This is a genomic window from Alkaliphilus crotonatoxidans (assembly GCF_054658015.1).
The window spans coordinates 1,211,101-1,268,771 of sequence record NZ_BAAHXS010000006.1 but is presented as its reverse complement, the minus strand read 5'-3'; the positions used below and the strand labels follow the sequence as shown (position 1 = coordinate 1,268,771).

General features: G+C 41.7%; 63 protein-coding genes (2 of these 63 only partly in view). All 63 read left to right on the top strand.

The features are described from left to right. Positions 1–421: the 3' portion of a lysophospholipid acyltransferase family protein gene (locus ACYQ1I_RS18235; protein ID WP_459767901.1), read on the top strand. 368 nt of this gene lie to the left of the window's left edge; the window shows 421 of its 789 coding nt (coding positions 369–789); its start codon lies off the left edge, out of view; its stop codon occupies positions 419–421. A gap of 79 nt (positions 422–500) precedes the next feature. After that, a complete protein-coding gene (gene dprA, locus ACYQ1I_RS18230) occupies positions 501–1,538 on the top strand; it encodes a DNA-processing protein DprA (protein WP_459767899.1) in 1,038 nt (345 codons plus the stop codon). 75 nt (positions 1,539–1,613) lie between these two features. Further along, positions 1,614–3,683: a type I DNA topoisomerase gene (gene topA, locus ACYQ1I_RS18225; RefSeq protein WP_459767897.1), complete on the top strand. Its 2,070-nt coding sequence runs from the start codon at positions 1,614–1,616 to the stop codon at positions 3,681–3,683. A 102-nt stretch (positions 3,684–3,785) separates the two neighbouring features. Then, positions 3,786–4,319 (top strand): ATP-dependent protease subunit HslV, encoded by a 534-nt coding sequence (gene hslV, locus ACYQ1I_RS18220; RefSeq protein ID WP_459767895.1) that lies wholly within the window; start codon positions 3,786–3,788, stop codon positions 4,317–4,319. Positions 4,320–4,343: 24 nt separating this feature from the next. After that, the gene (hslU, locus tag ACYQ1I_RS18215) at positions 4,344–5,729 is read left to right on the top strand and encodes an ATP-dependent protease ATPase subunit HslU (protein ID WP_459767893.1); all 1,386 of its coding nucleotides are present in this window, start codon (positions 4,344–4,346) and stop codon (positions 5,727–5,729) included. A gap of 18 nt (positions 5,730–5,747) precedes the next feature. After that, positions 5,748–6,527 (top strand): GTP-sensing pleiotropic transcriptional regulator CodY, encoded by a 780-nt coding sequence (gene codY / locus ACYQ1I_RS18210; protein ID WP_459767891.1) that lies wholly within the window; start codon positions 5,748–5,750, stop codon positions 6,525–6,527. Positions 6,528–7,327: 800 nt separating this feature from the next. Continuing rightward, on the top strand, positions 7,328–7,723 hold the full coding sequence (gene flgB / locus ACYQ1I_RS18205; protein ID WP_459767889.1) for a flagellar basal body rod protein FlgB: 396 nt from the start codon (positions 7,328–7,330) through the stop codon (positions 7,721–7,723). 6 nt (positions 7,724–7,729) lie between these two features. Further along, complete coding sequence (gene flgC, locus ACYQ1I_RS18200) at positions 7,730–8,173, top strand: flagellar basal body rod protein FlgC (RefSeq protein ID WP_459767887.1); 444 nt, start codon at positions 7,730–7,732, stop codon at positions 8,171–8,173. Between the two features lie 13 nt (positions 8,174–8,186). Then, complete coding sequence (fliE, locus tag ACYQ1I_RS18195) at positions 8,187–8,483, top strand: flagellar hook-basal body complex protein FliE (protein ID WP_459767885.1); 297 nt, start codon at positions 8,187–8,189, stop codon at positions 8,481–8,483. 23 nt (positions 8,484–8,506) lie between these two features. After that, complete coding sequence (gene fliF, locus ACYQ1I_RS18190) at positions 8,507–10,051, top strand: flagellar basal-body MS-ring/collar protein FliF (RefSeq protein WP_459767883.1); 1,545 nt, start codon at positions 8,507–8,509, stop codon at positions 10,049–10,051. Between the two features lie 10 nt (positions 10,052–10,061). Next, positions 10,062–11,081 (top strand): flagellar motor switch protein FliG, encoded by a 1,020-nt coding sequence (gene fliG / locus ACYQ1I_RS18185; protein WP_459767881.1) that lies wholly within the window; start codon positions 10,062–10,064, stop codon positions 11,079–11,081. After that, complete coding sequence (locus tag ACYQ1I_RS18180) at positions 11,074–11,868, top strand: FliH/SctL family protein (RefSeq protein ID WP_459767879.1); 795 nt, start codon at positions 11,074–11,076, stop codon at positions 11,866–11,868. The genes fliG and ACYQ1I_RS18180 overlap by 8 nt, the downstream gene beginning before the upstream one ends. 4 nt (positions 11,869–11,872) lie before the next feature. Further along, a complete protein-coding gene (gene fliI, locus ACYQ1I_RS18175) occupies positions 11,873–13,189 on the top strand; it encodes a flagellar protein export ATPase FliI (RefSeq protein ID WP_459767877.1) in 1,317 nt (438 codons plus the stop codon). 20 nt (positions 13,190–13,209) lie between these two features. Beyond that, positions 13,210–13,653, top strand: a complete 444-nt coding sequence (gene fliJ / locus ACYQ1I_RS18170) for a flagellar export protein FliJ (protein WP_459767875.1) — start codon at positions 13,210–13,212, stop codon at positions 13,651–13,653. A 10-nt stretch (positions 13,654–13,663) separates the two neighbouring features. Beyond that, positions 13,664–14,899, top strand: coding sequence for a MotE family protein (locus ACYQ1I_RS18165; protein WP_459767874.1), 1,236 nt, complete (start codon positions 13,664–13,666; stop codon positions 14,897–14,899). Positions 14,900–14,925: 26 nt separating this feature from the next. Further along, a complete protein-coding gene (locus tag ACYQ1I_RS18160) occupies positions 14,926–16,284 on the top strand; it encodes a flagellar hook-length control protein FliK (RefSeq protein WP_459767872.1) in 1,359 nt (452 codons plus the stop codon). A gap of 13 nt (positions 16,285–16,297) precedes the next feature. After that, on the top strand, positions 16,298–16,747 hold the full coding sequence (locus ACYQ1I_RS18155) for a flagellar hook assembly protein FlgD (protein ID WP_459767870.1): 450 nt from the start codon (positions 16,298–16,300) through the stop codon (positions 16,745–16,747). A 32-nt stretch (positions 16,748–16,779) separates the two neighbouring features. Beyond that, positions 16,780–17,166 (top strand): TIGR02530 family flagellar biosynthesis protein, encoded by a 387-nt coding sequence (locus tag ACYQ1I_RS18150; protein ID WP_459767868.1) that lies wholly within the window; start codon positions 16,780–16,782, stop codon positions 17,164–17,166. A gap of 85 nt (positions 17,167–17,251) precedes the next feature. Then, on the top strand, positions 17,252–18,619 hold the full coding sequence (locus ACYQ1I_RS18145; protein WP_459767866.1) for a flagellar hook protein FlgE: 1,368 nt from the start codon (positions 17,252–17,254) through the stop codon (positions 18,617–18,619). Positions 18,620–18,680: 61 nt separating this feature from the next. Continuing rightward, positions 18,681–18,890, top strand: a complete 210-nt coding sequence (locus tag ACYQ1I_RS18140) for a flagellar FlbD family protein (RefSeq protein WP_459767864.1) — start codon at positions 18,681–18,683, stop codon at positions 18,888–18,890. A gap of 15 nt (positions 18,891–18,905) precedes the next feature. Beyond that, positions 18,906–19,697: a flagellar motor protein gene (locus ACYQ1I_RS18135; RefSeq protein ID WP_459767862.1), complete on the top strand. Its 792-nt coding sequence runs from the start codon at positions 18,906–18,908 to the stop codon at positions 19,695–19,697. Then, entirely contained in the window at positions 19,690–20,436 is a 747-nt protein-coding gene (locus ACYQ1I_RS18130; RefSeq protein ID WP_459767860.1) for a flagellar motor protein MotB, read from the top strand. Before ACYQ1I_RS18135 ends, ACYQ1I_RS18130 begins: the two co-directional genes overlap by 8 nt. 23 nt (positions 20,437–20,459) lie before the next feature. Then, on the top strand, positions 20,460–20,873 hold the full coding sequence (locus tag ACYQ1I_RS18125) for a flagellar basal body-associated FliL family protein (protein WP_459767858.1): 414 nt from the start codon (positions 20,460–20,462) through the stop codon (positions 20,871–20,873). A 12-nt stretch (positions 20,874–20,885) separates the two neighbouring features. Beyond that, a complete protein-coding gene (fliM, locus tag ACYQ1I_RS18120; RefSeq protein ID WP_459767856.1) occupies positions 20,886–21,881 on the top strand; it encodes a flagellar motor switch protein FliM in 996 nt (331 codons plus the stop codon). Then, positions 21,874–23,016, top strand: a complete 1,143-nt coding sequence (gene fliY / locus ACYQ1I_RS18115) for a flagellar motor switch phosphatase FliY (protein ID WP_459767854.1) — start codon at positions 21,874–21,876, stop codon at positions 23,014–23,016. Before fliM ends, fliY begins: the two co-directional genes overlap by 8 nt. A gap of 172 nt (positions 23,017–23,188) precedes the next feature. Beyond that, a complete protein-coding gene (locus ACYQ1I_RS18110) occupies positions 23,189–23,551 on the top strand; it encodes a response regulator (protein ID WP_459767853.1) in 363 nt (120 codons plus the stop codon). A 13-nt stretch (positions 23,552–23,564) separates the two neighbouring features. Next, positions 23,565–23,972, top strand: coding sequence for a flagellar biosynthetic protein FliO (locus ACYQ1I_RS18105; protein WP_459767851.1), 408 nt, complete (start codon positions 23,565–23,567; stop codon positions 23,970–23,972). Continuing rightward, complete coding sequence (gene fliP, locus ACYQ1I_RS18100; protein WP_459767849.1) at positions 23,959–24,747, top strand: flagellar type III secretion system pore protein FliP; 789 nt, start codon at positions 23,959–23,961, stop codon at positions 24,745–24,747. The genes ACYQ1I_RS18105 and fliP overlap by 14 nt, the downstream gene beginning before the upstream one ends. Positions 24,748–24,758: 11 nt before the next feature. Beyond that, on the top strand, positions 24,759–25,028 hold the full coding sequence (fliQ, locus tag ACYQ1I_RS18095) for a flagellar biosynthesis protein FliQ (RefSeq protein WP_459767847.1): 270 nt from the start codon (positions 24,759–24,761) through the stop codon (positions 25,026–25,028). Positions 25,029–25,041: 13 nt separating this feature from the next. Next, the gene (fliR, locus tag ACYQ1I_RS18090; protein WP_459767845.1) at positions 25,042–25,833 is read left to right on the top strand and encodes a flagellar biosynthetic protein FliR; all 792 of its coding nucleotides are present in this window, start codon (positions 25,042–25,044) and stop codon (positions 25,831–25,833) included. Between the two features lie 4 nt (positions 25,834–25,837). Continuing rightward, positions 25,838–26,926 carry a flagellar biosynthesis protein FlhB gene (flhB, locus tag ACYQ1I_RS18085; RefSeq protein WP_459767843.1) on the top strand — a complete coding sequence of 363 codons (1,089 nt, stop codon included), beginning with the start codon at positions 25,838–25,840 and terminating at the stop codon, positions 26,924–26,926. 13 nt (positions 26,927–26,939) lie between these two features. Next, positions 26,940–28,964: a flagellar biosynthesis protein FlhA gene (gene flhA, locus ACYQ1I_RS18080; RefSeq protein ID WP_459767841.1), complete on the top strand. Its 2,025-nt coding sequence runs from the start codon at positions 26,940–26,942 to the stop codon at positions 28,962–28,964. Then, the gene (gene flhF / locus ACYQ1I_RS18075; RefSeq protein WP_459767839.1) at positions 28,964–30,109 is read left to right on the top strand and encodes a flagellar biosynthesis GTPase FlhF; all 1,146 of its coding nucleotides are present in this window, start codon (positions 28,964–28,966) and stop codon (positions 30,107–30,109) included. The genes flhA and flhF overlap by 1 nt, the downstream gene beginning before the upstream one ends. A 4-nt stretch (positions 30,110–30,113) precedes the next feature. Next, positions 30,114–31,013: a MinD/ParA family protein gene (locus tag ACYQ1I_RS18070; protein ID WP_459767838.1), complete on the top strand. Its 900-nt coding sequence runs from the start codon at positions 30,114–30,116 to the stop codon at positions 31,011–31,013. 10 nt (positions 31,014–31,023) lie between these two features. Next, entirely contained in the window at positions 31,024–31,668 is a 645-nt protein-coding gene (locus ACYQ1I_RS18065) for a flagellar brake protein (protein ID WP_459767836.1), read from the top strand. Next, the gene (locus ACYQ1I_RS18060) at positions 31,669–32,763 is read left to right on the top strand and encodes a protein-glutamate methylesterase/protein-glutamine glutaminase (protein ID WP_459767834.1); all 1,095 of its coding nucleotides are present in this window, start codon (positions 31,669–31,671) and stop codon (positions 32,761–32,763) included. After that, positions 32,764–34,797, top strand: coding sequence for a chemotaxis protein CheW (locus tag ACYQ1I_RS18055; RefSeq protein WP_459767832.1), 2,034 nt, complete (start codon positions 32,764–32,766; stop codon positions 34,795–34,797). It abuts the gene before it with no gap. A gap of 12 nt (positions 34,798–34,809) precedes the next feature. Beyond that, complete coding sequence (locus ACYQ1I_RS18050) at positions 34,810–35,262, top strand: chemotaxis protein CheW (protein ID WP_459767830.1); 453 nt, start codon at positions 34,810–34,812, stop codon at positions 35,260–35,262. 14 nt (positions 35,263–35,276) lie between these two features. Next, positions 35,277–35,894, top strand: coding sequence for a chemotaxis protein CheC (locus tag ACYQ1I_RS18045; protein ID WP_459767828.1), 618 nt, complete (start codon positions 35,277–35,279; stop codon positions 35,892–35,894). Next, positions 35,894–36,382, top strand: a complete 489-nt coding sequence (locus ACYQ1I_RS18040; protein WP_459767826.1) for a chemotaxis protein CheD — start codon at positions 35,894–35,896, stop codon at positions 36,380–36,382. The genes ACYQ1I_RS18045 and ACYQ1I_RS18040 overlap by 1 nt, the downstream gene beginning before the upstream one ends. A 28-nt stretch (positions 36,383–36,410) precedes the next feature. After that, positions 36,411–37,136: a FliA/WhiG family RNA polymerase sigma factor gene (locus ACYQ1I_RS18035; protein WP_459767824.1), complete on the top strand. Its 726-nt coding sequence runs from the start codon at positions 36,411–36,413 to the stop codon at positions 37,134–37,136. A gap of 134 nt (positions 37,137–37,270) precedes the next feature. Next, complete coding sequence (locus tag ACYQ1I_RS18030) at positions 37,271–39,121, top strand: FapA family protein (protein ID WP_459767822.1); 1,851 nt, start codon at positions 37,271–37,273, stop codon at positions 39,119–39,121. Positions 39,122–39,133: 12 nt separating this feature from the next. Next, the gene (locus ACYQ1I_RS18025) at positions 39,134–39,460 is read left to right on the top strand and encodes a hypothetical protein (RefSeq protein WP_459767820.1); all 327 of its coding nucleotides are present in this window, start codon (positions 39,134–39,136) and stop codon (positions 39,458–39,460) included. 11 nt (positions 39,461–39,471) lie between these two features. After that, on the top strand, positions 39,472–39,879 hold the full coding sequence (locus ACYQ1I_RS18020; protein WP_459767818.1) for a DUF6115 domain-containing protein: 408 nt from the start codon (positions 39,472–39,474) through the stop codon (positions 39,877–39,879). Position 39,880: 1 nt separating this feature from the next. Then, on the top strand, positions 39,881–40,390 hold the full coding sequence (locus tag ACYQ1I_RS18015; protein WP_459767816.1) for a hypothetical protein: 510 nt from the start codon (positions 39,881–39,883) through the stop codon (positions 40,388–40,390). Positions 40,391–40,723: 333 nt separating this feature from the next. After that, positions 40,724–41,422 carry a 30S ribosomal protein S2 gene (rpsB, locus tag ACYQ1I_RS18010; RefSeq protein WP_459767814.1) on the top strand — a complete coding sequence of 233 codons (699 nt, stop codon included), beginning with the start codon at positions 40,724–40,726 and terminating at the stop codon, positions 41,420–41,422. A 77-nt stretch (positions 41,423–41,499) separates the two neighbouring features. Beyond that, positions 41,500–42,150, top strand: coding sequence for a translation elongation factor Ts (gene tsf / locus ACYQ1I_RS18005; RefSeq protein ID WP_459767812.1), 651 nt, complete (start codon positions 41,500–41,502; stop codon positions 42,148–42,150). A 128-nt stretch (positions 42,151–42,278) separates the two neighbouring features. Next, positions 42,279–42,443 carry a hypothetical protein gene (locus tag ACYQ1I_RS18000; protein WP_459767810.1) on the top strand — a complete coding sequence of 55 codons (165 nt, stop codon included), beginning with the start codon at positions 42,279–42,281 and terminating at the stop codon, positions 42,441–42,443. 33 nt (positions 42,444–42,476) lie between these two features. Then, on the top strand, positions 42,477–43,187 hold the full coding sequence (gene pyrH, locus ACYQ1I_RS17995) for a UMP kinase (protein ID WP_459767808.1): 711 nt from the start codon (positions 42,477–42,479) through the stop codon (positions 43,185–43,187). 20 nt (positions 43,188–43,207) lie between these two features. Next, positions 43,208–43,765 carry a ribosome recycling factor gene (frr, locus tag ACYQ1I_RS17990; protein ID WP_459767806.1) on the top strand — a complete coding sequence of 186 codons (558 nt, stop codon included), beginning with the start codon at positions 43,208–43,210 and terminating at the stop codon, positions 43,763–43,765. A 2-nt stretch (positions 43,766–43,767) separates the two neighbouring features. Continuing rightward, positions 43,768–43,953, top strand: coding sequence for a PASTA domain-containing protein (locus tag ACYQ1I_RS17985; RefSeq protein ID WP_459767804.1), 186 nt, complete (start codon positions 43,768–43,770; stop codon positions 43,951–43,953). Between the two features lie 42 nt (positions 43,954–43,995). Then, positions 43,996–44,754 (top strand): undecaprenyl pyrophosphate synthase, encoded by a 759-nt coding sequence (uppS, locus tag ACYQ1I_RS17980; protein WP_459767802.1) that lies wholly within the window; start codon positions 43,996–43,998, stop codon positions 44,752–44,754. A 17-nt stretch (positions 44,755–44,771) separates the two neighbouring features. Next, complete coding sequence (locus tag ACYQ1I_RS17975) at positions 44,772–45,560, top strand: phosphatidate cytidylyltransferase (protein WP_459767800.1); 789 nt, start codon at positions 44,772–44,774, stop codon at positions 45,558–45,560. 69 nt (positions 45,561–45,629) lie between these two features. Beyond that, positions 45,630–46,778: a 1-deoxy-D-xylulose-5-phosphate reductoisomerase gene (locus ACYQ1I_RS17970; protein WP_459767799.1), complete on the top strand. Its 1,149-nt coding sequence runs from the start codon at positions 45,630–45,632 to the stop codon at positions 46,776–46,778. 14 nt (positions 46,779–46,792) lie between these two features. After that, a complete protein-coding gene (gene rseP, locus ACYQ1I_RS17965) occupies positions 46,793–47,797 on the top strand; it encodes an RIP metalloprotease RseP (RefSeq protein ID WP_459767797.1) in 1,005 nt (334 codons plus the stop codon). Between the two features lie 39 nt (positions 47,798–47,836). Further along, on the top strand, positions 47,837–48,883 hold the full coding sequence (ispG, locus tag ACYQ1I_RS17960; RefSeq protein WP_459767795.1) for a flavodoxin-dependent (E)-4-hydroxy-3-methylbut-2-enyl-diphosphate synthase: 1,047 nt from the start codon (positions 47,837–47,839) through the stop codon (positions 48,881–48,883). A 21-nt stretch (positions 48,884–48,904) separates the two neighbouring features. Next, complete coding sequence (locus tag ACYQ1I_RS17955) at positions 48,905–49,528, top strand: glycosyltransferase family 2 protein (protein WP_459767793.1); 624 nt, start codon at positions 48,905–48,907, stop codon at positions 49,526–49,528. 16 nt (positions 49,529–49,544) lie between these two features. Continuing rightward, positions 49,545–53,858: a PolC-type DNA polymerase III gene (locus ACYQ1I_RS17950; protein WP_459767791.1), complete on the top strand. Its 4,314-nt coding sequence runs from the start codon at positions 49,545–49,547 to the stop codon at positions 53,856–53,858. Positions 53,859–54,054: 196 nt separating this feature from the next. Then, a complete protein-coding gene (rimP, locus tag ACYQ1I_RS17945) occupies positions 54,055–54,519 on the top strand; it encodes a ribosome maturation factor RimP (RefSeq protein ID WP_459767790.1) in 465 nt (154 codons plus the stop codon). Positions 54,520–54,533: 14 nt separating this feature from the next. After that, a complete protein-coding gene (nusA, locus tag ACYQ1I_RS17940) occupies positions 54,534–55,580 on the top strand; it encodes a transcription termination factor NusA (RefSeq protein ID WP_459767788.1) in 1,047 nt (348 codons plus the stop codon). A gap of 5 nt (positions 55,581–55,585) precedes the next feature. Beyond that, the gene (rnpM, locus tag ACYQ1I_RS17935) at positions 55,586–55,864 is read left to right on the top strand and encodes an RNase P modulator RnpM (RefSeq protein WP_459767786.1); all 279 of its coding nucleotides are present in this window, start codon (positions 55,586–55,588) and stop codon (positions 55,862–55,864) included. Continuing rightward, entirely contained in the window at positions 55,848–56,165 is a 318-nt protein-coding gene (locus ACYQ1I_RS17930) for a L7Ae/L30e/S12e/Gadd45 family ribosomal protein (RefSeq protein WP_459767784.1), read from the top strand. Before rnpM ends, ACYQ1I_RS17930 begins: the two co-directional genes overlap by 17 nt. A 16-nt stretch (positions 56,166–56,181) precedes the next feature. Then, positions 56,182–57,671, top strand: partial view of a translation initiation factor IF-2 gene (gene infB / locus ACYQ1I_RS17925; protein WP_459767782.1) — the 5' portion only. It continues 601 nt past the right edge of the window; the window shows 1,490 of its 2,091 coding nt (coding positions 1–1,490); the start codon lies at positions 56,182–56,184; its stop codon lies off the right edge, out of view.

Below are 57,671 nucleotides of genomic sequence, written 5' to 3'. Positions count from 1 at the left end.
GTTAAGGGCTCCAATTTTTGGAGAAGTTATTGGTTCTCAAAATCCGATTGTAGTAGGCCGGGCTAATCCCCGGAATGATTTACAAAAGGTTTTAACCGAAGGACAGGCCCTTTTAGAAAAGGGGACTTCAATCACTATATTCCCCCAGAGTACCAGAACAACTCGGTTTATTCCAGAGGAATTTAACAGTCTGGGGGTAAAGCTGGCTAAAAGGGTTGATGGAGCCATTGTGCCTGTGGCTTTAAAAACTGACTTTTGGGAAAATGGTAAATATTTAAAGGATTTAGGGCCGATTTTTCGTAATCGAACAATTCATTTTGCCTTTGGAAAGCCCATTAAGATAGAAGGGAATGGAAGGGATGCCCACCATCGGGCTGTCACCTTTATTCAAGAACATTTAACAAATTGGAGCGTTAATTAACGGCAACTAAAGCGGGAAAGGGGTAGCTATGGGATTATCAGAACGAGAAACTTTAATTTGGTTAAGTCATTTGGGGGGAATGACCTATCAAATGTTGACGAGGCTGAAGGATTATTTTGGAGGCCTTTGTGAAATTTTTGAGGCAGATGAACAACATTTGCAAAGAGCCCTCAAGAATCACCGAATAATTGTAGATCGAATGAAGAAAAATAGAACTGGAGCCTTTCTTGAATCAATTCAGGAGGGGCTGTTAAAAAATAATATCCGGGCCATTACCCTGTGTGATACGGATTATCCTTCAAAACTAAAGGGAATATACGATCCCCCTATTGTAATATATATAAAAGGAACCTTGGACCTCAACAGGCCCATGGTGGCCATGGTGGGCTCACGAAAAGCCAGCAGCTACGGAAGATGGGCGGCATATCAGTTTGCCAAGGAATTATCCCTTCGAGGGGTGGGAATCGTCAGTGGTCTAGCCTTGGGAATTGATGCTGTGGGCCATAGAGGGTCGCTGGAAAATGGGGGCTATACCCTTGGGGTACTGGCCTGTGGTCTGGATCAATGTTACCCTGCATCAAATCGAGAATTAGGGGAACAAATTACTGAAAAAGGTTGTCTAATCAGTGAGTATAGTCCTGAGACGCTCCCCTTGAAGCATCATTTTCCTGCCAGAAATAGAATGATCAGTGGTCTTTCAGATGGGGTTGTGGTCATTGAGGCTGCAGAAAAAAGCGGCGCCCTTATTACAGTAGACTTTGCCCTTCAACAGGGTAAAGAGGTCTACGCTTTGCCCGGCAACATTAATCAACCCCAAAGTAGAGGAACCAATTTGTTGATTAGAGAGGGTGCAAAGCCACTGCTGGAAATAGCAGATATACTGCATGATTTAGAACAAATATATGGCTCCCTTGCTCCTCAACCAAAGGAAAGGGCCTCTTCCTTAAGCCAACGAGAAACTGAGGTTTATGAGATCATTAAGAAGGGGCCGATTCATATCGATATGCTTGCCTATATGACTAAAGGTAAGATTCAAGAGTTAAATGGCATACTGACAGCATTAGAATTAAAGGGGTTCATCAGCCAATTGCCGGGTAAAACATTTACAGTCAATTAATTACTTGGTATAATGGAAGGAATGAATTTGTCTAATGTTTCCAAAATAAATGCTTACACATTGGAGGTGTGGTAATTGGCAAAATCTTTAGTAATTGTTGAATCACCTGCTAAAGCAAAGACAATAAAAAAATTTCTAGGAAACAATTATGTTGTGAAGGCTTCTGTGGGCCATATTATAGATTTACCCAAAAGTAAGCTGGGCGTTGATATAGAGAATAACTTTAATCCTGAATATATTACCATTCGAGGAAAGGGGCCTGTTCTTAAGGAAATCCGTCAAGAGGCCAAAAAAGCCAAACGAGTTCTATTAGCTACTGACCCTGACCGGGAGGGTGAGGCAATATCATGGCATTTAGCCAATGCTTTAAATATTTCTGAAGAAACCCCCTGCCGAATTGAATTTAATGAGATTACGAAAAACGCTATTAAAAATGCAGTAAAAAAACCCAGGAAAATTAACAAGAGCTTGGTAGATGCCCAGCAGGCCAGGCGTGTTCTGGACCGACTGGTGGGATATAAGATTAGTCCCCTACTGTGGAGAAATATCCGAAAGGGACTCAGCGCCGGCAGAGTTCAATCGGTGGCAACGAAAATAATTAAAGATCGAGAGGCTGAAATTCAAAGCTTTGAACCAGAAGAATACTGGAGCTTAGCGCTGGAATTAATGACTCAAAATAAAGAGACCCTTGAGGCTAAATTTCATAGCGATGCCCTGGGAAACAAGGAGCTAAAATCAAAGGAAGCAGTTGATAAGCTCCTTGAAGCAATTAAGGGGCATCAGGCAATGGTTGTCGGGGTGAAAAAAAGTGAAAAGAGAAGAAATCCCTTTCTTCCCTTCACCACCAGTACCCTGCAGCAGGAGGCCTCTAATAAGCTGGGCTTTTCTACTAAAAAAACCATGTCAATCGCCCAGCAGCTCTACGAGGGAATCGATATTGAGAAGGAAGGAACAGTGGGCTTAATCACTTATATGAGAACAGATTCCACCCGGATCTCTGAAGAGGCCAGGGGAAATACAGTAGCCCATATTGCAAAGGCATATGGCGATAAGTACCTATTAAAGACAGCCCAAAAGAAAGAAACCAAAAAAGACATACAGGATGCCCATGAAGCCATTCGGCCGACCGATGTGGAAAGGCATCCTAATACCATAAAATCTTCTTTGACGAAGGATCAATATGGTCTATATAAGCTGATTTGGGAAAGATTTGTTGCCAGTATGATGGCACCGGCTGTTTATGATACCCTTTCTATTGAGTTGACGGTAAATGATATCAACTTCCGGGCATCGGGCTCCCGTCTGAAATTCGATGGTTTTTTAAAGGTGTACTCCCATGCCAGTGTGTCAGAGGAGGTTAATCTGCCGATCCTTAAAGAAGGCGATACTTTGACTGTCAGTCAAACCCTGCCCAAACAACACTTTACCCAACCACCGCCACGATATACAGAAGCTTCTCTGGTTAAGACCATGGAGGAGCTGGGAATTGGAAGGCCCAGTACCTATTCTCCGACGATTTCTACAATCCTTTCCAGAGGCTATGTTGAAAAGGAAGGTAAATATCTAAAGCCTACTGAACTGGGAACGATTGTAACAGAAATACTAGAGAACTATTTTGGCGAAATTCTGGATATTCACTTTACTGCCGACCTGGAGCAGCGTCTGGATGAGGTGGAAGAGGGTGACAAGGATTGGAAAAGGCTCATTAAGGGCTTTTATGATTCCTTTGAAGAAATGTTGAAGATTGCAGAAAAGGATATGGAAGAAATTGATCTGGTGGAGGAAAGCGACGAGGATTGTAAGGTTTGTGGAGCAAAGATGCTGATTAAGCACGGGCGATATGGTAAGTTTTTAGCCTGCTCCAATTATCCCGAGTGTACCCATACCGAGCCGATATTGCATAAAATTGGGTTAAAATGCCCTGAATGTCATGAGGGAGAAGTGATTGAACGAAGATCAAAGCGAGGAAGATTATTTTATGGCTGCAGCAGGTTCCCCCAATGTCGGTTTGTTTCATGGAATAGGCCAATAGACCGAAAATGTCCTCAATGCCAACAGATTTTAGTATATAAGAAAGGTAAAAAAGGAGACCGGATTGTTTGCAGTAATAAGGAATGCAAATTCGAGGAGAAAATTGAAAATTAAAAAAATTTTCTTAATATATTTAAATATGTGTTGAAACCCGTTATTACTTATGATAACATTTCATTTGGGTTGAATCACATATTAAATATTGGGGGTGCAGGAATGATAAAGGGCACAACAATTGTTGCAGCACGGCTAAGTAGTTCAGATGCTGCCATAGCCGGTGATGGGCAGGTAACCCTGGGAGAAAAGGTTGTTATCAAAAACCATGCTAAAAAAATTAGAAGAATATACAATGATGAGGTGTTGATAGGCTTTGCCGGCTCTGTTGCGGACGCCTTCACACTGGCTGAAAAATTTGAAACCTATCTGGAAAAGCATGGGGGAAACCTAAAGCGAGCAGCTGTTGAACTGGCTCAAAGCTGGAGGCGAGATAAGTACTTGACTAAACTGGAGGCCATGCTGATTGCCTTGAATCGAGAAGCCATGCTTGTAATCAGCGGTACAGGTGAGGTCATTGAGCCCGATGGAAACGTCATTGCCATAGGGTCAGGCGGCTCTTATGCCCTGGCGGCGGCCCTTGCCTTAAGTCAGCATTCGACCCTTTCTGCAAGGGAAATCGTAGAAAAGTCCCTTAAAATTGCTGCAGACATCTGTGTATATACCAATCATCATATTTCGGTTGAAGCACTTTAGGGCTTTCAAAAGTGAGGTGGAAAAATGTCAAGCTTTACACCAAAGGAAATTGTTGAAGCCTTAGACAAATATATTATAGGTCAGCATCGGGCAAAAAGGGCAGTGGCTATTGCCTTGAGAAACCGCCATCGAAGAAGACAAGTATCAATTGAATTCCAAGACGAAATAAAACCCCAAAATATACTCATGATTGGACCCACTGGAGTTGGAAAAACAGAAATTGCCAGAAGAATGGCAAAGCTGGTAGGAGCCCCCTTTGTAAAGGTTGAAGCAACAAAATTTACCGAGGTAGGCTATGTAGGCAGAGACGTGGAATCCATGGTGCGTGATTTAGTAGAGGATTCTATTCGTATTACAAAGAGTACCTATATAGAAAAAAATTATACCAAAGCTAAGGAACTGGCCGGTGAAAGACTTTTGAGCCTGCTAGACCCATCATCAGCCAAGGGACCAGCCTTTAAAAATCCCCTTGAAATGTTGTTTCAATCACCCACCGATCCAGATATTAAGAACGATACTGCTGGTGAGTCTGAGAGGAAACTAAAAAGGCAGCAGATCAAGGAACAATTGGAAAAGGGGCTTTTGGAGGATGAAATGGTAGAGGTTGATGTGCTTGATCAGCGACCCTCCACCCTGGGATTCTTCTCTGGCAATGAAGAGATGAATATTAATTTACAGGATGTGATTGGAGAAATATTACCTCAAAAAACCAAGAAAAAAAAGGTCACCGTAGCAGCTGCCCGCAGTATTTTAGTAGAACAGGAAGCACAAAAATTGGTGGATATGGATGATGTGATTCAACAGGCTATAGAAAATGTTGAGCAGAATGGGATCATCTTCATTGATGAAATAGACAAAATAGCTGGGAAGCAGAGTGCTTCGGGCCCCGATGTTTCAAGGGAGGGGGTTCAAAGAGATATTCTGCCGATTGTCGAGGGCAGTACGGTCATGACAAAGCATGGCCCTGTCAAGACTGATCATATCTTGTTTATCGCAGCAGGAGCCTTTCATATTGCCAAGGTAAGTGATTTAATTCCAGAGCTACAGGGTAGATTTCCTATAAGGGTAACCTTAGATAACCTAACAATGGAAGACTTTAAAGCGATTTTGACCCAGCCTCAAAATGCACTATTAACGCAGTATAAGCTATTATTGGCTACGGAAGGTATAAAAATTGATTTTACAGAGGAAGCTATAGATGAGATTGCTAAATACGCCCATATGATGAATGAGACTGCAGATAATATTGGAGCTAGAAGATTACATAGCATTGTAGAACAGGTTTTAGAAGAGATTTCCTTTAAAGCACCGGAGCTTGACCAGGAGTCCTTTCAAATCGATTCACGCTATGTACAGGAAAGGCTAATGGATACAATCAAAATCTACAGTGAAGATAAATATATAATTTAATACAAAGGAGGAAATAAAATGTCAAGTGCTTTGTTGGAAAAAACCAGAAGGATTAATAGAATACTACAACAGTCTGGAGATCATTCCATTTCTTTTAATGAATTATGCCGTATATTGAGTGAAATATTAGATGCCAATGTTTATGTAGCCAGTTCAAGGGGAAAGGTATTGGGGGTAAGTCTGACAGATACTTCTGATGTTCCCGTTGTGATTGATGAAAAGACTGGAGAAAAGCATTTTCCAGAGGAGTATAATGAGCAATTATTAAGGATAACGGAAACCAAATCAAATATCACAGAGGATGAGCTGCTGAAAATTTTTAAATACGATGTTCTCAGCTACAACAAATTGGTTACCATTGTGCCGATTAATGGAAGCGGGAAAAGAATAGGAACCCTTGTCTTGGCAAGACACGATAATCAATTTGTTGATGAAGATTTGGTTATGGTGGAATATAGTGCTACAGTGGTTGGCCTGGAAATTTTAAGGGCTAAAACGGAAGAAATCGAAGAAGAGGCAAGAAAAAAGGCGGTTGTACAGATGGCAATTGGTACCCTGTCCTATTCAGAGCTAGAGGCAGTAGAGCATATTTTTAATGAGCTGAATGGAAATGAAGGATTATTGGTGGCCAGTAAAATTGCTGACCGAGTTGGGATAACCAGATCTGTCATTGTTAATGCCCTCAGAAAATTTGAAAGCGCTGGTGTAATAGAATCTCGATCATTGGGTATGAAGGGAACTCATATTAAAATACTTAATGATAGATTATTGGAGGAATTAAGAAAGATTAAAAAGTAAAACTGCTGTAAGTATTGATATAAGTTGTTTTCATCAGAAAGTCATTGATATTAAGGTCAATGACTTTTTTTATTGCCTCCAAAAAAGAATTACCCTTGTTAATATTATGTTAACATTATTTCTGCGTTCCTAGTTAGGTCGATAAAACCCTAGGAATATAGTCGGATAAGCGCTAAATATGTTGAAAAATATCAATTGTCCTATAGTCAGTTCATGTAAAGTAGTTTATAATAAACTATATTATTGCATAACCCGTAAGAAAAGGGAATAATACCAAAATTTTCATTGCTTAATATTGGAAGGGATGGGTAAATGGAGAGAAAACAAGATTAATTATTAAGAAATAATTTGTTTAAAATCGATTGTAAAAATTTGGACAATTGTATAAAGGAAAATAACCCATTAAAATTATTGATTGTTAACTTATTGTAAAAAAAGTGTTATGAGAAAAGTAGTAAGGAATCGATTGATCATGATCAAAAAAGCATATAAAAATAAAATTGTTTAGGGTAAGAGAATGGGGTTATAAAGGAAATGCAAGGAAAAGAAGAAATCTGTCGAAAAAGCAAAACACTCTAGTCGAACATTTGAAATTTATATGTGAATTTTTTTTCTAGTACGAGGGTCCTGGTTGTAGAAAAATGAAAAAAAAAAGAGGAAATCCAAAAGATTTATCAAATTATAGAAAATGACGAATATATATACGAAACCTTGTAAAAATTTAGGGAGTACAAAAAAATAATGTAAATCAATTTAACACATTATATTAAACTATGTGAATAACTAAAGGAGGTTAGGGGATGTTTAACAAGATTGACTTACTTGATAAGGCATTGGATGCATCATGGAAAAGAAATGAAGTGATTGCCAATAACATGGCCAATGCCCAGACACCAAATTTTAAAAGGTCTGAAGTAGAGTTTGAAACACTTCTGAAGGATTTTCTCACAAAGGATAAGCTGCCGGGAGTCGTAACCCACGATAATCATATTCCAATTGGCTTTACTAATATTGATCAATTAAACCATAAGGTTGTGACCCTGGACAAGTACAGTACCCGCCTAGATGGCAACAATGTGGATGTCGATGTAGAAATGGCCGAGGAAGCAAAGAACACCATTACATACTATACCTTATTAGATCAAATGAATAGCCATTTTAGAAGATTAAGACTTGCAATAAATGAAGGGAAGTGATAGCTTATGTCAATATTTAACGCTTTAAACGTCAGTGCAACGGGCTTAACCGCAGAAAGACTTAGAATGGATACTATTTCAAAGAATATGGCCAATGCTCAAACCACAAGAACAAGCAATGGAGGACCCTATAGACGCCAGGTGGTTGTATTTAAAACCAAGGATGACAATACTCCCTTTTCTCAGTACCTAAAGGGTGCGGGAAAGTCAGGTGCAAGGCTCACTGGGGTAGAAGTGGTGGGAATTCAAAATGACAATTCCGAATTTAAAAGGGTGTACGATCCCGGGCATCCCGATGCAGACCAAGATGGTTATGTATTGATGCCAAACGTAGATATCGTTACGGAAATGGCAAATATGATTGCCGCTTCAAGGGGCTATGAAGCCAATATCACAGCTTTAAATGCAACAAAAGGTATGGCAATGAAGGCCTTAGAATTGGGAAAATAGTGGGGGTTAAAAAATGAAGATCAATGTAAATTATTCAGTTGACAAACTGAATCAAGGCTTAGGGCTGTTTGAAGCACCAAAAGAGCAACAAGGCTCCTTTCAGGAAATACTTCAGGCGGCAATGACAAATGTAGATCAACTAGAAAAAATTAGTGAAGATTATTCAGTAAGGCTAGCTTCTGGTCAGTTGGACAATATTCACGAGGCTACGTTGGCTGCCAGTAAGGCGGAGATTTCACTGAATTATTTGATTCAAATCAGAAATAAGGTTTTAGAAGCCTATCGTGAAATCACTAGAATGCAGATATAATATAGCAGAAATGAGGTGAACCAATGGCCGAGGCACTAGAGAAAATACGAGGACAGTTGAATGATTTTTTACATAAGTTAGAAAAGAAGCAAAAAATACAAATTGCTTTATCCAGCATTTTCATATTAATCGCACTGACTGGACTCATCTATTACTTTACTAGAACCGAATATGTCACACTTTACAATGATTTAGAGGCCAAGCAAGCGGGCGAGGTATTGAATATACTGGAAAGCAATAATATTAAGGCTAAGATAGGCGATAGCAGCGGTACCATTTTAGTATCGGCCAAGGATGAAAAACAGGCTCAAATTGTAGTGGCAACCCAGGGGCTGCCGGCAGCCAGGTTTTCCTATGAAGATGCCTTTTCAGGAAATTCTTTTATGATGACCAGCGAAGAAAGAGCACAACGGTTCTTATATGCTCAGCAAAATTATTTGGCCAGCACCATAGAAGTAATTCCAGGCATTCGCAAGGCTGTGGTGAACTTGTCAATACCAGAAAAAACAGGTTTTATTCTTGGCAATGATGATCGAAGCTCAAAGGCCTCTGTATTTCTGGACGTAGAACCCTATGCAGTCCTTGATGAAAATAGTATTAACGGCATCGCAGTTTTAGTAGCCAATGCAGTACAGGATTTGGCGCCTGAGAATGTTACGATCCATGGCAGTGATGGGAGAATTTTAAATTCTACCAATCAGGAAAGTGAGCTTGTGGGGCTGACAGACCAACTGAATATGAATCAAACCATCACAAAAAATCTTGAAAAAAGTATCACCGATTTCCTTTCAACTGTGTATGGCTATGGGAATGTTGTGGTCATGGCCAACGTACGGTTGGATTTCGACAGTGAAGTAACAGAAATAAAGGAGTTTGCACCACCAATAGATGGAGAAACAGAGGGTATTGTTCGAAGCATGCAGGAGCTGCATCAAAATGTAGTCAATGGTGGTACCGGCGGAATCCCCGGAACCGATTCCAATACGACAGACATTACCCAGTATACTCAATATGATGAAAATGCTTCTCAGTATACAGAGGCAAATCGAACTATTAATTATGAAATTAATGAACTAAGAAAACAGATTGTGAAGGCCCAGGGGCAAGTAAAGGATATCACCGTAGCAGTCTACATTAATAGCCAGGCCATCAACAATGGAGAATTAAGTGATGAAGAAAAACGAGAATTACAAAATATTGTATCTGCTGCGGCTGGTCTTGATACAAGGGTAGTTCAGATCGGCGTGCAAGAATTCAGCAACTCTTTAGAGGATCAGCTGAGGGAAGCTATGGGAGATTCATCAGGTGTCACTGGAGGTGTTCCTCTATGGTTATGGGGAATCGTAGCAGCCTTTGTACTGGCGGCGGCCTATTTTGCCTATACCCAGGTGAAGAAACGAAATCGTGATAATGCAGCATCCCTACGAGAGGTGATCCCACAGGAGCAAATGGAAGAATTAGATTTAGAGCTGTCTGGTTCTCAGGTGAAACAGCAAATCGAAAAATTAGTGAATAAAAAACCAGAGGCTGTGGCGCAATTGCTTAGAAACTGGTTAAGTGAGGATTAGGGGTGAAAGGATGAGTAGAAAGAGTGGAAAAGGAGAAATGACAGGCAGGGAAAAGGCAGCGGTGCTCTTGATCAGCCTTGGGCCGGAATACTCTGCTCAGATATTTAAGCATCTGAATGATGAAGAAATTGAAGAGTTAACCCTGGAAATCGCCAATATGCGTAAGGTTTCTCCTGCTGAAAAGGAAAAGATACTGGACGAATTTTATGAAATATGCATTGCTCAGGAATATATTTCAGAGGGTGGCATCAATTATGCCAAGGATGTACTGGAGAAGGCTCTGGGCTCCCAAAAGGCTATGGATATTATCAATAAGCTGACCGCCTCCCTACAGGTGAAGCCCTTCGATTTTGCCAGAAAGGCTGATCCAAGTCAATTGCTTAACTTTATACAAAATGAACATCCACAAACCATTGCATTAATACTGTCCTACCTGCCCTCAAATCAGGCAGCTCAAATTTTGTCGGCACTGCCTCAAATAAAGCAATCCGAGGTGGCCCAAAGAATTGCCATGATGGATCGGACCTCGCCGGAAATCATCAAAGAGGTGGAGCTGGTATTGGAGAGAAAGCTGTCATCCTTAGTGAGTCAGGATTACACCTCAGCAGGGGGCATTCAATCCATTGTTGATATTTTAAATGCTGTAGACCGAGGAACAGAGAAAAATATTATGGATACCCTTGAAGTGGATGATGCAGAATTAGCAGAAGAAATTCGTAAGAGAATGTTTGTCTTTGAAGATATTATCAGTCTTGACAGTACCTCTATTCAACGGTTTATCCGTGAAATTGACAACAAAGAGCTGGCTGTTGCATTGAAGGGAGCCACAGAGGAGGTTTCCGGTGTTATCTACAGTAATATGTCTAAGCGTATGGCCGAAATGATTAAGGAAGATATGGACTTCATGGGTCCTGTACGTTTAAGGGATGTAGAAGAAGCACAGCAAAAAATTGTTAATGTCATTCGTAAATTAGAAGAAGCCGGTGAAATAATCATTGCCCGTGGTGGAGGAGATGAAATCATTGTCTAAGCTTAATGTGTACAAATCTACCGATGTAGTATTAGGAGAAAAAAAGGAATTGGTTGTTGAGCTGGTTGAGCCCGTTAAAGTTATTAAGGGTGAAATGAATTCGGCCCAGGAGGAAACGGTAGAATCGGAAGAAGCGGAAGATCATGAGGTTGACATTGAGGCCCTTCGTGAAGAGGCCAGGGTAATGATTGAAAGGGCCGAGGCTGAACGGGATGAAATCCTTCAGCAGGCAAGGGAAGAAGCCCAAAGCATTATAGATGAGGCCTACGAGGACAGTAAAAAAGTACTTGAGGAGGCTCGTCAGAAGGGCTTTCAAGAGGGGCTGACAGAAGGAAAAGAAGCAGGATATCGGGAGGTTGAGGCGATTATAGCGGAATCTGCCGAGATTAAAAAGCAGACCATTGAAGAAAAAAAGGTCGTTGCAAAAAATCTGGAAGAAAGCCTGATTTCCCTTGTGATGCAAAGCATAAAAAAGGTGCTGTACCATGAAATTGATCAAAATCACGAGCTGCTGCTGAATCTGATCGAGGCAGGAATTGAAAAATGCACCTTTGCCGAATCCCTTGTGATTAAAGTAAGTGAAGCAGACTATGAGGTTGTTAATGGTGCCAAAAATAAAATCTATATGATGACCCAGGGAATAGAAAGCCTGATCATCAAATGCGACCCGGCCCTATCGAAGGGGAGTGTCTTGATAGAAACCCTTTCGGGAACAATTGATTCAAGCATTGATACCCAAATTCAAACCATAGAAAAACTCTTTGATGAGCTTTTAAAAAGTGAGTGAGGCTATGAAAACCATACAGCTAGATAAGTATATTGATGTGCTAAAGCAGGTTGACTTAATTAAATATAACGGAAGGGTTACCCAGGTAATCGGCTTGACCATTGAATCAATGGGGCCGGCAGTGAAAATAGGCGAAGTATGTAAAATTGATGGTCTAAAGGCTGCTGCTCCGGTTTTGGCAGAGGTGGTAGGCTTTAAAGAAAAGCAGGTCCTTCTGATGCCCCTGGGAGAAATGGAAGGCATTGGGCCCGGCAGCAAAGTGGAAGCTACCGGAAGATCCCTGTCGGTAAAGGTAGGGGAAGGTCTGCTGGGGAGAATATTGGATGGTCTTGGAAATCCAATTGATGGTAAAGGCCCACTGAATGAAGCAAGGACCTATCCGGTCATGGGGAATCCCCCCAACCCCTTAACTCGAACTAAAATAAGAGAACCCCTTTCTTTGGGGATTAGAGCCATTGATGGACTTCTAACCTGTGGAAATGGACAAAGAATCGGAATCTTTGCCGGCAGTGGGGTGGGAAAAAGTACACTGTTGGGTATGATTGCCCGGAATACCCAGGCCGATGTCAATGTAATCGCACTAATTGGAGAGCGGGGCAGAGAGGTTAAGGAATTTATTGAAACTGATCTGCAGGAGGAAGGCCTAAAGCGTTCGGTGGTGGTGGTTGCCACCTCGGATCAACCACCCTTAATCAGAATGAAGGGCGCCCTGTTGGCCACCTCCATAGCAGAATATTTTCGGGATCAAGGAAAAAATGTAATGCTGTTGATGGATTCCCTGACACGTTTTTCCATGGCCCAAAGAGAGGTGGGGCTGGCCATTGGTGAGCCGCCGGTTACCAAAGGCTATACACCGTCGGTCTTTGCCGTTTTGCCAAGACTTCTGGAGCGCTCAGGAACCTCAGATAAAGGTGCCATAACAGGCCTTTATACAGTATTGGTAGATGGCGATGATATGAATGAACCCATTGCCGATGCCGTTAGAGGAATTCTTGATGGTCACATTGTTCTTTCCCGTAAGCTTGCCAACAAGAACCATTATCCTGCCATCGATATACTGGCCAGTATCAGTCGGGTGATGCCAAGTATTGTCAATGACCAGCATCTGACGGTGGCTAATCAGTTAAAGGAACTGCTGGCAGTTTATCGGGAATCGGAGGATTTGATCAATATCGGAGCCTATGTAAAGGGAGCCAATCCTCGTGTAGACTATGCCATTAGTAAAATAGAAGAAATTAATCAGTTTTTAAAGCAAAAAACCAACGAAGAGGCCAATTTTGATTCGACAGTGGAATATCTGAAAAGGATATTAGAGAACTAGCGATATGGAGGGGGATTTGTATGGCGAGTAAATTCACATTTCGCTTCGAGCCAATCCTAAATCTCAAGGAAAAGGAAGAAGAGGCTAAAAAAACTGAATTAGGCATGGCAGCCAAAAGACTAAAGGAAGAAGAGGCAGCCTTATATGAGCTATATCACCGTAAGCACGATGTAGCCAGTCAAATACAGGAAAAAACCCAGGGGGTGCTGAAGGTTAAGGATCTGCAATTTTATGCCACAAAGCTTCAATTTGTTGATCAGCTGATCAATCAACAGAAGGTAGCCGTCAGTAAGTGTGAGAATCAAGTGGATCATACCAGAAAGCTGTTGATAGAGGCCAAAAAGCAGACCAAAATCTATGACCTGCTAAAGGATAAGGAATATGAAAATTATAACTACATGCAGCAAAAAGAAGAGGAAGCCTTCGTAGATCAACTTGTTTCCTTCAAAACTGCTTGCAAATAAGGAGGACAAGATGACCATTGCCAAGGAAAGAAAACCAAGTATAGTAAAGCCAGTACTCATTGTAGTCAGCGCCTTTTTAATGGTTCCCTTACTTACCGCAGCCATTACATATTATTCTAGTCAAAGCTTTCGGTATAAGGCTAATGAATTTCTTTCTGCCGTTTTGCCTGGCAGGGCAGGGAGCTATTTTGCCAGCCAACCCACCAAAGAAGAAAAGGAAGAAATTAACCGATTAATAGCAAAGCACTATATCAACTATGATGATGATCGGTTGGTGGACAAGCTCCTGCTAATTAAAAATGAGGATACTCAATTATACAATGATATGATTATCCTTTTAAACCGGGAAAATTCCACTAAAATGGCAAGAGTAAGGGAAGTCATTAGGAGAAATGAATTAAATAGCAATACACTTCAACGAATATTAGAAGAAATTGACATTGAAACTCAGACCACTGCTGATGAACTTGTGAGGTATTATACTTCCCTAAAGGTTAGTAATGCCATTGGAGAAATTGAAAGGACCTTTCAGGCCGGGGAGTTAACCCTGGAGCAATTGCCTCAGGTCTTTGAGAAGCTTCCCCTGGATATCAGTGCAAAATATCTAACCTATTTAGATCATGATCTTCAGCAAAAAATCAGGTTCAGGCTGTCAAACAGCACTAAAAACGAACTAGACAAGCGAATTGAAGGAATCAGGCTTAGAACCAACCAAATGATAGAAACAGCACAGATACTGGAGAACAAGCAAATTGACGAGCTTCTTTCAGAAATCGGAAATAATGAGCAGTATACACAAGAGGATTTAGCCATTATCTACCGAAATTTGTCACTTAAAACCGGCGGTAGCGTATTGGCCCGGGTGAATGATCCGGAATTTATTAATAGTCTGTATGAAAGTATAACCGAGCTTGAAAGGCTTAATCGGGAAAATAACAGCTTTTCAAAAAATCTAGCAGCGACGGTTCAAATTTATCAAAAATATAACAGCAATATTGATGAGCTGGCTCAGGTCTATCAAAAAATGACAGTTCAGGAGCTGGCGGCCATGGCAGACCAAATGCTAAAGGGAAATCAGGTTTATCAACGTCATCAGCTAGACGACGGACAAGAGCTGATCTTTACCCAGGAGGAGCTGTTGATTGATGTCTTTAAACAACTGAAACCAACCCTGGTGGCAAAAGTCATGGAGCAAATGGATACAGCCAGGGCTGTGGAGCTTTCCAGTAAAATGATGGCTAATTAAACGGAACCATGAAAGGAGGTGAAAAGATGATAGAAGGATTAATGCAAAATTTAGAGGTCAGTCTTCAGAATCGGGCGCAACAACCAAAAGTCGGTAATGCTGGAGCAGGAAAAAGCTTTGCCGAGGTCATGGGAAACAAGCTCAAGGAAGTCCGTGGAAACAAGGCTACCCAAGGACAGCCCCAGGAAAGAAGCGTTGAAGAACAAAAAGCCACAACTCAAAAAACTGCTGCTAAACAGGAGACATCAGAAGCTAAGGAGCTTGAAGCAGAGACACCTTTAGCCGATGAGGAAAATCAGGATGAATCGACTGTATCGGAATCAGCAATACAATTGTTGACCCAGGAAGTTATTCAAATGCTGCAGCAGCTGGCTCAAAACCCAGAGACAAAGGCCCTGGCAGAAGAAATCACCGGGCAGCTATTGGCAGCTGATCTTGAAGGGACAACAAGCCTGGAAGGGCTGCTGGAAAGTTTAAATCAGCTGTTGGCAGCAGACCTACCTGAGGAGCATATCCAGACAATGGAGCTTTTAAATCAGCTGGGCCTAGAAGTAATGGGGGAAGAGGAGGCTAAGGCCTTCATGAAGGAGTTAAAAATTGCCTTGGATGAAAATGTTCCTGTTGATGAAAAGGCCAGAATTACTGTTGAGGCTCAGACTCAAAAGGGTCAGGAGAATCTGATTGCTGATGTTGCTGATAAGGTACAATCCGATTCAGCCCTGCCAGAGCAGACCTTTACCCAAGAAACGGCACCCGTTGAGGAGCCTGTAGCAGCAGCCTCTGAAAAAAATACCGCTAAAAATTCAGAGGAATCCATTGCCAAAGGGATGCTGGAGGAAGCCCCCGAGCTAAAGGAGGTAAACCAGAACCTTCATGGAACAGCTCAGGTTAACCTAGGTGCCAAGGCAGAAGCGGCCCTTGATGAAATCAAAGGTGAAAATGTACAAATTGAAGCCCGGGAGATTATCGAACAAATTGTCAATCGAGCTGAAATCAGCCTTAAGGAAGGCAAGAGTGAAATTAAGCTCCAGCTGATGCCGGAAAATTTGGGCAGTGTCTTTGTTAAAATCTCCATGGAAAAGGGTTCCATGTCAGCCAAGGTCTATGCAGAGAACCTACAGGTAAAGGAATTGATTGACAACAACCTGAACCAATTAAGAATTAATCTTGGAGAAAAGGGAATCAACGTATCAAGCTTGGAGGTCTCTGTAGGGCAGGATCCCCATGATTTCCACAGACAACAGACCTATTACCAGCATCAGAGCAAGCTGAAGCGCTTAACCAATGAACGAATCAATCAAAGGGTAATGGGGGTAATGTACCAAGAATCAAGTCAACCCTTGAACCCCTATGTAATTGAATCAAACTTTGATGGCTTAGCCTAAGGAGGTTATCGTAATGGCCAGTAATGCAATCAATGATATCGAGGTGCTCCCGGGAGGGTATCGTACCTATGAACCAAAGGAAAAAGAGTTTGACTCAGGTATTAATAAAGATACCTTTATCAAATTGTTAGTTACACAAATGCAAAATCAAGATCCGTTAAATCCAATGGATGACCGGGAATTTATATCTCAAATGGCTCAGTTCAGTGCATTGGAACAAATGCAAAACCTTAACGAAAATCTAAACACCACTCAAATGGGTATCATGGATCACATTACCCAAATGAACAATAACCTGGTGAAGAGTCAAACCACCATTTCCAAGAGCCTAGATCAGATGAGTAAAATCCTCAAGCTGATGGCTGAAAGTCAGGGAATAGAAATTCCTGAAGAACCGAAAGAAACCGATGAGGTGGATGATTCTAATGAAACACCACCGGTAAATGACGATTCCGAAGAATAGAGGCTTTAAACCGGGTGCTAGGAGGAACGAGGATGTATCAACCTATTAATATAAAAATCAATCCTTTACAGCAGCAATCCCAGCGGACCCAGGCAAAACAGAACTATCAGAGTCATTCCAATATCAGCTTTGACCAGTTATTAAAGCAGCAAATCAACCAAAGTCAAACGCTGAAATTTTCCAAGCATGCCATGGAGCGGTTAGAAAAAAGAAACATTCAGCTGACACCCCAAGACCTTGCCCGATTGAATCAAGGCTTAGAAATGGCCTCCCGAAAGGGAATCAAGGAAACCTTGATTATGATGGATAATAGAATCTTTGTGGCCAGTGTCAACAATAAAACAGTTATCACCGCTGCCCTGGAGGAACAGCTAAAGGACAATGTATTCACTAATATCGACGGTGCAGTAATCGTATAGCCGGACCAATCCAGGAGGCTTACCATCCTTGACCGATCGATGGGATGGATGCACCGGTTTAGAATAAAAGGAGGTCAATTTAACTATGATGAGATCAATGTTTTCGGCAGTCTCTGGCCTAAGGGCCCATCAGACCCGAATGGATGTAATTGGTAACAATATCGCCAATGTCAATACTGTAGGCTTTAAGGGCTCCCGGGTAACCTTTCAGGAGGTATTCAGCCAAACCATAAAGGGAGCAGGCTCGCCCCAGGACGGCCGTGGCGGAACCAACCCCCAGCAAATTGGTCTGGGAATCGATGTTTCTTCAATGGATACCTTCCATATTCGGGGGGCCGTTGAAAGAACCGACTATAACACCGATTTAATGATCAATGGCGAAGGCTTCTTTATTGTTGCCGACGATGCCAATTTCTTAAATCACAGCTATACAAGGGCTGGTAACTTTGCCATCGACGAGGCCGGCAATCTGGTCACCGCCGAGGGCTACCGGGTACTGGGTTACATGGCCGATGAGAATGGAGTGGTACAATCTACCCTTGGGGGCCTGATTATTTCTAAATCCACTACCTTTGATCCTCAAGTGACTACAGAGGTAACTTTTGAAGGGAATTTAGATAGCGAAACAAAGAGAACTGATCAATTCGATCCACAGCCTACTGGAACTGTAGGAGACGGTAATCATGTGTATGTACAAAAGCCACATCCCAGTGGAGGAGGCGCTGTGGTTTATGAGGTGAATCCCGACTTTGAAGATGCCATTGCAAGGGAAACAACCTATCAGGTTTACGATAGTCTTGGTGGTGTTCACCAGATTAAACAGGCTTATATTAAAACTGGAGAAACAACGTACACAGTAGCCACATTCTATGTAGATAAGGATGGCAGCATGTCAACTGCAGCAGGAGATGTTAACTTGGTATTTGGTACTAATGGAAGACTATTAGATACAAGTGCCGACAGTATGAATATTACTATAGGGGCAGGCTTTACAAATGGAGCCGGGGAATTTAGCTTCGATGTCGACTTTAGCAAGCTCAAAATGGCAGCCAATAAATCCACTGCTTCAGCCCAGCATATCGATGGCTATAAGCAGGGAACGTTAGAGGACTTTACGATTGCTGCCACCGGTGAAATTGTTGGGGTCTTTGATAATGGACAAAAAAGAGTGTTGGGACAAATTGCAATGGCCAACTTTAAAAACCCTGCCGGCCTTGAAAAAACAGGAGGAAACCTATATCGAAGTACTTCCAATTCAGGTCAGGCCATCATCGGAGTACCAGGGTCAGGGGGCTTTGGAAATCTTAACCCAGGGGCTTTGGAAATGTCCAATGTAGATTTGTCTAAGGAGTTTACCTATATGATTACAACCCAAAGGGGCTTCCAGGCAAACTCAAGAATCATTACCACCAGTGATGAAATGCTTCAGGAAGTAGTGAATATGAAGCGATAGTATGAATAAATGACAGGGTCTGGGTGCTTCGGCACCCAGGGCCTAATAAAGGATGGTTAGGATGATTAAATTAAAGCGATTAAATGCCACGGATATCGTGATAAACGCTGAATTAATTGAAATGGTCGAAGAGACCCCCGACACAATCATAACCTTGACCAATGGGCATAAAATGGTGGTTGCAGACAGTGCCGATGAAATAATTGAAAAAGTCATTACATATAAACAAAAATTATTTAAAGGTTTCCTGCTAAACCGAATGGAACCGTAGAAATGGGGTGTAATCTTGGATATATCAACAATAATAGGGATAATTGTAGGGATGGTATTCGTAATACTTGGAATTTTAGCCGATGGTGATTTACCAACGTACTTTAACATCGCATCCATCCAAATCGTTTTAGGGGGAACAATTGCTGCCACATTTGTTTCCTATCCCCTACAGAAGGTATTAGAGGCCATGAAGATTGTGTCAAAGGCCTTCAGCAACAAACAGGTGGAACCCGGAGAGATTATCAATAAGATCATCGGCTTGGCCAATATAGCCAGAAAGGAAGGGCTGCTGGCCCTTGAAGAGGCATCCGACAGCATTGGCGACAGCTTTTTACAAAAAGGGGTTATGCTGATCGTTGACGGTACAGACCCAGAGCTGGTTAGAAATCTATTGGAAACGGAGCTTTCCTTTGTGGAAGAGCGGCATAAAAATGGGCAGGGGATTTTTGAATCCATGGGAACCTACGCACCGGCCTTTGGTATGATTGGTACCCTAATTGGTCTGATCAACATGCTTAAAAAGCTTGAAGACCCTTCTTCCATCGGCGCCAGTATGGCTGTGGCCTTGATCACTACCTTCTATGGGTCATTAATGGCAAACCTGATTTTCCTACCCATTGCCAATAAATTAAAGCTTAGAAGCCGTGAGGAGATCTTAAGAAAAGAGATTATGGTAGAAGGACTGTTGTCGATTCAGGCCGGTGAAAACCCAAGAATCATTGAAGAAAAGCTAAAGGCCTTCTTACCACCTAAATCAAGAGAAAACCTGACTGGCAAGCAGGAAGGCGTGGAAGCAAATGGCTAGAAAAAGAAAAGAAGAAGCTCCGGCACCAGGTTCTCCAGCGTGGATGACCACCTATGGAGATATGGTTACCCTGTTATTATGTTTCTTTGTGTTGTTATTTTCCTTTTCAACAATTGATGCCAAAAAATTTCAATCAATCATCCAATCCTTTCAGGGGGCATTGGGGGTCTTAGATTCAGGACAAACAATTGAAATGTCAGACTTTATTTCCGAAGGGATGGCAGATGAGCTTACCACCAACCAAATGGAAGAATTAGAGGATTTTAGAAAGCTAAAGGAAAAGCTCGAGGAATTTTTAGAGGCAAATGGTCTGGATAACGATGTACTGGTAACCCTCGAGACCAGAGGTTTGATTCTTCGCTTTCAAGACAGTGTCTTATTTGATTCAGGCAGTGCAGAATTAAAGCCTGGCTCAAAGGAGCTCTTAAATTACCTGTCAGAATTTTTAATGGAGCCTGAATTTGAGTCAAAATTCGTCAGGGTAGAGGGACATACCGATACGGACCCCTTAAGGCCTAATTCCAGATATGAAACCAACTGGGAGCTGTCGGTGGCAAGGGCATCTAATGTAGTTCGCTATTTAATAGAAGAAATTAATTTAGAGCCAAGACGTTTTTCTGCCTCGGGCTATGGAGAATATCATCCCGTAGCAGATAACGAAACAGTTGAGAATAAGGCAAAAAACAGACGGGTTGACATTGTTATACTAAAATCAGAGCTTGCAATTTCATTGCCGTAAGCTGGCTAATTGGAGGATAGAGCATGGATACAAAAAAATTACTTACTTTCACACTCATTGGAGTCATATTAGCGGGGGTTGTCTTCGGTGCCGTATTCTTCTTCATGGTATATAGCCCTAACATGACTGTTAAGGCAACAAATACCTATGAGTATAGTATGGCAGATTTTACAACCAATTTGGGGGCTGTAAAGAGCTATTTCAGAGGCTCCATTGTGGTAGAGACCACCAACAAGAGGCTTATTGAGGAATTTGAAGCCCACAACGCCGAACTAAGAGACGCCATTATACAAATTCTGATATCCAAAAAGCCTGAAGATTTACTGGATATCAGCGGTCAGCAGGCCCTGAGGGAAGAAATAAAAGCTGCCATTGGAAAAGTATTAACAACCGATGAAATTACAAATGTTTATTTTATCGACTACATTGTACAGTAGGAGGTGAAGCAGTTGTCTGATGTATTATCCCAAAATGAAATAGATGCCCTGTTAAAGGCAATCAGTACAGGGGAAGTCGACGCCGAAGAGATAAAGGACGAAAAACAGGAAAAGAAAATCCGAAATTATGATTTTAAAAGTCCAAAAAAGCTTGCAAAGGATCAGCTTAGAACATTGCAAATTATTCATGAAAATTTTTCAAGGGTCTTAAATACCTTCCTTTCAGGCTATTTGAGGAGCTATATTCATACAGAGGTCTTAACAGTTGAGGAATTGTCCTACTATGAATTCAACAATTCCATTGTTAATCCGGCAGTCATCTCAATTGTAAATCTGTATCCCTTGACGGGCCAAATCGTTTTGGACATATCACCGTCAATTGCCTTTACCTTCATAGATCGTATATTAGGAGGCATCGGTAAAAACTTTGATGAAAAAAGAACCTTTACAGAAATTGAAACAACCTTGATAAGAAAATTAATGAAGCAGGTATTGGAATTAATGATTGATCCCTGGGAAAATGTCATTGAGCTTCAGCCTCAATTAGATAAGATTGAGACCAATTCCCAGTTTGTACAGATCGTTTCCCCTAATGAAACAGTAGCATTGATTACCTTAAGCTTAAAAATTGGTGAAACAGAAGGCATGATGAATATTTGTATTCCCCATATTGTCATTGAGCCGATTTTAGATAAGCTAAGTACTAAATTTTGGTTTTCCAATATCAGTAAGTCCGTTACAGAAACTGACAAACTGACTCTGAAAAAACGGGTAGAGAGAAGTCATGTAAACATTTCAGCCTTAATGGGGTCCACGATGATTACAGTCAAGGATTTCCTGGGGCTTCAAAAAGGTGATGTAATTAGGCTGGATAATCTTGTTAATCAAGAGCTGGAAATTTTGGTTGGACAACGTCAAAAGTATTATGGCGTTCCTGGTACTGTGAAAAATAAAGTCGCTGTAAAAGTTACGAGGATTGACAAGAAAGGAGATGAACTAGATGACTGATATGTTGTCTCAAGAAGAGATTGATGCCCTCCTAAATGGAAGTAGCGGAGGAAATGAAGTAGAAAATAACCAAAAGGATACCTATACTGATTTCAACAACGAAGAAAAGGACACCATTGGAGAAATCGGAAATATCAGCATGGGAACTGCTGCCACCACCCTTTCAACCCTTCTGGGGAATCGGGTTAATATCACCACACCAAAGGTATCCTTGCTTGATATAAACCAGTTGTCAGAAGAATATGATATACCCTTTGTAGCCGTGGATGTAAAATACAAAGAAGGTCTTGAGGGGCTTAATGTACTAATCCTGAAGGAAAATGACGTCAAGATTATTACCGACCTTATGATGGGCGGCGAAGGAAACATAGGGGCTGAGCCTCTGACAGATATTCATTTAAGTGCCATCAGTGAAGCCATGAATCAGATGGTGGGCTCTGCCTCCACCTCTCTTTCAGAAATGTTCAGTAAAAAGATCGATATTTATCCTCCCAGGGTATTTCGGTTGGAGCTGAATTCACCTGATTTTGTAGACCTATTCCCAGAGCTTTCTATGCCCTTTGTGAGAATATCCTTTAGAATGGAGATAGGAAACTTAATAGACAGCGAGATTATGCAATTGATTCCCCTGGACTTTGCCAAAGAAATGGTTGATAAGCTGTTGTATAGCTATACGCCTCAAGAGGCTTCGGCAGCAGAAGAAGCTGTCAGGGTAGAAGCCAGGCCTCAGAAAGTCGTTTCCCAGGAAATATCGCAGCAATCCAACCAGGGGGGCTATGGCCATGGACAGGCTCCAGCTCAGCAATCAGCTGCTAATCCTGTTAATGTGCAGCCAGTATCATTCCAATCCTTTGATCAGTCAAGCAGTAAAGGGTTGCCTGAAAACATCGATTTAATTCAGGATGTTCCCCTTAATATTACTGTAGAGCTGGGGAGAACCGTTAAACGAATTAGTGAAATATTAGAATTTGGGCCTGGTACCATTATCGAGCTGGATAAACTGGTAGGTGAGCCCCTGGATATATTGGTCAACGGTCAATATGTAGCCAAGGGTGAAGTGGTTGTAATAGATGAAAACTATGGTATTCGAATAACCGATATTGTCAATACCACAAAACGCTTTGCAAAACTCTAAAGCGAGAACTCCATTACAATTAATTATTAATCGCCCATCAAAATTCATTGAATTTAACTAACTTCTAGTTATATAATACCATTAGGGGTAGTTTCTGTCGCAAATTGTTTAATTTTAGCGACTAATGGAAGGGTATAGATACAATACACAGATATTTAAGGAGGAAATATTAATGGCAAAGGGAATTTTAATCGTGGATGATGCGGCATTTATGCGAATGATGATTAAGGACGTACTGACCAAAAATGGATTCGAGGTTGTAGGAGAGGCTGAAAATGGTGCCAAGGCCATTGAAAAATTTAAAGAGCTTGGGCCCCTATTAACCATTATGGATATTACCATGCCAGAGGTCGATGGAATACAGGCAGTAAAGGAAATTAAAAAGCTTGATCCAAATGCCAAGGTTATTATGTGTTCTGCCATGGGACAACAGGCCATGGTAATTGAAGCAATTCAAGCCGGAGCAAAGGACTTTATCGTTAAGCCCTTCCAGGCAGATCGGGTTATTGAGGCAGTAAAAAAGGTAATCGGTTAAAGCCGGTGAAGCAATGTTAAATCAGATTTTTACGATCATTTTGCTTCTGATGGCAGTGGCCCTAGTGGTTGGCCTTGCCTACTTGACCACCCTGTTGATTGCCAAAAAATCAAACATGATGATACATAGCCGTTCAATTAAGGTTTTAGAACGTTCAGGGGTTGGCCTTCAAATGAACATTACCATCGTTCAAATTGCCGATCGGGTATATTTTTTAGCCATTCAAAATAAAAATGTTACCCTATTGGATGCCATGCCCCTTGACGAATGGCTTAAGTATCGTGAGGCACAAGCAGCAAAGGATATGATTGGAAAAGAGCTGTTTAAAAAGGACATGGCAGTGACGAAGGAAATCAAAAAACTGCTTAAGAAACCGATTTTAAAAAAAGGTGAGGATCACAACACAGATGGAAACAATTAGAGGACTATATAAAACCAAATTGAAGTGGCAGTGGTTGTTGGTTTTCATTGTCATAATGACCTTGATCAGCGGTTGGCGGGTGGAAGCCCAGCCCAACCTGCCAATTCCAAGAATTGGTTTGTCTGTTGAAGGAGCTGAATCACCCCAACAGGTTGCCTCTTCCATTCAAATTCTATTACTATTGACAATTTTATCGATCGCTCCGTCAATTTTGATCATGATGACGGGCTTTACAAGAATCATTATTGTACTTTCATTTTTAAGGAATGCGCTGGCAACTCAACAGACACCACCAACTCAGGTTTTAATTGGATTGGCGCTGTTTCTTACCTTCTTTATCATGGCTCCAATCTTTGTAGAAATAAACCAGACTGCCATACAACCGTATTTGGCTGAGGAAATAAGCGATACTGAAGCTTTAGAGGCGGCAATGAAGCCCTTAAGGGAGTTTATGTTTAGGCAAACCAGAGAAAAGGATCTGGCGCTTTTTATGGAAATAGCCGAAAATGAGGTGCCGGAATCCCTTGAGGATATTCCTACAACGACACTGATTCCAGCTTTTATCATCAGTGAATTGAAAACGGCCTTCCAGATGGGATTCATTCTGTTTATTCCTTTTATTATTTTGGATATGGTGGTGGCCAGTACATTAATGTCTATGGGGATGATGATGCTGCCGCCGGCTATGATCTCGCTGCCCTTTAAAATACTGTTATTTGTTCTGGTTGATGGATGGAACATACTGATTAAGTCCTTGATCGTAGGCTTTAAATAGGGGGGAATTAAATGAGTGAAGCAATGGTAATAGAACTGGGTCAACAGACCATGACCACCATCCTGCTGCTGGCTGCCCCAATGCTTTTAATTGGCCTCTTGGTGGGGCTTGCTGTCAGTATATTTCAAGCCACAACCCAGATTCAGGAGGCGACTCTAGCCTTTATTCCCAAAATTGTTGCTATTTTTGCATCCATTGTTATTTTTGGTCCTTGGATGTTATCAGTACTAATTAATTTCACAACTAAATTATTTAACAATATTAGTATCTACATACAGTGAAGAGTGATAGGCCATGGATCAACTACTAGAGGTAATACAACTAAATTTACATATTTTTATTTTAATTGTCTTTCGTGTCACGGGGATCTTTGTAGCGGCACCCATCTTTGCCCGCAGTAATTTTCCTGCATTAATGAAAATAGGCTTGTCAGTAACCATTGGTTTCATTTTAATGCCAGTTCTGGGAAACAGTGCAGCAATAGAAATCGGCAGTGTTTTACAGCTTGCTCTTTACGTACTAACAGAATTTATAGCAGGAATTTTAATCGGCTTCATTGCCTTTATGTACTTTTCTGCTCTGTATTTGGCGGGCACCATTATTGATACCCAGATGGGCTTTGGTATGGTAAATGTATTTGATCCCCAAACCAACACCCAAATTCCGGTAATGGGTAACTTTTATAACAATTTATTGTCCCTTTTATTTGTTGTATTGAATGGACATCACCTGTTAATCAGGGCTTTAACCGACAGCTTTCAAATTTTGCCCCTAGGAACCAGTTTTACGCTGGGCTCAGAGGGAGTTGCAAAAATAACTGTCATCATGACTGAGTTCTTTGTTTTGGCAGTAAAATTCAGTGCCCCAGTATTGCTTACTATCCTGCTGGCCAATGTTTTGCTGGGGATTTTAGCCAGAACCATGCCTCAAATGAATGTATTCATTGTGGGCCTGCCCTTAAAGATCTTTGTTGGAATGCTAACGGTTATTATTTCACTACAATTTATGCTGCCCTTTACCCGTCTCATTTTTGATAAGCTATTTACTTCAATCTATGAAATGCTCAAGATCCTTGCAAAGGGATGATGAAATGGAATTTATAATTAATTTACAGCTTTTTTCAGAGGAAAAGACAGAAAAAGCAACCCCTAAAAAGCTGAGGGAATCAAGGGAAAAGGGGCAGGTTCTGCAAAGTAAGGAAATTAACTCAGCCACGATGCTGCTGGGAGCCTTTGCAGTTGTTAGCTTTGCAGGTGGATTTATAGGAAATTCAATGCTAAAGCTTACCCAATTTGTTTATCAGGATTATTTGAGTCTAGACTATATATTTTCTCAAAGAAACCTTTTACAATTGATGACCACAGCCCTCATTTATATTTTGGTACTATCCCTGCCCATTGCCGGGATATGCCTGATAATTGGACTGGTAAGCAGTTATATGCAGGTTGGCTTTTTATTTACCACAAAGCCACTGGGGATAAAATTCAGCAAGCTGAATCCCATAGAAGGCTTTAAAAGAATGTTTTCTTTGAAGTCCCTGGTGGAGCTGGTAAAATCCTTTATTAAAATTGTGGCTGTTGGTTATGTGGTTTTAAGCTATGCCAGGGGCCAGATTAGCACAATCTTAAACACCATAGAAATGAATGTAGAGAGCATTGTCACAACATTATCAGATATTGCCATTGGAATTGGCTATCGGGCCGGTTTGGTACTGGTATTTCTAGCCATATTAGATTATATGTACCAAAAATATGATTACGAAAAGCAAATGAAGATGACAAAACAGGAAATTAAAGAGGAATATAAGCAGACTGAAGGGAATCCTCAGATTAAATCGAAGATTCGTGAAAAACAACGTCAAATTTCAATGAGAAGAATGATGCAAGAGGTACCAAAGGCCGATGTGATAATTACCAACCCAACTCACTTCGCCATTGCCGTTAAATATGATCCCCACCAGGCACAGGCCCCCAAGGTCTTGGCCAAGGGACAGGATCTAATTGCACAGCAAATTAAAAAAATAGCCATGGAAAATGACGTGCCAATTGTAGAAAATAAACAATTAGCCCGAACATTATATGATGTGGTGGACATAGGAGATACCATTCCACCAGACTTGTATCAGGCAGTGGCAGAGGTCCTTGCCTATGTATACCAAATGAACAAAAAGAAGGTCTAAGGGGGGTCAGTAAATGAAATTTGGAGACATTTTAGTTGTGCTTGCTGTGATAGCCATTGTAATCATTATAATCATCCCCATTCCATTAGGAGCCTTGGATGTATTATTAAGCTTTAATATTTCATTGGCGCTGCTGGTTCTGGTCATAGCCATGTATACAGAAGAAGCATTAGATTTTTCGATATTTCCTTCATTGTTGCTATTGACAACCCTATTTCGGCTGGCGCTGAATATTACCACCACTCGATACATCCTTACCTCTGGGAATGCAGGAGGGTTAATCGATACCTTTGGAGACTTTGTTATGCAGGGGAATGCAGTGGTAGGTTTTATTGTCTTTTTAATCATTATGATCGTTCAATTCCTGGTCATTACAAAGGGGTCAGAGCGGGTTTCAGAGGTGGCAGCCAGATTTACACTGGATGCCATGCCCGGAAAGCAGATGGCTATTGATGCTGACCTGAATGCCGGTTTGATAGATGATAGAGAAGCTAGGGAACGAAGGAAAAAGGTTCAGCGGGAGGCCGACTTCTATGGGGCCATGGACGGAGCCAGTAAATTCGTGAAGGGTGATGCCATAGCAGGTATCGTTATTACAATCATCAATATATTAGCCGGATTTGTGATTGGATGGATGGGAGGTCTGGATTTAGGGTCGGCCATACAAAAATATACCCTGCTAACCGTAGGTGACGGTCTTGCCAGTCAAATTCCAGCCCTGTTAATTTCTACTGCCACCGGTATTGTCGTAACCAGATCCGCCTCTGAAGGAAGCATGGGCAATGATCTGATTAAGCAGTTATTTAAGCAGCCTAAAATTATGTTCATTATTTCAGGTGTATTGGCAGCTTTAGCCCTTACTCCCCTTCCCAATGTACCCTTCTTTTTCGTTTCAGCAATTTTCCTGGTTCAGGGAATGCGAATGCGAAAAGCCAGTATGGAGGAAGAATTTGATCATATTACTGATGAAGTTGATGAGGCAGTTGAAGAAAGAAGAAGGCCCGAAAATGTCTTACCGCTGTTAAATATTGACCCCATTGAGCTGGAATTTGGTTATGGAATTATTCCCCTGGCCGATGCCAATCAAGGGGGAGACCTCTTTGATCGTTTGGTCATGATTCGAAGGCAGGTGGCAATGGAGCTAGGTATTATTGTTCCTATGATCCGCCTTCGAGATAATATACAGCTGGAGCCCAATCAATATATTATTAAAATTAAAGGAATTGAGATTAGTAACGGAGAAATTATGTTTGACCACTATTTGGCCATGAATCCCGGAATGGCCGATGGAGAGCTGGAGGGAGTCGACACCACTGAACCGGCCTTTGGGCTTCCTGCAAAATGGATCAATGAGCAGGAAAGGGAAAAGGCTGAGGTGCTTGGCTATACAGTGGTAGACCCGCCATCAATTATTGCTACCCATTTAACAGAAATCATTAAACGCCAGTCCCATGAATTACTGGGTCGTCAAGAGGTGAAGCAGCTAATTGATAATGTCAGAGAGAGTCAACCGGCTCTGGTTGATGAACTGGTTCCTGGGCAGTTAAGCCTTGGTGATATTCAAAAAGTCTTGAAAAATCTTCTGAAGGAAGGGGTTTCCATCAGGAATATGGTTACGATTTTAGAGACCCTGGCAGACTATTCAAATCTGACGAGAGATACAGATATGCTGACGGAATATGTTAGACAGGCCCTGGCAAAGGTGATTACCAAGCAATTTATCACCAATCAGCCAACCAAGGTTATAACACTGGATCAAAGTCTGGAGCAAAAGATCATTGATTCGATACAACAGACAGATCGAGGCAATTTTATTTCCATCGACCCGGATATCGTTCAAAGATTACTCTCGAACCTTTCATATCAAATTCAAAAACTGACAAATTTGGGAGAGCAGCCTATTATTATAACTGCCCCTGTGGTCAGGTTATATTTTAAACGATTAACAGAACAATTGACCTCTGATTTAGTGGTATTGTCCTATAATGAAGTTGATCCAACAGTTGAAATTCAATCTATAGGGATGGTGAATATTTAATGAAGGTCAAAAAATTCAATGGGGCAGATAATCATGAGGCCATGATGAAGGTAAGACAAGAGCTGGGTCCGGAGGCTGTCATTTTACATCAACGAAAAATAAAGCCAAAGGGCCTCTTTGGCTATTTTAAAAAGCCGATGATCGAAATCGTGGCTGCTGTGGAAGGGCCCGTTGAGTCCATGCCTAAAAATGAACCTCGGCTTCCCGAGGATGCCCTAAAGGCAAGGCTCCCCAAGAAAAATCTGGGGAACACCTCTGGAGGAGAGATTTCAAAGGAAATATTTGAAATCAAAAGTATGCTGTCTTCGGTGGTGAAAAGGGTTAATCAGGAGGAACTGGCTGAATCAATCAAAGGCCTTGGAAATCCAGAACTGGAAAATATATTCTACCTATTGAAGGAGCAGGAACTAGAACCTGAAATTATAGATAAAATCATGAAGGAACTGGCGGTTTATGTAACTAATACCGAAGATAAAAGCCTTATTGATAAAAATGTACTTCATGGCAGAATGATGAAGCTGATTGATCAGTATTTTATTGAGCCCTCAGAAGTTAAAAATACCAAGGTGATATTCTTTGTCGGTCCAACGGGGGTGGGAAAAACCACTACCATTGCGAAACTGGCGGCCCAGTTTGCAATCAGTGAAGGAAAGCAAATCGGCTTTATTAGTGCCGATACCTATCGAATTGCTGCTGTAGAGCAATTAAAAATCTATAGCGATATTTTAGATATACCCGTTGAGGTAATTTATCAGCCTGAAGAAATCCATGGGGCCCTTGAGCGCTTACAGCATAAGGATGTCATCATGGTGGATACCGCCGGCAGAAGTCATCGTAACCATGAGCAGATGCAAGAGCTAAAGCAGCTATTAAATCAGGTGGATGAAAAAGAAGTCTATTTGGTCGTTAGCTGTACATCAAAAAATAACGACATTAAAGAAATTATAAATGCATATCAGTTTCTAGAGGATTATAAATTTATATTTACAAAGCTAGATGAAGCCACAACCTATGGAAGCATATTGAATACTACTATGCAGACCCATAGGCCTGTTTCGTTTATTACAACGGGCCAAAGTGTACCCGATGATATTGAGGAAACAAATATTGAAAAAGTCATAAGCCTTTTAATGAAGGAGGCTTAAAGGCATGAATGACCAGGCAGCAAGACTCAGAGAAATGATACAGCAAAAGAAGCGCTTAGACAAAATAAAAAACGATAAAGACAAATACCAAGAACAAATGCAGCCTAGAGTAATTTGTATTACCAGTGGCAAGGGAGGGGTGGGTAAAACTAATTTCACCCTTAATTTAGCCATAGCCCTTAGTCAGCAAAATAAGCGAGTGGTCATTATCGATGCAGATTTGGGCCTTGCCAACATTGATGTGGTAATGGGGGTATTGCCCAAATATTCACTATTAGATGTAATTAATGGGAACAAAACCCTAAAGGAAGTTGTCATTCAGGGCCCCAATGGCATTAAAATTGTTTCAGGAGGGTCTGGTATCCTGGATCTGATCGATATGTCCGGCGAAAAGCTTAAGGATTTAATTGAAAAGTTCAATGAGCTTAATCAAATGGCAGATATTATTTTGATCGATACCGGAGCGGGTCTTTCTAAATCGGTTTTATCCTTTGTTTTAGCGGCCCAGGAGGTGATTGTAGTCTGTACACCCGAACCCACTGCCGTCACCGATGCCTATGCGATGATTAAAACCATCGGTTTGAAGGATTCCAACAAATGCCTTAGTTTACTGGTCAATCGTGTGGAAAGTATAAAGGAAGGAAAAATGACCTTTGAAAAACTACAGAATGTCAGCAGCAGATTTTTAAATATAAAGCTTGAAAAGCTGGGTTATTTGTCAGAGGACATACATGTCAGCAGGTCTGTTAAGCTTCAAAAGCCATTTTTATTACAATACCCCAGAAGTGTTGTCAGTAAAAATATAGAAATTATTGCCCAGAGGCTTTTAGATAAAGATGTACCGGTTGATTCCTCCGGTGATGCCAAGGGCTTTTTTAATCGGGTAATCAGCTTATTCAGATAGGAGTGAGGTTATGGATATTGCCGCAGAGCTAAAAATTGGAGACAAACTTGAGATTCAAATCACGTCAGAGGATCAAGAAGTAAGTCCTATTGTCAGTCAAGTGGTAGACCTTAAGGAAAATCGTATTTTTATTGTAAATCCCATGAAGCAGGGTTCGGTATACGCTTTAAGGAAGGGACAAAGAATTAAAGTGATTTTTTACCGTGGAGAAAAAGGAATTTTTAGGTTTACTGCAGAAATAAAAGGTAAACTGGAGAAAAATCTTACCATTTATGAAATTGTTCCCGTTGAGGAAGCAGAAAAAATCCAAAGAAGATACTTTTATCGTTTTGAAGTGGTAAAAAGGGTATTAATAAAAGAAAGAAGTGCTTCGGAGGAATACACTGCTGTCACCAAAGACATAAGCGGCGGAGGAATGAAGCTGTATTGCAAAAAGTCCTTTAAGCTGGGAACCGTGGTTTCATGCAGGGTGTTTTTGGATGAAGAGGAGGAAACCTTTGTAAGTGGAGAGGTTGTACGATCTGAATTTGATCCGGAGGTAAGGGAATACATATTGGGAATTAACTTTACAGACATTCGGGAATCCACAAGAAACCGAATTGTATCCTTCATATTTGAAAAGCAAAGATTACTCAGGAAAAAAGGACTGATTTAAATGACTTTAGCTAAGGAGCCCATAAAGGTACTGGTTGTAGATGATTCCGCCTTTATGAGAAAAATCATATCCGATATGTTAAGCAGTGATCCCCATATTCAGGTTGTAGGGATTGCAAGGAATGGGCAAGAGGCCATTGAAAAGGTACAGACCTTAAAACCTCATATTGTAACAATGGATGTTGAAATGCCCCTTATGGATGGCCTGGAGGCCTTAAAAAAAATAATGGAGCTTGCCCCATTGCCGGTGGTCATGCTTAGCAGTCTAACGTCGGAGGGGGCAAATGCCACAATCATGGCCCTGGAAGCGGGGGCTGTGGACTTTATTCAAAAGCCTTCCAGTGTCTTTATGATTAATGCAGAATCAGTTAAGAAGGAACTGCTGCAAAAAATAAAGGTAGCATCCACTGTTAAACCCCAGGTGAAGCTCAAACAGGCTTCCATACCAGAAAGAAACATACAGGCAGGGAAGATCTTCAATACCGGAACCCGTAAGCAGGTAAGTACTAAGGAAGGTTTTCCCATTGTAGCCATTGGTACTTCCACTGGAGGCCCAAGGGCTCTACAGTCAGTGATTCCTTTAATTCCTGGTGACACCCAGGCCGCCTTTCTGGTGGTACAACATATGCCCCCCGGCTTTACCAAATCCTTGGCTGATCGGCTAAATAATATTTCAACAATAACCGTTAAGGAGGCTGAGGATGGGGAAAGAATTTTACCGGCAACAGCCTATATTGCGCCGGGAGACGCACACCTGGAAGTAAAGCAAAATCAACAAAGCCAGATGGTAATTCATTTATCCAAAAGTCCCCCAGTCTCAGGGCATCGACCCTCTGCTGATGTGATGTATACCTCTTTAACCAATATAACGGATCGGAACATTATTGCCGTTATTATGACGGGAATGGGCTCCGATGGGGCCAAGGGGCTAAAGCTGTTGAAGGAGAAAAATGAGGCAATCATTTTGGCTCAGGATGAAGCCACCTGTGTAGTCTACGGTATGCCAAAAAGTGCAGTAAAATTGGGAATAGTAGATGCAGTAATTCCCCTAGATGAAATAGCAAATTCAATACTAAATAGGTTGGAGGTGTTGTAAATGGATATGAACCAATATCTGGACATATTTATTGAAGAGTCAAAGGAGCATTTGCAAAGTATGAATCAAATACTACTGCAAATGGAAAATGCTCCTGACGATATTAATATGATTAATGAAATTTTTAGAATTGCCCACACCCTAAAGGGAATGTCGGGTACCATGGGCTTTCAAAATATTGCCCACCTGACCCACGAAATGGAAAATGTACTGGATTTTATTCGAAGCGGAAAAATGAAGATTCAGGCCAATATCATAGATATACTCTTTATGTGCTTCGATGAGCTGGAAAACTACATCAATCTGGTGGAATCCACAGGAGGGGAAGGAGAAAATACATCAGAGGGACTTATTCAAATGCTGGCTGATTTAAAGGATGGAAAGTCGGTAGATGGAGGCAGGCAGGGGAATTCTCCCCAGGGAAGCGTCAAGCAAGCAGCAGCCATAGAGAATATTCAGGTCAGTGAATATGTTCATAACGTTATTGAAAAAGCGTTGCAGCAGGAATTAAACGCCTATTTTGTAAAGGTTACCCTCGACAGCAAATGTATGCTCAAATCAGCCAGGGCCTATATCATTATCAATTCATTAGAAAAATTGGCAGAAATTATCTATTCTAATCCAAGTATTGAAGATATTGAAGATGAAAAATTTGATTTAACCTTTGAATTAATCCTCGTTACCAAGGTGGATGAGAAGCTATTACATAAAGACTTGGGTGAAATTTCGGAAATAGATAAAATAGAAATCATTGATTTATCAGGAAATCATTCCTTTGAAATTGAGGACAAGCCGGAAAAAGCTATGGCAGCCGGAGTACAGTCAGCCCCAGATGGACCCATGGCCTCGGCAAAGAACGAAGAAAATAAAACAAAACGCAATAAAACGGGCAAAACCGTCAGGGTCGATATTGACCGTCTAGATAATCTAATGAATTTGGTAAGTGAGCTGATCATTATCAAGACCAGGCTGGAGGATATTGACGATTCAAGGGAAACCGGCCAAAACATGCATGATGCTATTGAATATCTGGAAAGGATCACCACCAGCCTCCATGATGCCGTAATGAAGGTCAGAATGGTTCCCATTGAGCGGGTGTTCAACCGGTTTCCTAGAATGGTAAGGGATTTGTCAAAGGAGCTGGGGAAAGATATATCCCTTTTTATGTCAGGGGAAGAAACCGAAGTGGATCGAACAGTAATTGATGAAATAGGTGACCCTTTAATTCATTTAATAAGAAATTCCATTGACCATGGCATTGAAGACCCCGAAACCAGAATAAAGGCTTCAAAGCCTGCTAACGGAACCGTAAAGCTGGTAGCCTATCCCGATGGCAACAGTGTTGTGATTGAGGCAGAGGATGACGGCAGGGGTATCGACATTGAAAAGGTGAAGACCAAGGGGATTGAAAGGGGAATCATCACGCCGCAGCAGGCCCAAATAATGGAGGATAAAGACATTATTCAGCTTTTATTCCACCCTGGCTTTAGTACCGCAGATAAAATCTCTGATATTTCCGGCAGGGGCGTGGGGTTAGACGTGGTAAAGACAAAGATAGAATCCCTTGGTGGTGTAGTTGAGGTGGATACCAAGACCGGTAAGGGCTCTAAATTTGTTATTCGACTACCCTTGACCCTGGCAATTATTCAGGCCCTTCTTGTCAATGTTGGAACAGAAAAATATGCTATTCCCCTTAATACCATAAAAGAAATTACCACCGTTCCTTCCAGAGACATTAGAAAGGTTCAGAATAACGAGGTGGTGCTGTATCGTAATCACACCCTGCCAATCCTCAGGTTATCAAGGCTGTTAGATATAAAGTCCCAGCGTGAGGATGATGAAGACTACGTAATTGTGATTGTGAAAAAGGGTGACAAAACCGCTGGGCTGGTGGTTGATGATTTAATCGGACAGCAGGAAATCGTCATAAAATCTCTGGGCAGGTTCCTTTCAAGTATTAAGGCAATCGCTGGGGCAACTATATTGGGTAATGGTTCTGTGGCGCTGATTGTAGACACTAATTCTTTCTTTTAGGGGGTGAATCCTTTGAATAATAATCTTGATAATAATAACCAATATGTGATCTTTAAATTACAGGACGAAGACTATGGCATACCAATCAACTATGTTGAGACCATTGAAAAGATATCTGAAATTACAAGGGTTCCCAATGCACCCTACTATGTTAAGGGTGTAATCAATCTCCGGGGAGAGGTGGTGCCTGTGCTGGATTTAAGAAAGCGCTTCCAGTTCCCGGAAATTGAATTGAGTGAAGAATCCAGAATCATTATTTTATCAATAGATGAAATGATTGTAGGAATTTTGGTAGACAGCTCTTCTGAGGTATTAACTATAGAAAATGAAGCCATTGATCATGCCTCTAATCTGATCAATAACTTTGATGATGACTATATTAACGGTATCGGCAAGGTTCATGAAAGAATGATAATTATGGTGGATGCATTGAAAATTCTGGGAATATCCTCAGAAAATAATTAAGGTGGTGGCAAACCATGGCATTTAGTTTAGAGGATTTAAACAACCTGTACTTGGATGTTTTAAGGGAAATCGGTAATATTGGTTCTGGAAATGCCGCTTCAGCCTTGGCAAAAATGATTCAAAAGAGAATTGACATGGATGTGCCCCATGTTAGAATATTAGACTTTGAGGAAGCTGCAACGGTATTGGGCGGTGAAGAAATCGTTGTGGCGGGCATTTATTTTCAATTGGAGGGGGACTTGGAAGGAAATATTATGTTTTTGATGGATATTTCCTCCTCAAAGATTTTAACTGGTATGCTGATGGGAAGGGAAGAAAATGTTGGTGAACTGGATGAAATGGATCGCTCTGCCCTGCAGGAAATTGGTAATATATTGTCCGGCTCCTACATTTCGTCTCTATCAGCATTAACGGGTTTAGATTTAAAAATTTCCGTTCCTTCTCTTTGCATTGATATGGCAGGAGCGATTTTAAGTGTACCTGCAATTCAATTTTCCCAAACCTTTGATAAAGTTCTGTTGATTGAAACCACCTTGACAGAAGGCGATAACCGGGTAAAGGGTAATTTCTTTTTAATTCCTGACAGCGGCTCCTTTGAAAAGCTGCTGTCGAGCTTGGGAGTGTACAGTTAATGCATAATATAATCAAGGTCGGTATGGCGGATTTAAAGGTGGTTAAAGAGCCAGACATACTGACAACATTAGGCCTGGGTTCCTGTGTAGGAATAGCATTATATGATCGAATCAAGCAAATAGCTGGTCTTGCCCATATTATGTTACCCTCCAGTATACAGATCAAAAATAATCAAAACAAGGCTAAGTTTGCCGACACAGCCATTGAGATGCTTATAGAGGAAATGGTTAAGCAGGGGGCTAGCCAAGGAAGACTGACTGCCAAAATTGCCGGGGGGGCCCAGATGTTTTCCTTTGGTTCAAGCGGAAGTGATTTAATGAAAATCGGCCATCGTAATACGATTGCCACAAAGGAAATACTCAATCAATTCAATATACCCATCCTTTCAGAGGACACCGGGGGAAATTATGGCAGAACAATTGAGTTTTATTCAGTAAATGGAGACTTGCTCGTCAAAACCATTGGTTATGGCGTCAAGACCATTTAGTAGCAGAATTTGTAGCCAGGAGGTCTCTATGGAACATTCAAGCCTGTGGCAGCACTATAAAAAACATAAGGATAGCAGCAGTAAAGCTCAACTGATTGAGGCATATATCGAATTGGTCAAGGTAGTGGCTGGAAGACTATATAATACATATGGGACTAATGTAGAGTATGATGATTTAGTTGGTTATGGTATATTTGGATTAATAGATGCAATTGAAAAATTTGAGCTTGATAAAAATGTCAAATTTGAAACCTATGCTCAAATAAGAATCAGAGGTGCTATTATTGATCAGCTGAGGAACCTGGATTGGGTTCCCAGATCCATCAGACAGAAAGCCAAGGCAGTTGAAATGGCATATCATAAGCTGGAAAATCAATTGGGAAGAAGTGCTTCAGACAGTGAGGTGGCAAAGGAATTAGGCGTGTCTCTTAAGGATTATCAGCTGACACTTCAGCAAATTAATAACCTTAATGTTGTTTCTCTGGAAGAAAAGCTGATTGAAGGACATGCGGGCAATCTTCGAGAGCGGGAGGATTATTTACCAGAGAGTATTTTATGCAGCCAGGAAACCTATGAAATTTTAAGAAGCAGTATTGATAACCTCCCTGAAAGAGAAAAACAGGTAATTGCACTCTATTATTATGAAGAATTGACCTATAAAGAAATTGGTGCGGTATTGGGAATTTCCGAATCAAGAGTTTCGCAGCTTCACTCAAAGGGAATTTCTAGATTAAAGGCAAAGCTTTCAATTTAACGGAGTCTTTTTTTAGAAGATTGATAGGATGACTTTGTTGAAATCTATTGACGGAAGGTTCTCTACAATTTGAATTAATATGATGTAAGAGCTTTCCTTATAGATAAAAAAAAGTATGTTTGGGGGGAGGACTGATGGCTATGGGAAACCGGTTTATAATCGTAGACGGAGAAAATTATGATGAGGCCTTGGAAAAGGCAATGCTTCAGCTTAAGCTAACCAGGGATGAAGTGGCGGTAGAGATTCTGGAGGAAAAAAGAGGCTTCCTCTTTAAAAAAGGATCAATTAAACTTAAGGTTAGTCCCAAGGAAGCTGAAGCAGTTGTTACAATGGAAGCAATCGAAGCAAAGGAAGAAGCACCGCTGGATTTGATAAAGGGTTTGAAATCTATAGAAGCTGAAGTGAAGCCCTATCAATTAAGCTATGGGCAGGAAGGCGTATTTCTAAGGGTAAACAATACCTATCAAAATGACCAGGATTTAATTAATGCTATATTGGATTACTTAAAGAGAAAGCAGGTAAAGGGCTATGAGCTTAACCAAGTTACGCAAGCAGTTAAGCAAAAGAACCAACCCTGTAAAATTGCTCCGCCCCAGGAGGAGTCCCTTATTGACAGCACAGTGAAAATCAATCTTTCCCGGGATAAGATGGAAGCCAGCATTTGGGTCTCAGCGGCGGAAGGCGGGAAGGAATTTACTCTAGAGACCTTAAAAGAAGAGCTGTTCCAGGGGCAGGTGGTCTTTGGTATTGATGAAGAGCTGCTTAAAAAAATAGTAGACCATAAGTGGACAGACGGGTATGTAAAGGTTGCCAAGGGAAAGGCCCCGATTGATGGTATTGACGGGAAGGCTATTTATTTGTTTGATACAGATAAGAGCTTTAAGCCAATTATTCTGGAGGATGGGACCGTTGACTTTAAGCAGCTGAATATTATAAGAAATGTCAATCGTGGCGAGCTGCTGGTAGAGATTATCCCCCCCACCGATGGGGTACCGGGAACCGATGTGTGCGGGAATACCATTTCTGCCAAAAAGGGAAAAGAGGTCAGAATTAAAAAAGGAAAAAATACTGTTGAAAGCGAAGACGGCCTGAAGCTCTATGCGGCGGTCGACGGTCAAATCATTGTAGAGGATGGTAAAATAAGCGTCAGCGAAGTCTATCAGATTCGAGGCGATGTCGATAACTCTACAGGAAACGTACAATTTAACGGTACTGTGATTGTCAATGGAAATGTTAAGTCAGGTTTTATGATCCAGGCAGAGGGTAACATCGAGGTAAATGGTGTAGTGGAAGGAGCTACTTTAATTTCAAAGGGAAATATTGTACTTAGTAGAGGCATACAGGGAAATAATCAGGCACTGCTGGAATGTGGCGGTAATTTAGTGGTTAAGTATGTTGAAAATGCAAAAATTCGGTGTCGGGGAAACATCCAGGCAGACTTTATACTACATAGCGATGTTGTTACAAAGGGTAAAATTTTATTAAATGGAAAAAGAGGCTTAGTAGCCGGCGGTGATATTCGAGCCGGTGAAGAAATCAGAGCTAAAACAGTGGGTTCCCATATGGGCACCTCCACGAGGCTGGAAGTAGGAATAGATCCCCAAGAACGAATGAAGCAGGATGAGATTAAAACGGAACTGGCCGAGATTGACAAAAATTCTCAAAATCTTAAGAAAACGATTGACCTGTTGAAGCGGACTGCTCAGGCGGGGCAAATTCCAAAAAATAAGGAAGAGATTTTAATCAAGTCAGTTAAGACTCTTGAGTTTTTAAAGGAGAAGGAGGCAACCCTAAGGGCACAGCTCCAGGAAATTGACGAAAGAATTGCCTATCTATCCAGAGGAAAAATTCATGTTTCCGATACCATTTATCCCGGTGTCAAGGTGGTTATCTTAAATGCCACAAGATTTATCTATGATGAGCTGTCTAATTGTACCCTATATCGCAAGGATGGAGAAGTTACAATCGGCCCTTATGAGAAATAGGAGGTTCCCAATATGTCTATTAAGCCAATTGATTTTCATTTAACCTATGCCAATACCATAAACGAGTCAAAAAACAAGCAGGTGGATTTTAATCGGGTAAAGGATACGAATCAGTACGTCCAACACCAGCAGGAAGCAGAAGTCCAGCGAAATAAGGAGCGGATTGTACAGTCAGAGGAATCAAAGGGTAAAAAAATCAATCAGGAGCAGGCAAAGGAACAGAACCCTAAGGAGAATAAGGGAAAGAAAAAGAAGCAGGCTGAGGGGCGGGTGAAAAAGAAGGCTGACCCCCTTAAAGGTGCTGATTCAAAAGGTTTAAAAATTGACATTATGATTTAAAGAGGTGCATTATGGGGTTAAATATAACGATCATTATACTAGGCGGAATCATTGTTTTAATTGCATTGGCCCTTTTCATCAAAGAGCAGCGGGCCACATCAGAGGAGCTTCCCAATTCATTTTTATTTCAAGGCCCCGGTCAGCAAGACCTTATACAGCTTAAAAATGAGGTTAAGGCCCTTAAAAGCGAATTGGGTGCGGCAACAGAACTATTAAGAACCATGGCCCAGGAGCCAAAGCCTATGGAGGTCACCGAAGAGGAGGCTCCCTTCGATCAATTGCTGAATTATAATCGATTTACCAAGAAAAATGAGCGAATTATTCAGCTGTATCAATCGGGGGAAACACCTGAAAGCATTGCCAGAAAGCTTGAAAAGAGCCTTCGGGAGGTTGAAATGGTGATTAAACTTATTAAATGAGGTGAAGGGTTTGAAGAAGCTTTGCTACTTTAGCTTAATTATTGGGATTGGTATTGGAATGATCATAACAGCCTCGTTAAATGAATTAGTCGGGGGAAATGATCAGGAAATACCCCAGGTCGTAGACAATTCATCCCAGGGAGAACTGGAGAAAACCCTTGGAGAAATTAAAAACAGTCTGATTGTTCAGCAAAGCCAATTGGATCAGATCGAGGGTGATTTAGAAAATGAGCCGGAAAAAATGGAAAATGATGAATTATATCCTTCCGATGGGGATAAAATAGAAGATACGAAACCCCAAGAGCCAGTGGAAATCACCATTCTACCAGGAATGCATACCCAGGCCATTGCCGACCTGATGGCAGAAAAGGGCCTGATAGAAAGTCCAGAGGATTTCATTGAAGAAGCCTACGCAAAGGATGTAACTCGAAAATTCAGGGCAGGCAAGGTATTGATTCCCAGAGGCAGCAGCATTGAGGATATTTTCGAACTATTGACCAAAAGGCCTTGATGGGCCCGGTTTGATGAAAAGCTCCTAATTGGATAATCATAAAAAACCCAGCACCTATAGACTTCGATAGGCTATGCTGGTTGTTTTTTAGGAACTTTTGATCAAACTGTGAGGATCACCTTTGACGAATAGCCTGGAGATGAAAATCTATTGCTATTGTATAATTAAATAGAAAAAATTTCATAATCTAAGATAAAAAATATTGCTTCATCCACAACCATGTGTTAAAATACTTAGGGTGAGAAAAAACACACATCCTATGATTTATTTGGTGGTGCCTTCGGGTCCCAGATAAATATGATTAGGGTGGCGGAAAAACTAGGAGGTGGCGTAATGTCAGTTATTTCAATGAAACAATTATTAGAGGCTGGTGTTCACTTTGGGCACCAAACAAGAAGATGGAATCCCAAGATGGCGGAGTACATCTTTACAGAAAGAAATGGAATCTACATCATTGACCTGCAAAAAACCGTCAAGAAGGTAGAAGATGCGTACCAGGTTATGAAGGAAATTGCTGCAGAAGGCAAGACAATTCTTTTCGTAGGTACCAAAAAACAAGCCCAAGAGGCAATTGAAGAAGAAGCTAAAAGATGTGGCATGTTCTATGTCAATCAAAGATGGTTAGGTGGTATGTTAACTAACTACAAAACCATCAAAATCAGAATTGATCGACTTCATGAGCTTGAAAGAATGGAAGAGGATGGAACCTTCAACGTATTACCTAAAAAGGAAGTAATTAAGCTAAGACATGAAAAAGAAAAGCTTGAAAAGTTCCTTGGCGGAATTAAAGATATGAAGGAAATCCCCGAAGCAATTTTTGTGGTTGATCCAAGAAAAGAAAGAATTGCCATTAAGGAAGCGCAAAAACTGGGTATACCAGTAATTGCAATTGTGGATACTAACTGTGATCCTGAAGAGGTGGATTACGTAATTCCTGGAAATGATGATGCAATTCGGGCCGTGAAATTGCTTACAGCTACCATGGCCAATGCCGTTTTAGAAGGTAAGCAAGGGGTTCAAACTGAAGAGTAGAAATGATAAGAGGTAAGGGTATAGGGGAGTTTCCCTTGCTCCCTTACCTTTCATAATATTAAGGAGGAGGCTAACAAATGAGTATTACTGCAGGAATGGTAAAAGAGCTTAGAGAAAAAACAGGAGCAGGTATGATGGACTGCAAAAAAGCCTTGACTGATTCTAATGGAGATATGGATAAGGCCGTAGAAATCTTAAGAGAAAAGGGTCTTGCTGCGGTGGCCAAGAAGGCCGGCAGAATTGCAGCGGAAGGATTAGTAGAGTCATACATACATGGCGGCAGAATCGGGGTACTGGTTGAAGTAAACTCTGAGACAGACTTTGTTGCAAAAAATCAAGAATTTAAGGATTTTGTCAAAGACATTGCCATGCAAATTGCTGCTGCCAATCCTTTGTATGTGAAGAAGGAAGAGGTTCCTCAAGATGAAATTGCAAAGGAAAAGGAAATTCTTAAAAAGCAAGCCCTAAATGAAGGAAAACCAGAAAAAATCGTTGAAAAAATGGTTGAGGGCAGAATTGAAAAATACTATAAAGAAGTATGTTTATTGGAACAAAGCTTCGTAAAAAATCCTGACATCACAATCGGAGAACTATTAACCGAAAAGATTTCAAAAATTGGTGAAAATATCAGCATTAGAAGATTCGTAAGATTTGAGGTAGGCGAAGGTTTAGAAAAGAAAGAAGAAAACTTTGCAGAAGAAGTTGCAAAGCAAATAGAACAACAATAATTTAATGGAGAACACCCCTGTGTCATCCAGTAATTGTTGAGGCTCTAGCCTGATCAAAAGCCCCTGGATTCAAGGCGTAGGAAAAGGCAGCGAACACAGCGTATGATCAATACGTAAGGGAGCTGGCTTTGACAGACGTAAAGAAGCTCAGGGGATTTTTACAACCAGGAGAACATCTCGGTGTTCTCCTTTATATAGAGCTTAAGGCACAGCCTTTATTAATTTCGAAAATAGACAAAGAAATTTTGTATTTCATAAATGCAGTTTCGTTCAGAAAAAAGGGTTTTTTATAAACTTGTAGAAATTAAAGAATGGAGGATTTTAAAATGACAGAACCTCTATATAGAAGGGTTTTATTGAAAATAAGCGGTGAAGCTTTGGCCGGGCAGCAGGGTTTTGGACTGGATACGGAAACCGTCAATGAAATCGCCAACCAGATAAAGGAAATTAGTGATCTGGGTGTACAGGTGGCAGTCGTTGTGGGAGGCGGTAATTTCTGGCGAGGTCGTAGCGGTGAAGGAATGGATCGTACCACCGCAGACTATATGGGAATGATGGCCACTGTTATTAATGCCCTGGCCCTGCAGGATGCATTAGAGAACATCAATATACTGACTCGAGTACAGACTGCAATCGAAATGAGACAAATTGCTGAGCCTTATATTCGAAGAAGAGCGGTTCGTCATTTGGAAAAAAATCGTGTGGTGATTTTTGCTGCCGGCACTGGAAATCCATATTTTTCTACTGATACCACAGCGGCATTGCGGGCTGCTGAAATTGAAGCAGAGGTAATTCTCCTGGCGAAGAAGGTTGATGGGGTCTATGATGCTGATCCCAACCAGGTAGCCACAGCAAAGCGCTTCGATCAGCTTACCTATTTAGACGTGTTAAAGATGGGATTAAAAGTAATGGATTCCACAGCCACCTCCCTCTGTATGGATAATCGTATACCGATTCAAGTCTTCGGAATTGATAACCCCGGAAATATTAAAAAAGTTGTAATGGGTGAAAAGATAGGAACTTATATAAATAGTTAATTAAAAAGGAGGAGATAATTATGTTGTTAGATGTTCATAAGACAATTGAAGAGAAAATGCAAAAAACCATTAGTGTGGCAAAGGAAGACTTGAACGGAATAAGGGCTGGAAGGGCCAATCCTGCCATGCTGGATAAGCTTACTGTAGACTATTATGGCACACCAACACCAGTTAAACAGATCGCCTCTGTTTCAGCTCCTGAGCCAAGGGTATTGCTGATTCAACCCTATGATCGCTCTGCCATGGGCAGTATTGAGAAGGCTATTCTGACATCAGACCTGGGGCTTAACCCCTCTAATGACGGTAAGGTTATTCGTTTAAATATACCACAGCTTACAGAAGAAAGAAGAAAAGACTTAACCAAGCTTGTGAAGAAGACTGCTGAGGATGCAAAGGTGGCCATTCGAAATGAAAGAAGAGAAGGTAATGACCTGCTTAAAAAAATGCAAAAAGATGGAGAATTAACTGAAGATGATTTAAAAAAGGCCCAGGATGAGGTACAAAAGCTGACCGATAAATACATACAAAAAATTGATGATTTAGTGGCAGCTAAAGAAAAGGAACTGATGGAGGTATAGGATTGAATCAAATTCCGAATTTGACAGGCTATCCTGTAGAGGTTGCAGAAAAAAGATTGAAGACAATGGGGCTTCAAATGGTAATCATTGAAACCATGGGAAAAAATACAGTTAAAACAGAAGATGCCAGAGTAATAAGACAAAATGTACTGGCAAATCAAATTGAACTTATTATATCCTATTTTTAAGCCCCCATTTTGGGGGTTTAAAAACGATTAAGGAGAATTAAAATGAAGGAATGGCTGAATATTTTTCAAAAGAATAATGAACAGGCCTTTAATATAGATAAGGGCGAGATGCCGGAGCACGTGGCCATCATTATGGATGGAAACGGACGATGGGCTCAAAAAAGACAAATGCCCAGGGCCCTGGGCCATAAGGCTGGCGTTGAAGCCCTTCGGGATGTGATTAAGACCGCAGATTCCATAGGGTTAAAATATTTAACCTTCTATGCCTTTTCTACGGAAAATTGGAAGCGTCCGGCCGATGAGGTTTCCACCCTTATGCAGCTTTTGGTGGAATATCTAAAGAAGGAAGTGAAGGAGCTTCACGAAAACAAAGTACGAATTCATACCATAGGTGATATTGATAAATTGCCCGAAAAACCCTTGAAGGAGGTTTTAAAGGCCAAGGAGCTGACCCAAAATAATACAGGCTTGTGGGTCAATATTGCTCTGAATTACGGTGGCAGAGATGAACTGATTAGAGGAATTAAACGTCTAATTGATCAGGTATCGGCAGGCACCCTATCCAGGGAAGATATTAATGAAGAAACCATAGGCCTAGCCCTTGATACAAATGGAATTCCTGATCCCGAGCTGATCATTCGTACTAGTGGAGAGCATCGTCTCAGTAATTTTCTCCTTTGGCAATGTGCCTATTCGGAATTCTGGTTTACAGAAACCTTCTGGCCTGATTTCCGTGGTAAAGACCTAATTGAGGGAATCAGAGCATATCAAAACCGTGACCGGCGGTTTGGTGCCGTATAGGAGAGGGGTGGTCTACCATGCTTAAAAGAATTGTAAGTGGTTTATTGGGCGTACCTGTATTGCTGGCTGTCGTTTATTTTGGAGGAACAGCCCTCTTTGCGGCTACCTTAGTGGTTGCTTTGATTGGGCTCTATGAATTTTATCAAGCGATGGAAGCAGCCAAGCTAAATCCAATAAAGCCAATAGGCTATATCTTTACTATTGCCATATTAAGCCAATTTCACTTTATAAATATGTCTGCTAATCCGATTTTTTGGTTGGTAATGACTATAATAGCATTGAGTATCATACTCCTTGCCAACCGAAAATATAATATGATAGATGCCAGTATCACCCTTTATGGATTATTGTATGTACCGGTACTGCTGGGGCACATTTTGCTGACCAGCCAGCAGCCCAATGGTATTGTCATATGGTTGATATTTATCACTGCCTGGGGAACCGATACCTGCGCCTATTTTGCCGGAAATTTTTTTGGAAAAAGAAAGCTCTGCCCTGAGATCAGTCCTAAAAAAACCGTAGAAGGGGCCATTGGTGGCATATTGGGTACGATGATTATTGCCGGTATCTTTGGGTATTTTATGATCAAAGAACATATGACAGCGGTGATTTTAATCGGTTTTTTTGGAAGCATTTTTTCTATGCTGGGGGATCTTACCGCTTCGGTTATTAAACGAAGGGTGGGTATAAAAGACTTTGGTAATTTAATTCCAGGCCATGGAGGAATTCTTGATCGATTTGACAGTATCTTGTTTACAGCGCCGGTAATCTATTATTTTTTGCTATTCATGATTAATAGATTATAGAATGAATAAGCATGGCTTTGAAAGCAATGCTTATTTTATTCATAGTCTGACACTAAAGGGGTGAAGCCAATGAAAAAAAAGATAAGCCTTTTGGGTTCTACGGGTTCCATTGGTAAACAGGCCATCGAGGTGGTTCAAGATCATCCTGAAGAATTTCAGGTAGTGGCCTTGGCTGCGTTGAAAAGTATAGAAGCCTTGGAAGAACAGATTGATCAGCTGAAGCCCAAACTGGTGGCTGTTTATGATGAAGAAAAGGCAAAGGAGCTGCGGGCCAGAACAGGAAGCTCAACAAAAATTGTTGCGGGAATGGAGGGGCTGATAGAGGCTGCCACCATACCGGAGGCCGATATTGTCTTAAATTCTGTAATGGGCAGTATTGGGTTGGTACCTACCCTTAAGGCCATTCAAAGTAATAAAGACATTGCTCTGGCCAATAAAGAGACCCTGGTGGTGGCAGGGGCCTTAGTGATGGAGCTTGTCAAAAAGCATCAAGTGAGAATGATTCCGGTAGATAGTGAGCATTCAGCTATTTTTCAATGCCTTCAGGGTGAAAATTATCATAACCTTTCAAAGCTGATCATAACAGCATCAGGAGGGCCCTTCAGGAACTGGAAGAAGGAAGACATTGCCCAGGCCGCCTGTGCTGAAGCCTTAAGGCACCCGAATTGGACAATGGGGAAAAAAATTACCATTGATTCTGCTACGCTTATGAACAAGGGATTGGAAGTAATTGAAGCCAGGTGGTTATTTGATGTGGATGTGGATAAAATAGAAGTAGTGGTTCATCCGGAAAGTATTATCCATTCCATGATAGAATTGAAGGATTATTCGGTTATTGCCCAAATGGGGCTGCCAGATATGAAGCTGCCGATACAGTATGCCTTTACATATCCTGAGCGATTGGTCGGCAATTTACCAAGACTTAATTTTAAAGAAATTAGTAGCCTCCACTTTGAAATGCCCGATACAGATAAATTTCCATGCCTTGAATTGGCCTGTGAGGCCTTAAGAATAGGAGGAACAATGCCCTGTGTAGTAAATGGGGCCAATGAAGTATTGGTAGAGGGCTACTTGAAGGGAAGAATTGGTTTTTATGATATTCCTAGAATCATAGAGGCTGCCATGGGGCAGCACCAAGCCTTTTCCTATGAAAGCCTTGAAGAGGTGTTGTCAGTGGATGAATGGGTGAGAGCATGGGTAAAAAGCCAAATAAGATAGGAAGGTGTTAAAAAATGGGAACTGCAATTGCAGCGATTATTGTTTTCAGCATGCTGGTGTTTTTCCATGAGCTGGGGCATTTTGCCATAGCAAAGCTGGTGGGAATTAAAGTACATGAATTTGCCATTGGAATGGGGCCAAAGCTTTTCGCCTTTTCAGGTTCAGAGACTGACTATTCTGTCAGGGCCTTTCCAATCGGGGGCTATGTAAAAATGGAAGGCGAAGACGAGAAATCCGAAGATGCCAGGAGCTTCAATAAAAAGTCTGTACCTGCAAGGATGGCGGTCATCGTGGCAGGACCAATCATGAATTTTATTCTAGGCCTTCTGCTTTTTACCCTTTTATTTTATATGACAGGAAGCCCAGTGACGACCATAGACCAGATTATTCCCGACTCACCTGCAGAAATGGTGGAGATTATGCCTGGTGATCAGATTTTAAAAATTAATGATGAACAGATTGGAACCTGGTCTGAGCTGGAGGTCGCCATAGGCAATTCAGGAGGAGCCCCCCTGGAGGTGGTACTGGAGCGGGACAGTCAAATAATGACAAAAACCATTACCCCCATGAGGGATGAAGAGAGCGGAAAAATTATGATCGGAATTGTCCCCAAAATGGAAAGCTCCCTTAAGGGAGCAATTCAAAACAGCTTTCATAATTTTTCCATGATTGTAACAGAGATTATGGAATTTCTAAGGCGGCTGGTTACTCGGCAGGCATCTTCATCGGAGGTGGCGGGCCCAATTGGTATTATTAGTCTGGTGGGAGAAGCCACCAGGGCAGGGTGGTTAAATGTAGTTTTTCTTGCCGCCCTTATCAGCGTTAATCTAGGGCTTATGAACCTGTTACCCATTCCAGCCCTGGATGGCAGCCGACTGTTGTTCCTGCTGGTTGAGCTGCTTCGGGGGAAACCTGTAGACCCCGATCGAGAAGGCATGATCCACATGATTGGATTTAGTATTTTAATAGCCCTAATGGTCTTTGTCACCTATCAGGATATTGTAAGACTATTTAATTAAATGCTGATATTTCAATAGAAAACTTTGGAAGGTGGAAAAATGAGAAGAAAAAGCCGTGCCGTGGCATGTGGTCAGGTCTATGTAGGGGGAGATCATCCCGTAACGGTTCAGTCAATGACCACCACAAGCCCCAAACAGGTGAAGGAAACAGTGGCGCAAATACGGCGATTGGAGGAGGCCGGCTGCGATATCATCCGTATTGCAGTACCGACCCTGGAGTCTGCCTATTATATACATGAAATTAAAAAACAAATTACGATTCCCCTGGTGGCAGATATTCATTTTGATTATCGGATTGCCCTCGAGGCCATTGCCCAGGGGGTTGACGGCCTGAGAATTAATCCTGGCAACATTGGAGACAAAAGAAGGGTTAAAGAGGTGGTGATGGCCGCCAAGGAAAAAAATATCCCCATTCGGATTGGTGTCAATGCCGGGTCACTGGAAAGGCACCTGCTGAAAAAGTATGGACATCCTACGGCTGATGCCATGGTTGACAGTGCCATGGGACATGTGGCCCTTTTGGAGGAGCTGGATTTTCATGATATTGTCATTTCTCTCAAGGCCAGTGATATCCATTTAACGGTGGAGGCCTATGAAAAAATTGCTGCCCTTTGTGATTATCCCCTTCATTTAGGTATTACTGAAGCCGGTACCCCCTGGGCGGGAACCATTAAATCGGCTGTGGGAATCGGCGCCCTGCTGCTAAAGGGAATTGGTGATACGCTGCGGGTATCCTTAACGGGTGATCCGGTAGAGGAAATTAAGGTAGGCAGACAGATTTTAAAATCCCTGGGGATTATTCAAAACGAAGTTACCATTATTTCGTGCCCTACCTGCGGCCGTTGTCAAATAGATTTAATTAAGCTGGCCCAGGAGGTTGAGGAGCGGGTAGGAAAGCTGAAAAAGCCCATTAAGCTGGCAATCATGGGCTGTGCAGTAAATGGCCCTGGAGAAGCCAAGGAAGCTGATTTAGGTATTGCCGGCGGAATCGATGGCGGTTTGTTGTTTAAAAAGGGGGAAATCATTCGTAAAGTTCCAGAGGATCAAATTGTACAGGCTCTGCTGGAGGAAATTGATAAGCTGTAATAGAGTAGGAGGTTAAGATCAATGGTGTCAGCAATTTTGCCGGCCTATAATGAGGGAGATCGGATAGCTGGGGTGATCGAACCCTTGCTTCAATCCCCCTATATTCACCGGATTATTGTGGTTGATGATGGTTCCGTCGATCATACTGAATCCGTCGTACGATCCTACCCTGTTGAACTGCTGCGCCTGCCCTATAACCAGGGAAAGGCAGCAGCTGTTAAACAGGGTTTAAGTCAATGTGGTGAAGAAACCATATTGCTGCTGGATGCAGACTTGATCGGATTAACCCCTGGACATATTGAAGCCCTGGTATTGCCTGTATTATCAGAGGTTGCCGATATGACCGTTGGTATTTTTGTCAGTGGTCGCTTAATTACCCATATGGCCCAGAAAATTGCCCCCAATCTTTCTGGGCAAAGGGCCTTTCGAGGCTGCCATATTACTGATATTTTAATGCTGGAGGCCACAGGCTACAGTATCGAACTGGCCCTTAATCGCCTTACAAAGGATAAAAATATGAGGGTAAAGCGGATTCCTCTGGAAAATATCAGCCATGTCATGAAGGAAGAAAAGCTGGGGCTATATGAAGGCGCCCTTTATCGGTTAAAAATGTATCAGGATATGATTAAATATTGGTTGAACTAGTTAAAGGTGGGATACGATGCAGCCAAACAGAAAAATGGATTTCAAAGAATTTCTGGCAGAATTAGGATTAAACTGCAATCCCTGCTTTGAATCCTATTATTTAGATGGAATTAAATATTATCGGAAAAAAAGAAAAATAGAAATACAGCTTCAGGGGAATAGGGCTGCCGACCTGAAGCTTTTGGATGAGGTGACTGACAGTATTAAGGGCAGGCTCCAAATGAATGAAGTTAATCTTTGCTTTTCTCAATTTCCTGAGTATCCCTCTCCAAGAAAGCTGGTGGAGGATAACTGGAAGAACATAATGTATTTAATTCAAAAAAATATGCCCTCCTTTAAAGGAACGTTGGACGAAATAGATTGGGATATGAAAAATGATCAGCTAAGGCTTACCATCAAGGAAGCGGTTTTTTTACAAAAAGCAAAGGAAAGAAATATTCATCGAATCATAGAAGCCTATTTTACCAGTCACTTTAATCAAAAAATTCGCTGCTTGCTGGATGAAAATGCCCTAAGGGAATTTGATATTTCCCAATATGAAGAGGTAAGGGAAAAGGAAAGCACCCAATATGTTGAAGAGATCTTAAAAAGTGTACAGCATTCACCGGCCCTAAGCCAAGCCCCTAAAAGGATTAGGGAAGCAAGCAATGGCCAGAGCACAAAGGATGGCTCTTCGCCAGTGCTCTTAGGAAAGCCCTTTATGGGTGAAGTGCTGGCCCTTAGTGAAATCCAGGGAGAACTGGCTAAAATCATTGTAGAAGGAGAAATTATTGATTTTGAAGCCCGGGATTTAAATAGCGGTAAAAAAATTTATACCATTCAGATTACCGATTACACCAATTCCATTACAATTAAAATATTTGAGCGTAAGTCCCTCATAGCAGATTTTGAAGCTACCTTAAAGAAAGGTCAGTGGCTTCGGGTTCGGGGGGACGTTGTTTTTGATAAATATCAGCGGGAATATGTTATTATGGCCAGTGATCTCATGGCCATTAAAAAGGAACCCTCCATAGACCCCTGCGAAAGAAAACGGGTGGAGCTTCACCTACATACCCAAATGTCATCCATGGATGGCGTCAGCAACACCGCCAGCTTAGTGAAGCAGGCTGCCCAATGGGGGCACAAGGCCATCGCCATCACTGACCATGGTGTAGTCCAGGCCTTCCCCGAGGCCATGGAGGCTGGTAAGAAGCATGGCATAAAAATCATATATGGAATGGAAGGATACCTGGTTAATGATGAGGCCGACCTTATTGAGGGGAATACAGCCTATGATTTAATGGATGAATACGTGGTCTTTGACATAGAAACCACAGGGTTATCAAACAAAAATGATAAAATAACGGAAATAGGAGCAGTGAAGGTTAGGGAAGGAAGGATTGTTGACCAGTTTTCTGCCTTAGTAAACCCCGAAATACCTATTCCCCTTAAAATTACAGAGCTTACCGGCATCACTAATGACATGGTGAAGGATCAGCCCACGATCGAGGAGATATTGCCTCAATTTTTGGAATTTATAGGAGCCGTCCCCCTGGTAGCCCATAACGCTGCCTTTGATATGGGCTTTATACTGGAAAATGGAAAACAACAGGGTTACTCAATTGAAAATACTGTCATCGATACCCTGAAGCTGTCCCGTATTCTTCTGCCGCAGCTAAAGCGTCATAAGCTTAATCTTATTGCCAAGGAATTGAATATCAAGCTGCTGTCCCACCATAGGGCCGTAGATGATGCCACTGCCACGGCAGAAATTTGGATCTATTTTATCAATATGCTGTTGGATCGCCAAATCAGCACCCTGGCTGAAATCAACAAAAGGCTGGCTAAGAAATTGGATTTTTCCAAGCTGGATACCTATCATGTGCTGATTTTGGTAAAAAATTATACAGGCTTAAAGAATCTGTACCAGCTGGTTTCAGAATCCCATATAAATTATTTTTATAAGAAACCCCGTCTACCCAAGAGTCTGCTGAATCAGTATCGGGAGGGACTACTGATAGGAACCGCCTGTGAGGCCGGAGAATTGTATCAGGCCTACCTAAGCGGAAAAGCTGATGAAGCAATAGAGGCAATTGCTGACTTTTATGATTTTCTGGAGATTCAACCCCTTGCAAACAATCAATTTCTAGTGGAAAAGGGTATTGTAAAGGACGAAGCCGCCCTCCGGGAAATTAACAAGTGCATTGTAGACCTGGCCGAAGCCCAAAAAAAGCCTGTGGTGGCCACCGGTGACGTTCACTTTTTGAATCAAAGAGATGAGGTTTTCAGAAGAATTTTAATGGCTGGACAGGGCTTTTCCGATGCCGATAATCAGGCTCCCCTGTATTTTAAAACCACCCAGGAAATGCTGGAGGAATTCAGCTATTTGGGAAAGGAAAGGGCAGAGGCTGTAGTGATTGATTTTCCCAATGCCATTAATGAACAGGTGGAGGAAATCATTCCAATTCCCGATGGTACCTATCCTCCTGTCATTGAAGGATCTGATGAGGAGCTTAGAAGATTATGCTACGAAAAGGCGGAAAGAATTTATGGTACTCCCCTGCCTGAAATTGTTCAGTCTCGTTTGGACCGGGAGCTGAATTCAATTATCAGCAACGGCTATGCCGTTATGTATATTATCGCCCAGAAGCTGGTGACAAAATCCCTTCGTGATGGGTACCTGGTAGGGTCCCGGGGCTCGGTAGGCTCTTCCTTTGCGGCCACCATGAGCGATATTACCGAGGTAAACCCCTTGGCACCCCACTATGTGTGCAGTAACTGTAAGCACTCAGAATTTATTTTAGATGGTTCCTATGGTTCAGGGGCAGACCTGCCTGATAAAAATTGTCCGGTATGTAATACTCCTCTGACCAAGGATGGCCACGATATTCCCTTTGAAGTATTTTTAGGCTTCGAAGGAGATAAGGAGCCTGATATTGACCTTAACTTTGCCGGAGAATATCAAAGTGAAGCCCATAAATATACCGAAGAGCTCTTTGGAAAGGGAAAGGTGTACCGGGCTGGAACCATCGGTACCATTGCCGATAAAACAGCCTATGGATTTGTAAAAAAATACCTGGAGGAAAAGGGAATTCAGCATAACCAAACGGAGATCAACCGTTTGACCATGGGTTGTACCGGAGTAAAGCGAACTTCTGGGCAGCATCCCGGAGGAGTTATGATCGTTCCAGGCCACAAGGATATCCATGAGTTTTGTCCCATTCAATATCCGGCCAATGATGCCAGCTCAGGGGTTATTACCACCCATTTTGACTATCATTCCATCAGCGGCCGCCTTTTAAAGCTGGATATTCTGGGGCACGATGTGCCCACCATTATTAAGATGCTGGAGGATATTACAGGATTAAATGCCCAGGAAATTCCCCTGGATGATCAAACCACCGTCAGTATTTTTACCAGTACCAAGGCCCTGGATATAGACCCCCAGGAGCTGGGCTGTGAGGTAGGAACCCTGGGGATTCCGGAATTTGGAACCAAATTTGTACGGCAGATGCTATTAGATACCAAGCCCAGTACCTTTGCCGAATTGGTACGGATCAGCGGTCTTTCCCATGGAACAGACGTATGGCTCAATAATGCCCAGGATTTGGTTCGTGGAAATATTGCTGAGCTAAAGGATGTTATTTCAACCCGTGATGACATAATGAACTACTTAATTTTAAAGGGCTTGCCTAAAAAAACCTCCTTTAAGATCATGGAAAATGTCAGAAAGGGGAAGGGACTAACCCCTGAATATGAAGAAGAGATGAAGAAGAATAATGTACCTCAATGGTATATAGATTCCTGTAATAAAATCAAGTATATGTTCCCCAAGGCCCATGCTGTGGCCTATGTCATGATGTCCTTCAGAATTGCCTACTTTAAAGTCCATCACCCGGAGGCCTTTTATGCCACCTACTTTACCACCAAGGCAGAGGATTTTGATGCCCATCTAATTGTCCAGGGAGAAGGGGCAGTCAGGGAAAAAATTAAGGAGCTGGAGGCCATGGGTAACCAAGCTACGGCTAAGGAAAAAAACTTGCTGACGGTTCTAGAGGTGGCCCTGGAAATGTTTCTAAGAAAAATAGAGCTTTTGCCGGTGGATCTATATCATTCCGATGCAGACCGGTTTTTAGTGACAGATGGTAAACTGCTGCCACCCCTAAAATCATTACAGGGGGTTGGGCAAAATGCAGCTAAAAATATTGTTGAGGCAAGGGCACAAGGAGAGTTCATTTCCCTGGAAGACTTAAGGGAGCGGGCCAAAGTGACCAAAACCGTAGTAGAGGCCCTGGTAAATCATGGGTGCCTTAATGGTTTGCCAAAAACCAATCAACTGAGCTTATTTTAGCCTTGCACGGAATTGGGAATTATGGTATACTTATGTCGATAATATTGTACTATTGTGAAAGAGTGGGAAATTCCCACTCTTTGTCATTATGTATCTTTGATATTTGACAGAAATCTTAGGTAATAGAATAAATATACTGGAAATGGCTGAAAATACATATATCAAAGGGAAAAATTGAATAGAGGGAGGTTTTAGGATGGGACAAAACAAAGTTGAAAAGCTAACAGAAGAGCTGGTATTGCCAATCATTGAAAGGGAAAACTTCGAATTGGTAGATATTGAATTTAAAAAAGAAGGTCCCCATCGGTATTTAAGAGTATTTATTGATAAAGAAGGGGGAATTACCCTGGATGACTGCCAAAAGGTGAGTGAAGCCCTGAGTGATCGATTGGATGAAGTGGATCCAATCGAAGAAAATTATTTCTTGGAGGTATCGTCACCAGGTTTGGACCGTCCTTTAAAAAAGGAATCAGATTTTCAGCGGTTCCAGGGCGAGCTGGTGGAAGTAAAGCTATATGAACCATTAAATGGTCAAAAAATAATAGAGGGTGAGCTGGTGGGTTTAGTTGAAGGTAAAATTCAATTAAATGTCAAGAATGCCGGCTTTATAGAGATACCAAAGGAAAAAGCCGCCTTAACCAGGCTAGCGATCAAATTTTAAGGAGGGTTATTTAGATGAATGTGGAGTTTATTGAAGCGCTGCAGCAGATTTCTAAGGATAAGGGTATCTCAAAGGAGATTTTAATTGATGCCATTGAAGCTGCTTTGATTTCCAGCTATAAGCGGAATTTTGGAACAGCGCAAAATGTGAGGGTCGAAATCAACCGAGAAACGGGAGACGTTCGAGTATACTCCCAAAAGAGGGTTGTGGAGGAAGTGGAGGATGAGCTTTTAGAAATTGCACTGGTCGATGCCAGGGCCATTGACCCGAACTACGAGATAGAGGATATCGTGGAACGTGAGGTAACTCCAAGGAATTTTGGACGGATCGCAGCCCAAACGGCGAAGCAGGTGGTAGTGCAAAGAATTCGAGAGGCGGAGCGGGGAATCGTATTTGATGAATTTATTAATCGAGAATCTGATATTATTACCGGAACAGTGGCCAGGGTTGCCAAGGGAATTGTCTATGTAAATCTGGGAAAAACAGAGGCTATACTGGGCCCCAATGAGCAAATGCCCAATGAAGAATATCTTCATGGGGATCGAATCAAAACCTATATTGTTGAAGTAAAAAAGACCACCAAGGGGCCTCAAATAACTGTATCCAGAACCCATCCTGGCTTGATCAAACGCTTATTTGAACTGGAAGTGCCTGAAATTCACGATGGGGTTGTAGAAATTAAAAGTATTTCCAGAGAAGCCGGTTCTCGAACCAAGATTGCCGTAGAATCCAAGGATGAAAATGTTGATCCCGTAGGAGCCTGTGTTGGTCCAAAGGGAGCCAGGGTTCAGGCAATTGTAGATGAATTAAAGGGTGAAAAAATAGATATTATCAAATATAGTAAAGATCCAACTGAGTTTATTACCAGTGCCTTAAGCCCTGCCAAGGTGGTATCAACCGATGTCAATTTGGATGAAAAGACAGCCAGGGTTGTTGTTCCAGACTATCAATTGTCTCTGGCCATCGGTAAAGAAGGCCAAAATGCCCGGCTGGCTGCCAAGCTGACAGGGTGGAAAATTGATATTAAAAGCGAGAGTCAAGTGCAATCTGATTTGGGGTGATTGAAATGAAAACCAGAAAAATCCCGCTTAGAAAATGCCTGGGCTGTAATGAGATGAAGCCCAAGAAAGAATTAATTAGAGTGGTGAGAAACCAAGAGGGAATCATCAGTATTGATTTAAAGGGAAAGGCACCGGGACGGGGAGCTTATATTTGTCCCCAAACCCAATGCTTTGAAAAAGCAAAAAAGACCAAGGCCTTTCACCGTGCCTTCCAATGCAATGTGTCCGATGAAATCTATGAAAATCTAATACAGGAGATTAATCAGCTTGAAGGAAAAAATTAATAATCTGCTGGGCCTGGCAATGAAGTCCGGCCAGTTAATTTCCGGTGAAGAGCTTTGCAAAAAGGCGGTACAAAATCGTCAAGTCTGTCTTGTTTTAGTGGCAGAGGATGCGTCGGACAATACAAAAAAGCTATTTCGTGACAAAACAAGGTTTTATGAGATACCATTAAGATTTTATGACACAAAGGAGAATCTTGGAAGCTCCATTGGGAAATTGCCTAGAGCTGTCATTGCAATCCGTGATCAAGGATTTGCCAGAAAGCTAATGGAGTATATCGACACAAAAGTAGGCAATGAATAATTAGGGGGTGATTAGCTTGTCTAAGTTAAGAGTGTATCAATTGGCTAAGGAGCTGGGAATCAGCAGTAAGGAGCTAATTGAAAAATTAAATGATTTATCTGTGGTGGTCAACAATCATATGAGCACCCTGGAAGAGGAAGATGCGAATTTAATTATTGAGCTGTTCACTGATAAGCCTGAAGAAAAGAAAATCACTGTTCAGGAGCCGGAAAAGGCCTCTCAATCCGTCGAAAAAAACAATGCCCCGAAGCAAGAAAAAAAACAAAAAAAGGGTCATAAAAGCAAGCATGGAAAAAACGACAAAATCATAGAAAAGAAGGATGCAATGATAGAAGAAAAAAATAGACAACAATCAGAAAAAGAAACAGAAATTGGCGAGAAGATAATTGTAAAGGACCTGGCAGAGCTGTTGAAAAAAAACGTAAGTGAAATTATTACAAAGCTCATTCAGCAGGGAGTCATGGCAGCCATGAATCAAGAAATTGATTTTGAAACTGCCCAGACCATTGCCCAGGGGTATGATATTACCCTGTCTAAGAAGGCAGAGGTAATGGAAGAAGAAAACAGTGATATTGAAATACCAGAGGACGATGAAAAGGATTTAAAGCCCAGACCTCCGGTGGTGACCGTAATGGGTCACGTAGACCATGGCAAAACCTCATTGCTGGATGCCATTCGTAAAACCAAGGTAACGGAAAGAGAAGCAGGAGGAATTACCCAGCATATTGGAGCCTCTGAAGTACAAATCAACGGTAAGAAAATTGTATTTTTAGATACCCCGGGTCATGAAGCCTTTACGGCTATGCGATCCAGGGGAGCAAAGGTAACCGATATTGCCATTTTGGTAGTGGCGGCCGATGATGGTGTCATGCCCCAGACCATTGAAGCGATCAATCATGCCAAGGCGGCCAACGTACCAATCATTGTGGCCATTAATAAAATTGATAAGCCTGGAGCCAATTCAGACCGGGTAAAGCAGGAGCTTTCTGAAAATGGCGTGCTTATTGAAGAGTGGGGCGGCGATGTGATTTCTGTTGCGGTTTCCGCGCTGCAGGGTACTAACATAGACGAATTATTAGAAATGATTCTTTTGGTGGCAGAAATGGAAGAATTAAAGGCCAATCCAAATCGACAGGCCATTGGTACTGTTGTTGAGGCCCAATTAGATAAGGGCCGGGGGGCAGTGGCAACAATACTGGTGCAAAATGGAACCCTTAAGGTGGGAGATTCAGTTGTCATCGGTACTATCCACGGTAGAATCCGGGCCATGGTTAATGACAAGGGAAAAAGGGTTAAGACAGCAGGCCCCTCTACCCCAGTAGAAATTACAGGGTTATCAGAGGTACCTGAAGCAGGGGACCAACTGGTTGCCGTGGCTGACGATAAACAGGCCAGAACCATTGCTGAACAAAGAATCAATAAAATCAAAGAGCAGCAGCTACGATCTACTCAACGTATTTCCCTAGATGCCCTGTATAGCCAAATGCAAACAGGAGAAATTAAAGA

Excerpts from the sequence above, each read along its gene's own strand:
- dprA (WP_459767899.1), top strand. The coding sequence starts at position 501 with ATGACCTATCAAATGTTGACGAGGCTGAAGGATTATTTTGGAGGCCTT.
- hslV (WP_459767895.1), top strand. The coding sequence starts at position 3,786 with ATGATAAAGGGCACAACAATTGTTGCAGCACGGCTAAGTAGTTCAGAT.
- hslU (WP_459767893.1), top strand. The coding sequence starts at position 4,344 with ATGTCAAGCTTTACACCAAAGGAAATTGTTGAAGCCTTAGACAAATAT.
- codY (WP_459767891.1), top strand. The coding sequence starts at position 5,748 with ATGTCAAGTGCTTTGTTGGAAAAAACCAGAAGGATTAATAGAATACTA.
- flgB (WP_459767889.1), top strand. The coding sequence starts at position 7,328 with ATGTTTAACAAGATTGACTTACTTGATAAGGCATTGGATGCATCATGG.
- flgC (WP_459767887.1), top strand. The coding sequence starts at position 7,730 with ATGTCAATATTTAACGCTTTAAACGTCAGTGCAACGGGCTTAACCGCA.
- fliE (WP_459767885.1), top strand. The coding sequence starts at position 8,187 with ATGAAGATCAATGTAAATTATTCAGTTGACAAACTGAATCAAGGCTTA.
- fliF (WP_459767883.1), top strand. The coding sequence starts at position 8,507 with ATGGCCGAGGCACTAGAGAAAATACGAGGACAGTTGAATGATTTTTTA.
- fliG (WP_459767881.1), top strand. The coding sequence starts at position 10,062 with ATGAGTAGAAAGAGTGGAAAAGGAGAAATGACAGGCAGGGAAAAGGCA.
- fliI (WP_459767877.1), top strand. The coding sequence starts at position 11,873 with ATGAAAACCATACAGCTAGATAAGTATATTGATGTGCTAAAGCAGGTT.
- fliJ (WP_459767875.1), top strand. The coding sequence starts at position 13,210 with ATGGCGAGTAAATTCACATTTCGCTTCGAGCCAATCCTAAATCTCAAG.
- ACYQ1I_RS18165 (WP_459767874.1), top strand. The coding sequence starts at position 13,664 with ATGACCATTGCCAAGGAAAGAAAACCAAGTATAGTAAAGCCAGTACTC.
- ACYQ1I_RS18160 (WP_459767872.1), top strand. The coding sequence starts at position 14,926 with ATGATAGAAGGATTAATGCAAAATTTAGAGGTCAGTCTTCAGAATCGG.
- ACYQ1I_RS18155 (WP_459767870.1), top strand. The coding sequence starts at position 16,298 with ATGGCCAGTAATGCAATCAATGATATCGAGGTGCTCCCGGGAGGGTAT.
- ACYQ1I_RS18150 (WP_459767868.1), top strand. The coding sequence starts at position 16,780 with ATGTATCAACCTATTAATATAAAAATCAATCCTTTACAGCAGCAATCC.
- ACYQ1I_RS18145 (WP_459767866.1), top strand. The coding sequence starts at position 17,252 with ATGATGAGATCAATGTTTTCGGCAGTCTCTGGCCTAAGGGCCCATCAG.
- ACYQ1I_RS18140 (WP_459767864.1), top strand. The coding sequence starts at position 18,681 with ATGATTAAATTAAAGCGATTAAATGCCACGGATATCGTGATAAACGCT.
- ACYQ1I_RS18130 (WP_459767860.1), top strand. The coding sequence starts at position 19,690 with ATGGCTAGAAAAAGAAAAGAAGAAGCTCCGGCACCAGGTTCTCCAGCG.
- ACYQ1I_RS18125 (WP_459767858.1), top strand. The coding sequence starts at position 20,460 with ATGGATACAAAAAAATTACTTACTTTCACACTCATTGGAGTCATATTA.
- fliY (WP_459767854.1), top strand. The coding sequence starts at position 21,874 with ATGACTGATATGTTGTCTCAAGAAGAGATTGATGCCCTCCTAAATGGA.
- ACYQ1I_RS18110 (WP_459767853.1), top strand. The coding sequence starts at position 23,189 with ATGGCAAAGGGAATTTTAATCGTGGATGATGCGGCATTTATGCGAATG.
- ACYQ1I_RS18105 (WP_459767851.1), top strand. The coding sequence starts at position 23,565 with ATGTTAAATCAGATTTTTACGATCATTTTGCTTCTGATGGCAGTGGCC.
- fliP (WP_459767849.1), top strand. The coding sequence starts at position 23,959 with ATGGAAACAATTAGAGGACTATATAAAACCAAATTGAAGTGGCAGTGG.
- fliQ (WP_459767847.1), top strand. The coding sequence starts at position 24,759 with ATGAGTGAAGCAATGGTAATAGAACTGGGTCAACAGACCATGACCACC.
- fliR (WP_459767845.1), top strand. The coding sequence starts at position 25,042 with ATGGATCAACTACTAGAGGTAATACAACTAAATTTACATATTTTTATT.
- flhB (WP_459767843.1), top strand. The coding sequence starts at position 25,838 with ATGGAATTTATAATTAATTTACAGCTTTTTTCAGAGGAAAAGACAGAA.
- flhA (WP_459767841.1), top strand. The coding sequence starts at position 26,940 with ATGAAATTTGGAGACATTTTAGTTGTGCTTGCTGTGATAGCCATTGTA.
- flhF (WP_459767839.1), top strand. The coding sequence starts at position 28,964 with ATGAAGGTCAAAAAATTCAATGGGGCAGATAATCATGAGGCCATGATG.
- ACYQ1I_RS18070 (WP_459767838.1), top strand. The coding sequence starts at position 30,114 with ATGAATGACCAGGCAGCAAGACTCAGAGAAATGATACAGCAAAAGAAG.
- ACYQ1I_RS18065 (WP_459767836.1), top strand. The coding sequence starts at position 31,024 with ATGGATATTGCCGCAGAGCTAAAAATTGGAGACAAACTTGAGATTCAA.
- ACYQ1I_RS18060 (WP_459767834.1), top strand. The coding sequence starts at position 31,669 with ATGACTTTAGCTAAGGAGCCCATAAAGGTACTGGTTGTAGATGATTCC.
- ACYQ1I_RS18055 (WP_459767832.1), top strand. The coding sequence starts at position 32,764 with ATGGATATGAACCAATATCTGGACATATTTATTGAAGAGTCAAAGGAG.
- ACYQ1I_RS18045 (WP_459767828.1), top strand. The coding sequence starts at position 35,277 with ATGGCATTTAGTTTAGAGGATTTAAACAACCTGTACTTGGATGTTTTA.
- ACYQ1I_RS18040 (WP_459767826.1), top strand. The coding sequence starts at position 35,894 with ATGCATAATATAATCAAGGTCGGTATGGCGGATTTAAAGGTGGTTAAA.
- ACYQ1I_RS18035 (WP_459767824.1), top strand. The coding sequence starts at position 36,411 with ATGGAACATTCAAGCCTGTGGCAGCACTATAAAAAACATAAGGATAGC.
- ACYQ1I_RS18030 (WP_459767822.1), top strand. The coding sequence starts at position 37,271 with ATGGCTATGGGAAACCGGTTTATAATCGTAGACGGAGAAAATTATGAT.
- ACYQ1I_RS18025 (WP_459767820.1), top strand. The coding sequence starts at position 39,134 with ATGTCTATTAAGCCAATTGATTTTCATTTAACCTATGCCAATACCATA.
- ACYQ1I_RS18020 (WP_459767818.1), top strand. The coding sequence starts at position 39,472 with ATGGGGTTAAATATAACGATCATTATACTAGGCGGAATCATTGTTTTA.
- rpsB (WP_459767814.1), top strand. The coding sequence starts at position 40,724 with ATGTCAGTTATTTCAATGAAACAATTATTAGAGGCTGGTGTTCACTTT.
- tsf (WP_459767812.1), top strand. The coding sequence starts at position 41,500 with ATGAGTATTACTGCAGGAATGGTAAAAGAGCTTAGAGAAAAAACAGGA.
- pyrH (WP_459767808.1), top strand. The coding sequence starts at position 42,477 with ATGACAGAACCTCTATATAGAAGGGTTTTATTGAAAATAAGCGGTGAA.
- frr (WP_459767806.1), top strand. The coding sequence starts at position 43,208 with ATGTTGTTAGATGTTCATAAGACAATTGAAGAGAAAATGCAAAAAACC.
- uppS (WP_459767802.1), top strand. The coding sequence starts at position 43,996 with ATGAAGGAATGGCTGAATATTTTTCAAAAGAATAATGAACAGGCCTTT.
- ACYQ1I_RS17975 (WP_459767800.1), top strand. The coding sequence starts at position 44,772 with ATGCTTAAAAGAATTGTAAGTGGTTTATTGGGCGTACCTGTATTGCTG.
- ACYQ1I_RS17970 (WP_459767799.1), top strand. The coding sequence starts at position 45,630 with ATGAAAAAAAAGATAAGCCTTTTGGGTTCTACGGGTTCCATTGGTAAA.
- rseP (WP_459767797.1), top strand. The coding sequence starts at position 46,793 with ATGGGAACTGCAATTGCAGCGATTATTGTTTTCAGCATGCTGGTGTTT.
- ispG (WP_459767795.1), top strand. The coding sequence starts at position 47,837 with ATGAGAAGAAAAAGCCGTGCCGTGGCATGTGGTCAGGTCTATGTAGGG.
- ACYQ1I_RS17955 (WP_459767793.1), top strand. The coding sequence starts at position 48,905 with ATGGTGTCAGCAATTTTGCCGGCCTATAATGAGGGAGATCGGATAGCT.
- ACYQ1I_RS17950 (WP_459767791.1), top strand. The coding sequence starts at position 49,545 with ATGCAGCCAAACAGAAAAATGGATTTCAAAGAATTTCTGGCAGAATTA.
- rimP (WP_459767790.1), top strand. The coding sequence starts at position 54,055 with ATGGGACAAAACAAAGTTGAAAAGCTAACAGAAGAGCTGGTATTGCCA.
- nusA (WP_459767788.1), top strand. The coding sequence starts at position 54,534 with ATGAATGTGGAGTTTATTGAAGCGCTGCAGCAGATTTCTAAGGATAAG.
- rnpM (WP_459767786.1), top strand. The coding sequence starts at position 55,586 with ATGAAAACCAGAAAAATCCCGCTTAGAAAATGCCTGGGCTGTAATGAG.